This is a genomic window from Cytobacillus sp. FSL K6-0129 (assembly GCF_038007625.1).
GTDB lineage: Bacteria > Bacillota > Bacilli > Bacillales > Cytobacillaceae > Cytobacillus > Cytobacillus kochii.
In genome coordinates, this window is record NZ_JBBOXM010000001.1 from 807401 (window position 1) to 865071 (window position 57671).

At 35.2% G+C, this 57671-nt stretch carries 59 protein-coding genes (2 of these 59 running past the window's edge); 18 read left to right on the forward strand and 41 right to left on the reverse strand.

Annotation, left to right across the window (positions count from 1 at the left end; genetic code table 11):
- From hutI to MHI57_RS03925, 5 genes are all read right to left on the reverse strand, one after another.
- Nucleotides 1-113 carry the start of an imidazolonepropionase gene (gene hutI, locus MHI57_RS03905; protein ID WP_340975155.1) on the reverse strand. The gene continues 1186 nt to the left of window position 1, outside the view, so the window shows 113 of its 1299 coding nt (coding positions 1-113); it begins with the start codon at nt 111-113; the stop codon falls past the left edge of the window.
- 22 nt (nt 114-135) lie between these two features.
- Nucleotides 136-1812 (reverse strand): urocanate hydratase, encoded by a 1677-nt coding sequence (hutU, locus tag MHI57_RS03910; RefSeq protein ID WP_322909427.1) that lies wholly within the window; start codon nt 1810-1812, stop codon nt 136-138.
- Nucleotides 1813-2018: 206 nt separating this feature from the next.
- Nucleotides 2019-2174 (reverse strand): hypothetical protein, encoded by a 156-nt coding sequence (locus tag MHI57_RS03915; protein ID WP_340975157.1) that lies wholly within the window; start codon nt 2172-2174, stop codon nt 2019-2021.
- Between the two features lie 66 nt (nt 2175-2240).
- Entirely contained in the window at nt 2241-3194 is a 954-nt protein-coding gene (locus MHI57_RS03920; protein WP_340975158.1) for a phosphoglycerate dehydrogenase, read from the reverse strand.
- 29 nt (nt 3195-3223) lie between these two features.
- On the reverse strand, nt 3224-4678 hold the full coding sequence (locus MHI57_RS03925) for a helix-turn-helix domain-containing protein (RefSeq protein ID WP_307313667.1): 1455 nt from the start codon (nt 4676-4678) through the stop codon (nt 3224-3226).
- A 137-nt stretch (nt 4679-4815) separates the two neighbouring features.
- Between MHI57_RS03925 and MHI57_RS03930 the strand changes: the two genes are divergently transcribed.
- The gene (locus tag MHI57_RS03930; protein WP_095373146.1) at nt 4816-5265 is read left to right on the forward strand and encodes a cupredoxin domain-containing protein; all 450 of its coding nucleotides are present in this window, start codon (nt 4816-4818) and stop codon (nt 5263-5265) included.
- A gap of 470 nt (nt 5266-5735) precedes the next feature.
- Here MHI57_RS03930 and safA read toward each other — a convergent pair whose 3' ends face one another.
- Nucleotides 5736-6302: a SafA/ExsA family spore coat assembly protein gene (safA, locus tag MHI57_RS03935; RefSeq protein ID WP_370873276.1), complete on the reverse strand. Its 567-nt coding sequence runs from the start codon at nt 6300-6302 to the stop codon at nt 5736-5738.
- A gap of 372 nt (nt 6303-6674) precedes the next feature.
- Here safA and MHI57_RS03940 point away from each other — a divergent pair, with 372 nt between their 5' ends.
- Nucleotides 6675-7274: an undecaprenyl-diphosphatase gene (locus MHI57_RS03940; protein ID WP_307313662.1), complete on the forward strand. Its 600-nt coding sequence runs from the start codon at nt 6675-6677 to the stop codon at nt 7272-7274.
- A 349-nt stretch (nt 7275-7623) separates the two neighbouring features.
- On the opposite strand, the gene nadE is transcribed toward MHI57_RS03940, so the two are convergent.
- Genes nadE through MHI57_RS03960 form a run of 4 tightly spaced genes read right to left on the reverse strand, consistent with a single transcriptional unit; the run spans nt 7624 to nt 11273 of the window.
- A complete protein-coding gene (gene nadE / locus MHI57_RS03945) occupies nt 7624-8445 on the reverse strand; it encodes an ammonia-dependent NAD(+) synthetase (RefSeq protein ID WP_322909429.1) in 822 nt (273 codons plus the stop codon).
- A 17-nt stretch (nt 8446-8462) separates the two neighbouring features.
- Nucleotides 8463-9938, reverse strand: coding sequence for a nicotinate phosphoribosyltransferase (locus MHI57_RS03950; RefSeq protein ID WP_095373142.1), 1476 nt, complete (start codon nt 9936-9938; stop codon nt 8463-8465).
- 22 nt (nt 9939-9960) lie between these two features.
- The gene (locus tag MHI57_RS03955) at nt 9961-10503 is read right to left on the reverse strand and encodes a cysteine hydrolase family protein (protein WP_340975161.1); all 543 of its coding nucleotides are present in this window, start codon (nt 10501-10503) and stop codon (nt 9961-9963) included.
- A 14-nt stretch (nt 10504-10517) separates the two neighbouring features.
- Nucleotides 10518-11273, reverse strand: coding sequence for an NUDIX hydrolase (locus MHI57_RS03960; RefSeq protein ID WP_095373140.1), 756 nt, complete (start codon nt 11271-11273; stop codon nt 10518-10520).
- Between the two features lie 157 nt (nt 11274-11430).
- Between MHI57_RS03960 and MHI57_RS03965 the strand changes: the two genes are divergently transcribed.
- Both MHI57_RS03965 and MHI57_RS03970 read left to right on the forward strand, forming a co-directional pair.
- Nucleotides 11431-11922 carry a DinB family protein gene (locus MHI57_RS03965; RefSeq protein ID WP_307313652.1) on the forward strand — a complete coding sequence of 164 codons (492 nt, stop codon included), beginning with the start codon at nt 11431-11433 and terminating at the stop codon, nt 11920-11922.
- A 95-nt stretch (nt 11923-12017) separates the two neighbouring features.
- Nucleotides 12018-12608, forward strand: a complete 591-nt coding sequence (locus MHI57_RS03970; protein ID WP_095373139.1) for a biotin transporter BioY — start codon at nt 12018-12020, stop codon at nt 12606-12608.
- 318 nt (nt 12609-12926) lie between these two features.
- On the opposite strand, the gene MHI57_RS03975 is transcribed toward MHI57_RS03970, so the two are convergent.
- From MHI57_RS03975 to crcB, 3 genes are all read right to left on the reverse strand, one after another.
- Complete coding sequence (locus MHI57_RS03975) at nt 12927-13856, reverse strand: lysylphosphatidylglycerol synthase domain-containing protein (RefSeq protein ID WP_340975169.1); 930 nt, start codon at nt 13854-13856, stop codon at nt 12927-12929.
- A gap of 103 nt (nt 13857-13959) precedes the next feature.
- Entirely contained in the window at nt 13960-14310 is a 351-nt protein-coding gene (locus MHI57_RS03980; RefSeq protein ID WP_307313648.1) for a fluoride efflux transporter FluC, read from the reverse strand.
- Nucleotides 14303-14686, reverse strand: coding sequence for a fluoride efflux transporter CrcB (crcB, locus tag MHI57_RS03985; protein ID WP_095373138.1), 384 nt, complete (start codon nt 14684-14686; stop codon nt 14303-14305). The genes MHI57_RS03980 and crcB overlap by 8 nt, the downstream gene beginning before the upstream one ends.
- Nucleotides 14687-14781: 95 nt before the next feature.
- Between crcB and MHI57_RS03990 the strand changes: the two genes are divergently transcribed.
- Nucleotides 14782-15324, forward strand: coding sequence for a YhcN/YlaJ family sporulation lipoprotein (locus tag MHI57_RS03990; RefSeq protein WP_095373137.1), 543 nt, complete (start codon nt 14782-14784; stop codon nt 15322-15324).
- A 256-nt stretch (nt 15325-15580) separates the two neighbouring features.
- Here MHI57_RS03990 and MHI57_RS03995 read toward each other — a convergent pair whose 3' ends face one another.
- From MHI57_RS03995 to MHI57_RS04025, 7 genes are all read right to left on the reverse strand, one after another.
- Nucleotides 15581-15784 carry a DUF6501 family protein gene (locus MHI57_RS03995; protein WP_095373136.1) on the reverse strand — a complete coding sequence of 68 codons (204 nt, stop codon included), beginning with the start codon at nt 15782-15784 and terminating at the stop codon, nt 15581-15583.
- A gap of 115 nt (nt 15785-15899) precedes the next feature.
- Nucleotides 15900-16088, reverse strand: coding sequence for a hypothetical protein (locus tag MHI57_RS04000; protein WP_095373135.1), 189 nt, complete (start codon nt 16086-16088; stop codon nt 15900-15902).
- A gap of 72 nt (nt 16089-16160) precedes the next feature.
- On the reverse strand, nt 16161-17030 hold the full coding sequence (locus MHI57_RS04005; RefSeq protein WP_307313644.1) for a gamma-glutamylcyclotransferase: 870 nt from the start codon (nt 17028-17030) through the stop codon (nt 16161-16163).
- Between the two features lie 242 nt (nt 17031-17272).
- On the reverse strand, nt 17273-18916 hold the full coding sequence (locus tag MHI57_RS04010) for an AMP-binding protein (RefSeq protein WP_322909434.1): 1644 nt from the start codon (nt 18914-18916) through the stop codon (nt 17273-17275).
- A gap of 242 nt (nt 18917-19158) precedes the next feature.
- Nucleotides 19159-19629 carry a GNAT family N-acetyltransferase gene (locus MHI57_RS04015; RefSeq protein ID WP_095373133.1) on the reverse strand — a complete coding sequence of 157 codons (471 nt, stop codon included), beginning with the start codon at nt 19627-19629 and terminating at the stop codon, nt 19159-19161.
- A gap of 25 nt (nt 19630-19654) precedes the next feature.
- Complete coding sequence (locus tag MHI57_RS04020) at nt 19655-20158, reverse strand: GNAT family N-acetyltransferase (RefSeq protein ID WP_095373132.1); 504 nt, start codon at nt 20156-20158, stop codon at nt 19655-19657.
- A 15-nt stretch (nt 20159-20173) separates the two neighbouring features.
- Nucleotides 20174-20917, reverse strand: coding sequence for a VOC family protein (locus tag MHI57_RS04025; RefSeq protein WP_340975175.1), 744 nt, complete (start codon nt 20915-20917; stop codon nt 20174-20176).
- Between the two features lie 257 nt (nt 20918-21174).
- Here MHI57_RS04025 and sda point away from each other — a divergent pair, with 257 nt between their 5' ends.
- Nucleotides 21175-21306 (forward strand): sporulation histidine kinase inhibitor Sda, encoded by a 132-nt coding sequence (gene sda / locus MHI57_RS04030; RefSeq protein ID WP_095373130.1) that lies wholly within the window; start codon nt 21175-21177, stop codon nt 21304-21306.
- A gap of 685 nt (nt 21307-21991) precedes the next feature.
- Here sda and odhB read toward each other — a convergent pair.
- Nucleotides 21992-23239, reverse strand: coding sequence for a 2-oxoglutarate dehydrogenase complex dihydrolipoyllysine-residue succinyltransferase (gene odhB, locus MHI57_RS04035; protein ID WP_095373129.1), 1248 nt, complete (start codon nt 23237-23239; stop codon nt 21992-21994).
- Nucleotides 23240-23255: 16 nt separating this feature from the next.
- Nucleotides 23256-26090 (reverse strand): 2-oxoglutarate dehydrogenase E1 component, encoded by a 2835-nt coding sequence (locus tag MHI57_RS04040; protein WP_340975177.1) that lies wholly within the window; start codon nt 26088-26090, stop codon nt 23256-23258.
- 436 nt (nt 26091-26526) lie between these two features.
- Between MHI57_RS04040 and MHI57_RS04045 the strand changes: the two genes are divergently transcribed.
- Nucleotides 26527-26718 carry a small, acid-soluble spore protein, H family gene (locus MHI57_RS04045; protein WP_095373127.1) on the forward strand — a complete coding sequence of 64 codons (192 nt, stop codon included), beginning with the start codon at nt 26527-26529 and terminating at the stop codon, nt 26716-26718.
- On the opposite strand, the gene MHI57_RS04050 is transcribed toward MHI57_RS04045, so the two are convergent.
- The gene (locus MHI57_RS04050) at nt 26715-27044 is read right to left on the reverse strand and encodes a DUF3889 domain-containing protein (RefSeq protein WP_095373126.1); all 330 of its coding nucleotides are present in this window, start codon (nt 27042-27044) and stop codon (nt 26715-26717) included. The genes MHI57_RS04045 and MHI57_RS04050 overlap by 4 nt on opposite strands.
- Before the next feature lie 869 nt (nt 27045-27913).
- Here MHI57_RS04050 and qoxA point away from each other — a divergent pair.
- From qoxA to qoxD, 4 genes are read left to right on the forward strand one after another with little or no spacing between them, the layout of a single operon-like run.
- Nucleotides 27914-28828 (forward strand): cytochrome aa3 quinol oxidase subunit II, encoded by a 915-nt coding sequence (qoxA, locus tag MHI57_RS04055; protein ID WP_095373125.1) that lies wholly within the window; start codon nt 27914-27916, stop codon nt 28826-28828.
- A gap of 44 nt (nt 28829-28872) precedes the next feature.
- Complete coding sequence (gene qoxB, locus MHI57_RS04060) at nt 28873-30819, forward strand: cytochrome aa3 quinol oxidase subunit I (protein WP_307313633.1); 1947 nt, start codon at nt 28873-28875, stop codon at nt 30817-30819.
- Nucleotides 30819-31415, forward strand: a complete 597-nt coding sequence (gene qoxC / locus MHI57_RS04065) for a cytochrome aa3 quinol oxidase subunit III (protein WP_095373124.1) — start codon at nt 30819-30821, stop codon at nt 31413-31415. The genes qoxB and qoxC overlap by 1 nt, the downstream gene beginning before the upstream one ends.
- 2 nt (nt 31416-31417) lie before the next feature.
- Nucleotides 31418-31708 carry a cytochrome aa3 quinol oxidase subunit IV gene (qoxD, locus tag MHI57_RS04070; protein ID WP_095373680.1) on the forward strand — a complete coding sequence of 97 codons (291 nt, stop codon included), beginning with the start codon at nt 31418-31420 and terminating at the stop codon, nt 31706-31708.
- 31 nt (nt 31709-31739) lie between these two features.
- On the opposite strand, the gene MHI57_RS04075 is transcribed toward qoxD, so the two are convergent.
- Nucleotides 31740-32012: a hypothetical protein gene (locus tag MHI57_RS04075; protein WP_095373123.1), complete on the reverse strand. Its 273-nt coding sequence runs from the start codon at nt 32010-32012 to the stop codon at nt 31740-31742.
- A gap of 388 nt (nt 32013-32400) precedes the next feature.
- Between MHI57_RS04075 and MHI57_RS04080 the strand changes: the two genes are divergently transcribed.
- The gene (locus MHI57_RS04080) at nt 32401-34047 is read left to right on the forward strand and encodes an AAA family ATPase (RefSeq protein ID WP_445293213.1); all 1647 of its coding nucleotides are present in this window, start codon (nt 32401-32403) and stop codon (nt 34045-34047) included.
- A 559-nt stretch (nt 34048-34606) separates the two neighbouring features.
- A complete protein-coding gene (locus MHI57_RS04085; protein WP_180316964.1) occupies nt 34607-35464 on the forward strand; it encodes an ATP-binding protein in 858 nt (285 codons plus the stop codon).
- 180 nt (nt 35465-35644) lie between these two features.
- On the opposite strand, the gene MHI57_RS04090 is transcribed toward MHI57_RS04085, so the two are convergent.
- From MHI57_RS04090 to MHI57_RS04135, 10 genes are all read right to left on the reverse strand, one after another.
- Nucleotides 35645-36424, reverse strand: coding sequence for a divergent polysaccharide deacetylase family protein (locus tag MHI57_RS04090; RefSeq protein WP_445293193.1), 780 nt, complete (start codon nt 36422-36424; stop codon nt 35645-35647).
- A 57-nt stretch (nt 36425-36481) separates the two neighbouring features.
- Nucleotides 36482-37561, reverse strand: a complete 1080-nt coding sequence (locus tag MHI57_RS04095; RefSeq protein WP_328198027.1) for a YkvI family membrane protein — start codon at nt 37559-37561, stop codon at nt 36482-36484.
- An 89-nt stretch (nt 37562-37650) separates the two neighbouring features.
- Nucleotides 37651-38757 carry an o-succinylbenzoate synthase gene (menC, locus tag MHI57_RS04100; RefSeq protein WP_095373119.1) on the reverse strand — a complete coding sequence of 369 codons (1107 nt, stop codon included), beginning with the start codon at nt 38755-38757 and terminating at the stop codon, nt 37651-37653.
- On the reverse strand, nt 38754-39563 hold the full coding sequence (locus MHI57_RS04105; protein WP_340975182.1) for a GNAT family N-acetyltransferase: 810 nt from the start codon (nt 39561-39563) through the stop codon (nt 38754-38756). Before MHI57_RS04105 ends, menC begins: the two co-directional genes overlap by 4 nt.
- A gap of 30 nt (nt 39564-39593) precedes the next feature.
- Complete coding sequence (locus tag MHI57_RS04110; RefSeq protein ID WP_340975184.1) at nt 39594-40730, reverse strand: M20 peptidase aminoacylase family protein; 1137 nt, start codon at nt 40728-40730, stop codon at nt 39594-39596.
- Between the two features lie 12 nt (nt 40731-40742).
- Nucleotides 40743-41588 (reverse strand): MurR/RpiR family transcriptional regulator, encoded by an 846-nt coding sequence (locus MHI57_RS04115; RefSeq protein ID WP_340975185.1) that lies wholly within the window; start codon nt 41586-41588, stop codon nt 40743-40745.
- Between the two features lie 406 nt (nt 41589-41994).
- Nucleotides 41995-43071 carry an ABC transporter substrate-binding protein gene (locus MHI57_RS04120; RefSeq protein WP_307313620.1) on the reverse strand — a complete coding sequence of 359 codons (1077 nt, stop codon included), beginning with the start codon at nt 43069-43071 and terminating at the stop codon, nt 41995-41997.
- Nucleotides 43068-43868, reverse strand: a complete 801-nt coding sequence (locus MHI57_RS04125) for an ABC transporter permease (RefSeq protein ID WP_095373115.1) — start codon at nt 43866-43868, stop codon at nt 43068-43070. Before MHI57_RS04125 ends, MHI57_RS04120 begins: the two co-directional genes overlap by 4 nt.
- Nucleotides 43865-44671: an ABC transporter permease gene (locus tag MHI57_RS04130; protein WP_095373114.1), complete on the reverse strand. Its 807-nt coding sequence runs from the start codon at nt 44669-44671 to the stop codon at nt 43865-43867. Before MHI57_RS04130 ends, MHI57_RS04125 begins: the two co-directional genes overlap by 4 nt.
- A complete protein-coding gene (locus MHI57_RS04135) occupies nt 44661-45767 on the reverse strand; it encodes an ABC transporter ATP-binding protein (RefSeq protein WP_095373113.1) in 1107 nt (368 codons plus the stop codon). The genes MHI57_RS04130 and MHI57_RS04135 overlap by 11 nt, the downstream gene beginning before the upstream one ends.
- Before the next feature lie 153 nt (nt 45768-45920).
- Here MHI57_RS04135 and MHI57_RS04140 point away from each other — a divergent pair, with 153 nt between their 5' ends.
- Both MHI57_RS04140 and MHI57_RS04145 read left to right on the forward strand, forming a co-directional pair.
- The gene (locus MHI57_RS04140; protein ID WP_340975189.1) at nt 45921-46997 is read left to right on the forward strand and encodes an endospore germination permease; all 1077 of its coding nucleotides are present in this window, start codon (nt 45921-45923) and stop codon (nt 46995-46997) included.
- 5 nt (nt 46998-47002) lie between these two features.
- Nucleotides 47003-48451, forward strand: a complete 1449-nt coding sequence (locus MHI57_RS04145) for a spore germination protein (RefSeq protein ID WP_307313612.1) — start codon at nt 47003-47005, stop codon at nt 48449-48451.
- Nucleotides 48452-48775: 324 nt separating this feature from the next.
- Here the strand turns inward: MHI57_RS04145 and MHI57_RS04150 are convergent, their stop codons facing one another.
- A complete protein-coding gene (locus tag MHI57_RS04150) occupies nt 48776-49900 on the reverse strand; it encodes a metallophosphoesterase (RefSeq protein ID WP_340975191.1) in 1125 nt (374 codons plus the stop codon).
- A gap of 234 nt (nt 49901-50134) precedes the next feature.
- On the opposite strand from MHI57_RS04150, the gene MHI57_RS04155 reads away from it, so the two are divergent.
- Nucleotides 50135-50449: a hypothetical protein gene (locus MHI57_RS04155; RefSeq protein ID WP_328198019.1), complete on the forward strand. Its 315-nt coding sequence runs from the start codon at nt 50135-50137 to the stop codon at nt 50447-50449.
- A 43-nt stretch (nt 50450-50492) separates the two neighbouring features.
- Nucleotides 50493-51512, forward strand: a complete 1020-nt coding sequence (locus MHI57_RS04160; RefSeq protein WP_095373108.1) for an AI-2E family transporter — start codon at nt 50493-50495, stop codon at nt 51510-51512.
- Nucleotides 51513-51759: 247 nt separating this feature from the next.
- Here MHI57_RS04160 and sipW read toward each other — a convergent pair whose 3' ends face one another.
- The 5 genes from sipW to MHI57_RS04185 form a co-directional block, all read right to left on the reverse strand.
- Nucleotides 51760-52308, reverse strand: coding sequence for a signal peptidase I SipW (gene sipW / locus MHI57_RS04165; protein ID WP_340975192.1), 549 nt, complete (start codon nt 52306-52308; stop codon nt 51760-51762).
- Nucleotides 52309-52740 (reverse strand): hypothetical protein, encoded by a 432-nt coding sequence (locus MHI57_RS04170; RefSeq protein WP_095373106.1) that lies wholly within the window; start codon nt 52738-52740, stop codon nt 52309-52311. It lies immediately after the preceding gene.
- A gap of 61 nt (nt 52741-52801) precedes the next feature.
- Nucleotides 52802-54379: a M4 family metallopeptidase gene (locus MHI57_RS04175; RefSeq protein WP_445293214.1), complete on the reverse strand. Its 1578-nt coding sequence runs from the start codon at nt 54377-54379 to the stop codon at nt 52802-52804.
- 37 nt (nt 54380-54416) lie between these two features.
- Complete coding sequence (locus MHI57_RS04180) at nt 54417-55007, reverse strand: CalY family protein (RefSeq protein WP_307313603.1); 591 nt, start codon at nt 55005-55007, stop codon at nt 54417-54419.
- A gap of 473 nt (nt 55008-55480) precedes the next feature.
- Nucleotides 55481-56440: an MBL fold metallo-hydrolase gene (locus MHI57_RS04185; protein ID WP_340975194.1), complete on the reverse strand. Its 960-nt coding sequence runs from the start codon at nt 56438-56440 to the stop codon at nt 55481-55483.
- Between the two features lie 191 nt (nt 56441-56631).
- Here MHI57_RS04185 and MHI57_RS04190 point away from each other — a divergent pair, with 191 nt between their 5' ends.
- Entirely contained in the window at nt 56632-57261 is a 630-nt protein-coding gene (locus MHI57_RS04190; RefSeq protein ID WP_340975195.1) for a helix-turn-helix transcriptional regulator, read from the forward strand.
- A gap of 306 nt (nt 57262-57567) precedes the next feature.
- Here MHI57_RS04190 and MHI57_RS04195 read toward each other — a convergent pair whose 3' ends face one another.
- Nucleotides 57568-57671 carry the final stretch of a superoxide dismutase gene (locus MHI57_RS04195; RefSeq protein ID WP_095373101.1) on the reverse strand. The gene runs 508 nt beyond the window's last position, so 104 of the gene's 612 nt are visible here — the last part of the coding sequence; its start codon lies beyond the right edge, outside the window — the gene reads right to left on this strand; it ends in the stop codon at nt 57568-57570.

Here is a 57671-nt window from a genome sequence, read left to right on the forward strand (position 1 = left end):
TCATTAATGACGTGTAATTGATTCATTGCTGCTTTAACTGCTGGTTGTTGTGAATGTCCCTTTAATGTAAGTAGTTCATTCGCATGCTTTATAAACAAATAAGTTGAGCTCATTACCTCACCTCTCCTCTATCGATTATTTTTCGGTACCCCTCTTCAACATTGGTATATGAATGCCTTTATCTATGGCCGTTTGTTTCGCAAGATCATAACCAGCATCAGCATGCCGAACTACACCCATACCAGGATCTGTTGTTAGCACTCGCTGTAATCTCTTCTCTGCTTGTTCCGTTCCATCAGCAACTATCACCATGCCAGCGTGTAAGGAATAGCCCATACCTACTCCACCGCCATGATGTACTGACACCCAACTAGCACCACCAACACTATTAATTAAAGCATTCAAAATTGGCCAATCTGCTACTGCATCACTGCCGTCCTTCATGGCCTCTGTTTCCCTATTAGGTGAGGCAACAGAGCCTGAGTCAAGATGATCTCGCCCAATTACGATTGGTGCTTTTAATTCACCAGATGCAACCATATCATTAATTATTTTTCCAAACCTTGCTCTTTCGCCATAACCTAACCAACAAATTCTTGAAGGTAACCCTTGAAATTGAATTTTTTCTCTAGCCATTTTAATCCAGTTACATAAATGCTTATTATCTGCAAACTCTCTTAAGATGACTTCATCTGTTTTATAAATATCCTCTGGATCTCCCGAAAGTGCTACCCATCTAAAAGGGCCTTTCCCCTCACAAAATTGTGGACGAATATAAGCAGGGACGAATCCTGGAAAGGCAAAAGCATCTTCCACACCTTCATCATGCGCGACTTGACGAATATTGTTACCGTAATCAAATGTAATCGCACCTTTATTCTGCATTTCAAGCATAGCAGCCACATGAATGGCAATTGACTTCTTAGCTTTTTGAACATAATCTTGTGGATTTTCAATTCTTAACTTGGCTGCTTCTTCCATTGAATAAGCAATTGGAATATAACCATTTAACGGATCATGCGCGGATGTTTGATCTGTTAATATATCAGGGATGAAACCGTCGTCCAACATTTGAGGGAGGATTTCAGCTGCATTTCCAAGCAAGCCAATTGACAGTGACTTTCCCTCTGCTTTTGCTTCCTGTGCAAGCACAATCGCTTCTTTCATATCGTAAACTTTTTTATCCAAATATTTTGTTTCTAATCTTCGGTCTATTCTCGTCTCATCTTTATCTATTGCAATACAAACACCCCCAGCCATTGTCACTGCTAATGGCTGCGCCCCTCCCATACCCCCAAGGCCCGATGTAAGTGTAATCGTTTGCTTTAAAGAACCATTAAAATGTTGCTTTGCCAGTTCTGAAAATGTTTCATACGTTCCTTGCACAATTCCTTGGCTGCCAATATATATCCAACTACCTGCAGTCATTTGGCCGTACATTATTAAACCTTTTTTGTCTAGTTCATGAAAGTGATCCCAATTTGCCCATGCAGGAACAATGTTAGAATTGGCAATTAATACTTTGGGTGCATCTTCATGTGTTTTAAAAACCGCAACAGGTTTCCCTGATTGCACAAGCAATGTTTCGTCATTTTCAAGCTGGTGAAGAGTTTCCATCAAACTATCGTAGCTCTCCCAATTTCGAGCCGCTTTACCAATCCCGCCATATACAATTAATTCATCAGGCTTTTCTGCGACTTCTTTATTTAAATTATTTCTTAACATACGAATAGCAGCCTCTTGAATCCAACCTTTTGCATGAAGTTCACTACCTGTATAATTAATAATTTCTCTCTTCACTTTTTCCATCATTATCCCTCCAACTCATTCATAAGTTTATTTTAACTTAGAATTTTCAGAATAAACCGTCTATTAATATTGGATTATTTATATTTTTTTGTGATTTGTTACTTTGATTTATATAGTTATTTATTCATTTATTTGATTTATATAAAAATATAAAGATTATATAACTAAACCATTTTAATTCTGCCGTTCTATTTTTATTATTCTTCTATTTATAAACCATCTAATTCTTTTTTGACCTGAACCAATTCCGTTTCTTTCACGGTAGAATTGCCTCTTTTAATTAATGTTGATTCTGCTCTCTTCATGCCAGACTCGACAATATGTTTAATGAGACTTTCCATGGATTGATTAATCGGCCAAAACAAAAAAAATCCAAACAATCATTCTAGGTTTTAAGAGCAAATTGAATGATTGTTCAGATTGAGTTTTGTTTATGATTTCGAGACGAGATGTTCTAGCTGTTCGTCATTAATAAATCGCTGTATATTTTTTAGCGTCAGCTGGTTAATTCTTTGGACTGCTTCAAAAGTAGCCCCACCTATATGAGGAGTTGCTATCACATTTGCTTGTTTTGACAACTCCGTAATAGAAGGCTCTTTTTCAAAAACATCTAATGCAGCACCTTTAACCACATGATTTTTTAATGCTGCAAGCAGGTCCACTTCATTGACTAATCCGCCGCGTGAGATATTAATAAGAAACGCACTCGGCTTCATTTTTGCTAACGTTTTTTCATTTATTAGATGGCGGTTTTTCTCAGATAACGACGTAGAGAGAATAATGTAGTCGGCAGTTGATAGTAAATCGTCAAGTTCAGTAAAGGTAACATTCAGCTCTTTCGCTTTTTCCTCGTTTCGGTAATGGCCGAAAGCAATGACTGACATATCAAAACCACTTGCTCTTTTAGCAATTGCTTGTCCGATTGCACCGAAACCAATAATTCCCAACTTTTTCCCGTAAACTTCGTTCCCCATAGAGAGCTGCCATTTACCATTTTTCATCTCATGATCTTTTTGCGCAATTTGTCTTGAAATTGACAATAATAACGAAAAGCCAAGATCTGCTGCGGAATGTGCATTTTCCCCTGGTGCATTTGTAACAACAATCCCTTTTTTCTCAGCATAGTTCACATCGATGTTATCGTACCCTGCTCCGAATTTAATAATGTACTTTAAATTGGGGGCATGGTCAATGACTTCTTGATCAATTTTCACAATAGCAACGACGATGATATCAACATCTTCGACTTCTTTTAATAACTGTGATTTTGTAAGTCCACTATCACTATGAACGAACTTCACTTCTGCATTTAACTGCTTCGCTTCTTCTATGATTGTCGGATATTCCTCGATAAAGGGATCTCTAATTAAATATAAAACTTTCATTTTCATCTTCACCTTTATGTTCATTTTTGTTAGTACGTACGACTGGTGTTTGCACGAAAAGTACTTGGAGAGCACTTCATGATTTGATTAAATACTTTATTAAAATATTGTTGATTACGATAACCACATTCTTTCGCAATTATTTTAATAGGAAGATTTGTTTCCGTCAATTGCTGGGTCGCCTTTTTTATACGACGCATCGTAACAATCTCTCTAAAGGATTGCTTATAATACTTCGTTAATAAGGAGCTAATATAGCTTGTATTACGATTAAATTTGGCAGCAATCATATCTAAGCTTATCTCTTTCTCATGATAATGTTCTTCTAAATAATGATATATTTGCTTGGCTAACTTCTCGGACTTCGAGTCTATTTGCATGTCTGTATCTATTAAACTAGCTATCAGCTTGATCATTTCTTCTATTACTCGATAAATAAGTGGTGAGTATAGAATCGTTTGGAATAACGCTTGATATTTTTCTTCCTTTTCTTTATCAATTAAATGCCTTGAAATCATATATCGTCTAATTTGTGCCAAAATACTCGTTAACCTAATTCTAATAATAGCTGGATCAGGGTAAGGCGAAGTTAGACTTAAAAATTGCTCATATAGCCATGTTTTGATTGCTTTTATATCCCCTCGCCGTAAATAATCAATCCAAAACTCCTGCTCTTTTGGTGTTAAAAAAGGGTCAATACTCACCCATTCGTTTGCTGACCATGGAATAAGCTTATTTAGACCAGTGTAAAAAGAAAGCTCCATTCGTTGCTTAATCTTACCGTACTGTGATTGCAGTAGACCTGTATCATTTGTATTTCCTTCGGCTAAAATAATCGCTTCATTTGATTCTTTTTCCCATCCACGAATAAAGGTATGGCATTTTCTTAAAAGATCTTGGTCATTCTCCTCTACAAGGCACAAAATCATCTCAGGTAAAAGAAATACTTTTTTGACATTTGCCCATGAATGACCCATTACATATGTATATAACTTAAATATTTCATTTGGATGAATAGTTCTCATTCCTATGACCTTTACATGATGGGCTTGATTTTTTTGCAGTAAGGTTCTATCTTCAGTATTGTCTTCTGCTATTTGCGCATGGTTCAGGCTTTTGCTATGCATACGATAAAGAATCTGAAGTGATCGAAGCACATCCTCTGGTGACACAGGTTTTACTAATAAATCACTCACTCCTATTTCAATGGCTTTCTTTGCTTGATCAAAAGTAGGTTCAATCGTCATTGCTAAAATTTTTATGTTTAAGATAGGCACAAGCTGTTTTAATTTCTTATATCCCACTGAATCGAACATTTCCATTTCCAACAATAAGAGATCCGGACTTTGTTTTTCCAAGGTTGTAAATACTGCATTTGTAGATGATCTTATTTCAATTTGCCAAGTAGGATATACGGTTTTAATTAACCATTTTAATCCCTCTGCATCGACGTTATCTCGATCAGCAATCAAAATTTTATACATTAAAATCATCTCCTTTTTATTATGTTAGCTTAAAATGCAAAAGTAAACAATTTTGAAAAAAAAGATAAAAATGAGACAAGTTCTGCTGTTCAACCTGCATACATATGAAGTACAACCTAATAATGAGGAGAGATAGAATGAAGTTTCTAATTATTACAAAGCAAACGATAATCACTGTTTTATTATTAATTGCCCTTATTGCATCTGCTTCGGTATGGCTTATATCAAAAAATGGGAGTTTAGCGGTGTTTGGGAATACGACAGAAACGACAAGGGAGATTGAAATGGTAACAACGGAATATAAAACAACAATGGAAAATGGGGAAGAAATGGAAGTCTATCGCTGGGATCCAGGAACTGTATTTTTAGAGGTCGGAGAAAAGGTCAATTTAAACATACTAGGTGTGATGGGTAAGGAACATTCCTTTTATATAGAGGGAACTGATATTAAAGGTGTGGTTCAAAAAGGAGAAGAAACTAAAGTCCCCCTCCAATTTGACGAAAAAGGTACCTATCAACTCATCTGCCATAACCATTCCCAAGAGGAAGATCACGGAAAAATGATTGCTTACATTGTTGTACAATAATTATCATTTTCTCTAAGAATATTCAACATAGACAATAGCCAATGAATAATGAAGCGAACAAATTGAATATACTTTTGATTTGTTCGTTTTCCTATTATAATCTCCTTTATGTATCCAGAGAATATCGCTTGGAAAAATCAAAAATCATAAACAACGATTCTATTTTCTTATAATTTAATTTTCAGGAGGGACAAAGGTGTCTAAAGATATGGTTTTTCTTTTTGGTGCTATCATATCTATGATTGGGTTTCTTCTCCAACGAACTTATCAAACCTGCAAAAGAGATACATAGCCTTTATTATTTTTACCAGTATTCTGTTTTCAAGAATTTATTCGATAATAAATTCAATACAGTAAACTAGTTAAAGAGCGCTAAAACATAGCCTTAAAAAACACAATTCGGTAATCGCAATATGCTTCATAAAAAAACTGCCGTAACTCGTACGACAGTAGAATTTCCTTCTATATTATTATTTTGAAATAAACATTTGTGTCCAATAATGACCGTGAGAACCACCTTTAACATAGCCAACACCAATCTCAGTGAACTGACTAGATAAGATATTTTTACGGTGTCCATCGCTATTCATCCATGCTGTTACAACAGCTTGTGCACTTGTTTGGCCAGCTGCAATGTTTTCCCCTGCTGCATTGTATGTTAGACCAAAATCTTTTATCATTTGAAAAGGAGTGCCATATGTAGGAGATTGATGACTAAAGTAACGATGATCGATCATGTCTTGAGATTTAAAGCGTGCCACTCGCGCGAGCTCCCAATTTTCTTTTAATGGTTTTAAACCCACTTTAGCGCGCTCTTCGTTTACAAGCTGAACGACTTGAGATTCCATTGATATTGTTGCTTGAGCAGTGGATGGAATTTGAACTGTTTGACCAGGGTAAATTAGGTTGGGATTCCCAATTTGTTTATTAGCTTGAATAATCTCTTGCACCCCTACTTGATACTTCACCGCTATTTTCCACATTGTATCTCCGGATTGCACTGTATGTATGGTTTGAGCACTTGCTATATTTTTCATTCCAAAGACAAGAGTAACAGTTAACAAAAATAATGATAAGTATTTAGTTATTTTTTTCATATTCATATTAAACCAAAATCTATTAAACTATTATAGCGGTAATTGTTGCCTACATTGGGTAAAAGAAGCTTAGATAGTAAATGAAAGGTAATGCAGGAAAAATCATTACCTATAAATTTGAAATCTGCTCTGAATTTACTTTTTTACGTCATTAAAACTTTTATTGAACAATGGTGTAGGGAATTTGCCTTTATTCTCGTCTATTCTTATGATAATGTTAGTTACTTGTTAGAATCAGATGACAGCAATAGGAAAAATGATTATAATGGAGTAATGACACTAGAAACTGATAGAATAGAAAGGTATTGAGAGATGAACGAAATCAATATTAGTTTATTTAGAGGAATAAATGACCTAGGCTTTGAATATCCAGATTTGAACCCAATAATTGTTTTTATTGCCGAATATACCGTAATATTATTAGCCTTAATAACTTTGATGTATTGGTTTACACGTAAAACAAAACATCGCTATATGGTGATGACGGCAGGATTCACATTTATTTTAGCTGAAATTATTGGTAAGTTCGTTGTTAGCAAACTTCACTTTAACTACCAACCTTTTGTCGAATTGGATAATGTCAATCAGCTTATAGATAAAACGGCAAATAATTCTTTTCCAAGTGATCATACGATATTATTCTTTTCATTCTGTATCGTCTTTTGGTTATTTAATAAGAAAAATGTATTGTGGCCCATTCTTGCTGTATTAGTAGGGATTTCACGAATATGGGTTGGTGTTCATTATCCATTTGATGTGATAACAGGGGCACTCATTGCCATCATTTGTGCGATTATCATGTATAACCTTATAGGTAGAATGCAATTGTTCACGACACTTTTAGAAGTATACGAAAAAATAGAAGAAAAAGTATGGCCAAGAAAAAATAAAGGTAGACATGTAAATCGATAGAAGCGGGATGGATCTTTTTTAGATCCATTCTTTTTTTTCCTTTCTGTTATTGAACAAAAATAAGGGGAGATTATGTAGCATTTGCTCAATAATTTAGCGAAAATGCACAATGATTCGGTGAAAACGACTTATACTCGGTATTCATTCAGGTTTTCTATTTGAAGTAACGCAAACCGTTTTGGCCCGACTTTTACCTTCGTTTTATCTTCGTGATATGTTAACACTGTCTACTTATTTAGTTGTTTATTAGCTTTTAAATTCAGTAGATTGGTTATCCCCCTAATCATGTTGGTTAATTACACTTACCTGTTAAAAAAACAGACTGCCAACTAGCAGTCTGCCTACAAGATTATTTCCACCAATCGTCATGCATAGATGCTGGCATTTGTCTTTTATGTTCCGTTATGATATACCTTTGCTCAATTTTCTTTGCAGCTTCCGCACTGACTTCTTTTCCTTCTAAATAGTCATCAAGCTCATCATAAGTAATTCCTAGTTCTGTCTCATCAGCTTGTCCTGGTGTTTGATCAAGTAAATCTGCTGTCGGCACTTTCATATAGATGCTCTCTTCTGCACCTAGTTCTTTTAATAGAGCTTTACCTTGTCGCTTAGATAAGCCTGCTAGTGGCAATAAGTCTGCTCCTCCATCACCGTACTTTGTATAAAATCCTGTAACTGCTTCTGCAGCGTGGTCCGTACCAATTACTAAAAGACCCATTTCTCCACCGAAAATATATTGGGCAATCATACGTGTTCTTGCTTTCACATTCCCTTTATGGAAATCTTTTAGCTCAGCAATATCGGCCACTTCATTATATACTTTTTGAATCTCATCGACTGGTGATTTCACATTATAAACATATGTTTCATCCGGTTGAATAAATCGCAATGCTTTTTGTGCGTCATCTTCATCATGCTGTTCTCCGTATGGTAATCGAATCGCCACGAACTTGGCTTCATATCCTTCCGCCCGTAATTCTTCTACTGCTATCTGTGCTAATCGTCCGGCTAGTGAAGAATCTTGACCACCACTTATACCCAATACAAATCCTTTTGCACGAGCCTGCTTGACATAATTTTTTAAAAAATTGATTCGTTCAATGATCTCTTCTTTCGGAACAATCAATGATTTGACATTTAAATCAGCGCGAATCTTTTCTTGTATGGACATCATTCCTCATCCTTTCATCAAGCTTTAGCATTTAGGCTATCTTTAATTTTTTTCTTTATTGAATCAATCAGTTCTATTTTGTTATTCCAGCAATTTGGACTTAAATCTACAGGATATTCTTCCGGATTTAATGACCTTCTATACTCATGCCATAATAGAGATAGGTTTTCTTTCACATATCCTTGTATCTCTTGAAGACTAGGCTTTTCATAAACTAATTTTCCATCACTAAAAATGTCCTGATGTAAGTCTTTCGCTTCGAAATTGGTGACAAACTTACTAATATAGGTGTGGACAGGGTGGAACATTTTTAAACGTTCTTCTTCTTTAGGATTTTCACTCTCAAGCGCGATATAATCACCCTCTGATTTGTGATTTTCCCTATTTATAATTCGATAAACACGTTTCAAACCTGGGGTTGTTACTTTTTCTGGATTCCCACTAATTTTAATTGTATCTTCCATTTCCCCAGCTTCATTTTCTATAGACACCATTTTATACACAGCACCCAGTGCAGGTTGGTCATAACCTGTAATCAACTTTGTCCCAATACCCCAAGAATCAATTTTGGCACCTTGTGCTTTAAGATTCATAATTGTATATTCATCTAAATCGTTAGAAGCAACAATTTTTGTGTTAGTAAATCCAGCTTCATCTAACATTTTTCTAGCTTCTTTAGATAAATAAGCTAAGTCCCCGCTATCAATTCGAATACCGACAAAATTAATACGATCACCTAACTCTTTTGCTACCTTAATAGCCGTTGGTACACCAGAACGAAGCGTATCGTATGTATCAACAAGGAAGGTACAATCTTTATGTGTTTGTGCATATTTATGAAAAGCGATATATTCATTTTTATATGCCTGTACAAGTGAGTGAGCATGTGTCCCAGCTACTGGGATATTAAACATTTTACCAGCACGCGTATTTGACGTAGCCCCAAACCCGCCAATTACAGCTGCTCTTGCTCCCCAAACACCGGCATCCATTTCTTGGGCTCTTCGGGAACCGAACTCCATTGCCACACCATCATCTAACACTTCCATAATCCGTGCAGCTTTCGTAGCAATTAATGTTTGGAAGTTGATGATATTTAATAATGCTGTTTCTATTAATTGCGCTTGAGCAAGCGGTGCTTCAATTCGTACAATTGGTTCGTTGGCAAAAACAAGCTCTCCTTCAATCATTGAACGAATATTACCTGTAAAACGCAAATCCGCTAAATAATCAAGAAACGCTTCTGGATAGTGTAATTCATCTCGCAAATAAGCAATATCACTTTTAGAAAATTCGAACCCTTGCAGGTAATCAATGATGCGCTCAAGACCAGCGAACACGCCATAGCCATTCCCAAAAGGTAGTTTCCTAAAATAAATATCAAAAACCGCTTTTCTATCATGGATACCATCTTGCCAATAGGTTTGTGCCATATTAATTTGATATAAGTCTGTGTGTAATGCCATGCTGTCATCTGGATATGGCTTGTTCATACTATTTTATACCCCTTTTTCGTTATTTAACTATTGCATTCAGAGAACCACTAAAATGTTCGAGTGCCCATTTATGACCTATTTCGTTTAAACTTGCTGTAGCTCTTTCATAGACAACAATTGAAAACCCTTTGTTATAGGCATCTACAGCAGTGTGTAACACACATATATCTGTACAAACGCCAACTAAATGCAATTCGTTAATGTTTCGTTCTCTTAGTAAAAGTTCTAAATTCGTCCCGCAGAATGCACTGTACCTTGTTTTATCTAACCACTTTACATGCTCTAAACCCTTATTTTCCTCATAAACTTGTTTTAAATTACCATATAGCTCTCTACCTACTGTGCCGTTTATATTATGAGGCGGGTATAGCCTTGTTTCAGGATGAAAATGATCATTTTTTTCGTGTCTATCGATAGCCAAGATCGTTAAATCACCATTTTTGATAAAATCAGCTGTTATTCGTACAATTTCATCTTCAATAGCAATTGCCGGTTCCCCACAAGGTAATGCTCCGTTAACAAAATCATTGGTATAATCGATATTAATCAAAGCCCTTGCCACTAGTATCTCCCCCGTTATCTTTCTTGGTATCGACCTGTATATATAGGTTTCACTACTTCGACTTCATTAAACCTATATAATTGCGTTGCTTTTTTTGACGTTCTTTGCGTGGTTTTACCCTCAACCTTTTCTATAAAAGGAAGGGATTTAATTTTTCTAGCAAATGCTTGCTCATTTAGTATAGCGGGATCTTTTGTAACTGTTGATAATACGGCTTGTAATTCTGAATATGTAAATTCATCTTGTAATAAATTTTTTGCAGCTGTTGTTTGTAACAGCTCTCTTTTTATTACGCTCAATGCATCACAAATAATCTGTCGGTGATCAAATGCAAGTTCTAATTGCAGGACATCATGAATATTCACTAATTTAACGGCAGATGCGTCATCATTTGCATTCATTTCCCTTAAGTCTTCCTCAGAGATAATTGCATAATGCGCATTGGATATGATCCAACCTCTATTATCACGACCGGGTTCATCGTATATACCAAAATGCTTCATATGCACACAATCAATCCCAGTTTCCTCTTTTAATTCCCTAACAGCTGCTTGTAAGGCGTTTTCATGAACGCCAACAAAGCCGCCTGGCAGCGCCCATTTCCCTCCCTCTGTGTTTAACTCCCCTTCTGTATTCCACTTAGCTCTTTCAATTAACAAAAGGTTTAAGCTCATATCGGGTGGAGTAAATGGTTTAGATTCTTCTGTTACGATGGTAAAAACAGCAATATCTGCTGTATAGCCATCTGGTGTTCGATATTTTTTAGTCATAAGGTAATTGCCCCACCACCATGAATTAATTAACAACTTGATAATTGTTAATTATATTTTACCCTACTTTAAAGAAACTTCAACTCTAATGATTTATTTGATTGCAGGAGTTTTCTTTTTTCCTAAAGAATATATGAGAGGAGGAATAATACTTTTTTTGGAAAGGAAAGAAACCATGATTGAAAATGTCTCGAATCATATACAAACAGTACGTTTATTAACAATCCAATCACTTGATAAAATAAATCCAGCATTCATTTCGACTGTACCAAAAGGATTTAATAATAATATTCACTGGAATTTCGGTCATATCGCTTATATACAGGAGAGACTTGTATTTGAACTAACAGGAGAGCGAATGGGGATTGGAAGTGAGTATGAAACATTTTTTGCTGCAGGTACTGCACCACATCTTTGGCAAGGGAATCCGCCATCTATTTTAGAAATCAAAGGTGTATTACAAGAACAGACAGAGAGAGTCATTTCCGTTACCAAAAACAAATTTACTAAAACCTTGCCAACCCCATTCACCAATAAAATGGGGATTACTTTTCAAACAGTTGGCGAATGTATCCTTTTTTCTACCTTTCATGAAGGGATGCATTTAGAAACAATTAAAAGAATATATAAAAGCACGAAAAATAAGTAAACCAAAAATAAAACATAGTTGACATAAAAAACCCTCCAAATTATAATGTAAACTATATTATACATAAGGTTAACATTATAAATGAGGTGAAAGAATTGACGAAAGAACAATTACGATTAAGATCGCTCCTTACGACAGCATTATTCGCAGCTATTATTGGGATTATGGCACAATTAATTATCCCTTTGCCACTTGTCCCAATTACTGGACAAACATTAGCCATTGGATTAGCAGCCGTCATTTTAGGGTCGAAATATGGCACTTTTTCCGTACTCTTATATTTAGCCTTAGGATGTGCTGGCGTGCCCGTTTTTGCAGAGTTTTCTGCAGGTTTCTCAGTTATTGTCGGACCGACTGGTGGCTATTTAATTAGCTATATACCAGTAGTATGGATTATGGCTAAATACCTTGAGAAAACAAAATTCACATTTGCACATGCGCTTACAGCAAATATCATAGGTATGTTTATTACGTTAATTATTGGAACGGCGTGGTTAAAGTGGATGGCTGACTTAAGTTGGACCGCAGCATTTCTGTCAGGGTTCGCTCCATTTATTATCGGTGGTTTTATTAAAGCGTTGATGGCAGCATGGATTGGATTGCTAGTTAGAAAACGACTCATTAGTGCTCGATTACTTTTTACGAATCAATTATCAACTAAGGTAGTCGATAAAAGAGCCTCTTAATGATATTATCTTTTTAAAAAGTGAACGAATGCGCATACATCTAAATTGTGTGCGCATTTTACTTTTCAATATTATAATCTTACATTCCCTCTATATATACATTGGATTTAAATCGACACTGGTCTTAGTCCATTTCTCACTCCTAAGCTTACTACTTTCTCTTTGATTTTTTTTTATCTCCATAATCACATTTAATATGATTGATTAACACCCTTTTTAAGCCCTCTTATCTCTAGTCTAACCAACTTTATATATTTGCCCACATTCCAGTATGCATGCAGTTTAAATCTAAATAGTCGATTTTTTATTATTTCATCCTTAGCTGAAAAAATTTTTTGTTTTTAAATGTCCACAAATAGTAGTCAAAACAACCGGTGTACCAACTACCGCAGGAATAAAGTAATAGCTAAGGCGATAAAACATTAAAACCATAAATGTTAATTCTGCAGGTATTCCGTGAGATTCAAAACCGATTAGAATAACTAAATCAAACGAACCAATTCCCCCCGGTAACATACTTATTATGCCAGCACAAGCAGCTACAATGACAATTGGGAAAACAGAAAATAAAGAAAAATTGACACCGACTATATTTAAAATACCCCAAATACAAATAACGACAAATATCCATTCAAACACAGAGATCATTAATAGTTCCGTTATAAACTCCCTCTTGATAGGCAAACTTTGCAGTTTTCTTTTAATAAAATAGACAAAAAGTAGTAGAGGGGTATAAAGCGCAACAATCCAAATAGCAAGATGAGCTAATCTTAACTCTGAGAAAAGTTCAGATCCATTGAATAATACCATCCAAGACAAGATGGATAAACCACAAAGATAAAATAATGACAGTTTAGCTATTACCTTAATATATGGGATATTATTGTCTAAGTAGGGGCGGTAATAAACCGTTCTTAATGTTGCGCCGGCTACCCCGCCAAACCCAATTAAGTTTGAGTAAGCATTTGCAGATAACGAATACCCTAACAGTTTTTGCATCGGAATTTTAACCTGCAGTAATCGATTTAAAATAACATCATAAAAAAACATTGGAGACAAACAAATTAATCCTAGAATAATAATGAAAAAAATCCGCCAAAATGAAAGCTCATCCAAATAATGCTCAAGTAAAGCCCAGTTGAAATCTTTAAAAAATTTATTTGCTTCCATTATTACAATGAGCAAAATAATACATGGCATAACATATTTTACTATTTGAATTAATTTTTGATTAGAAAAAATTGACACGATAATTCACCTTATTCACTACTTTTACAACCATTTTCATTCCCCTTTTGTTTCGATCCTATTAAATATGTATTCAATACTTGTCCATAAATGAACAACCGATTTATGGCAACATTATTAAGCCTAACATGAAAAGGGCTATACCGCCTATATAAGTAACAAAAAAATATATAAATGCCATCTTTTGTTTCTTCACAATTAATTCCACCATCTCCAACTGAACAGATGAAAAAGTTGTAAATGCCCCCAAAAAACCAACTACAAGTAAAGCTGATACATTTTCCCAATGTAGAAAGTGAACAACCACACCCATTAAGAAACAACCAAGTAAATTAACGATAACCGTTCCATAGGGAAAGAGTGAGTTGGTTTTGCTATTTATCAACGTTGATAAGGAGAAACGGGCTATTGCACCAAAAAATCCACCTATCATCACATAAAGTATTTCACTCATTTGTTCCCCTCACCTCTTTACGTTTACCAAAAACAATACCAAGATAGGCCATCACTAAACCTAGTGCGATATTAAATACGATATATACAAAAGCTTGAATGATAAATCCATTTTCAACTAATAAAACCGTATCCGCACTAACAGTCGATAATGTGGTAAATGATCCAATTACCCCTACAGTGATTGCTTGTTTAAGATTAGGATCAATCGGTAAAGTGATGGACGATAAATAGCCGAGAATAAAGGCACCAAACACATTAATTATCAAAATATCTAAAGGAAATGCACTCTGCCAAAACTGTCCGATGACAATTGAGATAGCAAACCTCATGCTTGCACCTATCATCCCGCCAATTCCAATATATAGATACTTCATCCTTTACCTCCTTGCTTCAAAAAAATTGTTTATGCATACTATCGATTAAATGAGCCAAGCTAACAGTGAAAGAAAAAAAGAAAGGATGTTAAAAGATGAAAGGTACAATCATTGCTGTTGCTCTTTCAAGTTCTCTACTATTAACAGCTTGTGGCATGAATAATGGACAAGATACGAACGACACTGCTTATAGAGCACCAGATATGCATGACCCCGCAAAAGTTGGATATGAAAGAAATGGTAACAATGATAGACCAAGTATTGACAACAATATTCATACTCGTAATGTCGATTATGATGGAACACAACATTCAATGAGGTTTGCCGATAAAACAGCAGATAATATTACACAAATGGACGAAGTTAAAAGAGCAAGGGTTTTACTTACTGGCGACAATGCCTATGTGGCAGCAACCTTAGCGAATGGTAATGAATTAACACAAGATCTAGAAAAGAAAATCGCTGATCAAGTAAAATCAACTGACCAGAACATTGATGATGTCTATGTATCAGTAAACCCTGATTTCTACAACCGTGTGGACACATATGCAAAAGATGTTCGCAATGGAAAACCAATTGAAGGCTTCTTCGATGAATTTAGTGAAACAGTGAAACGAATGTTTCCTAATCATGAATAATGGTCAATTTATGGTCTGGTAGGGAATATCCCTATCAGTCCTAATTATACATAACAGATTTTGTAAGTATTAATCATAAAAAAACCTATTCCCATCCATTCAAGTAATGATAAAAATTCGGTTCAATGCTTTCCTCTATGGTCCCAGCTCTTTCACCACCTGCAAGAATTCTCAAAGGTACATTTTACATATATTATGAACTTAGCTATTTTATTGCACACGAAAAAGCTGTCAGTCAATCTGACAGCTTTTTGCCTTAAACTTCTTTAAAATAGTCTTTATAAAAACCACTAACTTTACCAGAGTTGTCAACAATGAAGAAAAACTCTTCTGTTTCATTTTTCACATCATAGATTTTTCCTTCAGTTAAAGCACGATTAACAATATATTTTGCTGCATTCGTATGTACACATTTTACCTTTTTTAACGTGTCACTTTCATGCCATGTTTGATGAATCATTTTTGCCACTCCTTATGTGTTCTCTTATACAGTGTAAAAAAATTAAATGTGTTCTGCAAGCTGTATAGTGATTTTTTTCTATTTAGGATGGTAAATACTTATTTGAAATGTGTTTTTATAGAAATACTTTTTGTAAAAAAGAAATTTTTTCCTTTTCAAAAGTATACATTTCACTTGTGAAAAAATCTTTAAATGTTATATATAGTATATCACAAATATAATCGACTCTAATCATTTCCAAGTATTGATAATGTTGCTTATCATAAACAATCTCAAAGAAGCATGTTTTCGTCAATTGTTTCATTTAGACGACCTTCTTTCATCTTTGGTGACATTGTTATATACCACCAAAGTAGCTTATAGTAAACTTCTTTGTTTAATTCACGACTCCAAGCTTATTTATCTCTTCTTTTAAATGCTGAACATATTTATAACTGAGTCTCCCTTCAGCTGCACGCAAAATCTCCCTCGCATAAAAGGATGGTGGTGAAGACTGGGGATTTTTATCATAAACATGGAAGGTTAACACATCTTTATATATTTCCCCTTCAATTGTCAAATTAACAAAAGTCGGTCGATAGTGACCAACAGTGACTCCTTCTCTTTGGAATAAATAATCTATTGCTTCTATCGGTAATTGATAAACAATACCTTCTGTTTCACCAGAACCTTCAATGATGTCCGCTCGATTCCCATCAGGTGCATAGAAATAATAGCCCATTTGATAGCCTTTTAATACACCTATACCGACGACATTTTTAAAAAAATGGCCAACTCCAGCTTTCATAAATCTTTCAGTATCCATACAAGACCCATATGCAAAATAGTAAAATGTCTTTGGGGAATTCATTTGCAGATTGTATACCTTCCAGTCTGAAACTTTAATTGCATCTTGCTGTAGACCTTCAGCGGGGGAAACATAAATAAAACCTTGTCGCACTCCCTGATCCGTATATACGTGTACTTTTTTTCTTACAGATAATGAATGCTTGTCATCTTTTACATACCCTTCTAAAACATCAATTGCCTCTAAATGTTCGGCACTTAAAACGTATAATTCTCCATATACTTTTTCAGCTAGTTTATCTGATAATTCGACTCTCGGATAACCATCACCCGTATCAAACATGACTCCATTTATCCAAGCTTGTTCGGCCACTAAACGAGCTTCAGTTAAATAATCATGATGGATCTCATTTTTTCGTAATGTGCCATACACAAAGAGGTGAATCGTTGCCATACCCATAAATGCGCTCCTTTATTGTCACTATAGTAATATACTTATTCTTCCTCCTCCTACAATATTCAACAATTCGAAAGTGATTCCCTCCATATTAACAATTTTTTACCATATTTTTACCTTAACTAAATATCACCAATATCCAATAAAGCTAAGCATTTGGGTGAATAAGAGACAAGGCAAACGATTTGCCTTGTCTCTTGTTCTTTACTCTCCACTTTTTATATTTGATTTCTTCTTTTCACTCATCATTTCTGTGCAGTAATGGATTGAATCGCTTGTTCCTTTAATTTGAATTTTTGTATTTTACCAGAAGCAGTCATTGGATATTCTTTCGTAAAAGTAATATGTTTAGGTATTTTATGCTTGGATATTCTGCCTTTACAATATTCTTTAACTTCTTCAGCCGTAATGTTGGCATAGTCTCTTAAAATAATCCATGCCATTACCTCTTCACCGTATATCTCATCAGGAACACCTACAACTTGAACATCTAAAATATCTGGATGACTATAGAGAAATTCTTCAATTTCTCTAGGGTATACGTTTTCTCCCCCTCTTATAATCATATCTTTCAGGCGACCTGTTATTTTACAATAACCATTCTCATCCATAATAGCTAAATCCCCAGTGTGCAACCATCCCTCTTTGTCGATAGCTTGTTCTGTCGCTTCGGGATTGTTATAATAACCTTTCATAACATGATATCCTTTTGTGCATAGTTCCCCTTGAGTACCAATTGGCACTTCATGTGCTGTCCCAGGTTCAACAATTTTCACTTCAACTTCTGGCAATGCTCGACCAACTGATTCCACGCGTAAATTAATAGGATCATCAGTGCGTGTTTGTGTAATAACTGGTGAAGATTCCGTTTGGCCATAACAAATTGTAATCTCTTCAATACCCATTTTTTCAATAACAGCCTTCATTACTTCAATCGGACAATTGGAACCAGCCATCACACCTGTTCGCAATGATTGTAAATTATATTTTGTGAAATTTTTGCTATTGATTTCAGCTATAAACATTGTTGGCACTCCATGAAGGGCCGTACATTTCTCTTGTTCAACCGTTTGTAAAACGGTATCAGGTTGAAATTCCTGTACAGGTACCATCGTTGCTCCAACTGACACACAAGCCAAGGTGCCTATGACACAACCAAAGCAATGGAAGAATGGTACAGGAATACATAGTCGATCATCTTTTGTGAGCTTCATACAAGCGGCAATATTTAATGCGTTATTCACGACATTACTATGTGTGAGCATAACGCCTTTCGGAAATCCAGTTGTTCCTGAGGTATACTGCATGTTAATCACATCATCCGGCTGAAGTGAAAGCAAACGCTCATTTAAACTCTCATCACTACATCCTTCACCAAGAGCTACAACATCTTCCCAACTGTAGGTGCCAGCAAAGCGCTTCTCTCCTAACACGATGACGTTTTTTAAAAAGGGAAGCTTGCTACATTTTAACTGGCCCGGCTGCGATGTTTTTAATTCTGGTGCGATTTTATAGAGAATATCAATATATGATTGGTCGCGGTATTTTTCCATTAAAATAATAGTGGTAGCATCAGATTGTTGTAATAAGTATTCAAGTTCAGCGGCTTGATAATTCGTATTGACAGTTACTAACACAGATCCGATTTTACCTGTTGCAAACTGAGCACTTACCCATTCAGGTGTATTAGAAGCCCAAATCGCTACATGTTCTCCTTTTTCTAAGCCGAGCTTCATGAAACCTTTAGCAACTGTACGACAATACTCATTAAAGCTATGATATGTGTACCTCAAACCTCTATCTGCATAGACTAATGCTTCATGATTAGGATTTTCTTCTGCTCTTTTTTCTAATAAATCGCCAATCGTTATATTTAATAATTCAGACAATTTTTTTCCTCCTCAGAAAATTAAAATTGAAACGCTTTCATTTTTTTTATGCGAATTTTGAATGTATTATTTTAGTCCTTATCATTTTAAAGTCAATTTCAAAATGAACCAACCCAAGTTTCTAAATTTTCATATTCCGATGGTGCTTTATGTCCAACAGTTAAAAACAAATGTAGATTTATTCTAATAAAAATAAAAAAGCTCGAATATTTATATATTCGAACCTTCTCGTATAATTTCCTTTATTTTTTTCTTACCATTATATAAAAGTTTGTACTTTTTCTTTGAAAATGGTGTTGAATTCTAAAACCGAGTTTTTCATAGAGATGGATGGCTCGTTGATTAAAGGAAGCCACTGTTAACCTTATTGGGGTGCTTGGGAAGAGCACTTCTATTTCCATAAGGATCGTGGTTAAAAAACTGCTTCCCAATCCCTTTCCTGTTAAATCCGGTCTCATCCCTATGCCAATATCAATGCAATCATCTATATATAGATGACTGCTATTCACCGGTACTCTTGCTGATTCACCGTAACAAAAAAAACCAATCATTTCTTCCTGTTTATATATACAAAAGTAGTTTCCCGTTAGCCACTCTTGTTTACTGTCTTCTGTTTGAGCGTGATTATAAAAATCGTAAGGAGATGGATATGTCCAAGAACTGAGGATGACTGCCTCGTATTCTTTTACTTTATTAAACGTAGTAGTTTCCATATCATTTTCCTCCAGTTTATCGTTATTAAAATAATTTCAACTCATATACAAGTTCTTCTTGGCGAGTGTCTTCAAACCACTCTTTTCCTAATAACGTAAACCCTAATTTTTCCATAATTCTTATGGATGCTTCGTTTTTTGGATCACATGAGGCTTGAATATATTTTACTTTTTTATGCCTTTTAGCTAATTTGATACAACCTGTGATAGCTTCTGTCGCATAGCCTTTATGCCAATACGATTTTCTGAAATGGGCAATTAATTCAATTCGTTTTACTGATGCATCAATATTAAATCCAGCCGCTCCAATAACTTCATTGTTTTTCTTATCTTTTAAACTATATACCGATAGGCCGTACTCTTTATGACAGTCTTCATACCATTTGACGATTTTAGGAATCTTAACGGAAGCAACTGCTCCTCCACTTCTGGCCATCACTTCCTGATTGCCCCAAATTTCATTCATTTGCTTAATATACTCTTTTTTAAATACAAAGAATGACATTCGTTTCGTTTCATATATGTGCATATGACACCCCTCTTTCTATAACGAATGATAAGAAGAGCCAAAGAGTTGTATTGTTTCCTCGTTCTTCAAAAAAGGTTGTAATGTGATATGAACGGGACGGTTCTTATTGGCGTATTTTTTGTTATATGCTGCAAACTCAAAGGATACGTCTGCAATCATAACGTTTGTACCTTGTTGTTTTCCTTGAAACAACTCACGCCATTCTGCAGCTGTTTCTTCAGGTGACTCTACATTATACTTAATGCCCTTTATTTTTGTATGGATAAGTTGTTGATCTATCATACCTAATGATTTGAATTCTTCATATCTCGTATGGTCATCTTGTTCCCATTGAATAAAAAAAGGAAAAGGCACTTCTCGTTTTGCTTGCAAAAATAGCATCTTCCATCTAATCATTTGCCCATCTGCCCTCATCCGTTCTCCAGGAAAGATCGGATAGGTTTTATATCCCTTTTCATTCAATTCTTGCTTTAACGCTTCAATATTTTCTGTGCGAAAACATACTTGACCTAACCCTTCAAATGTAGATAAATCCTGCACAGCTTGTTGTACTAAAGGGTTATCTGATTGCGTAGCCTTCGCTTTATTTTCTATTGCTAAAAATTCTATATAAGATGAGTTTAAGTACAATAAACTATTATATGTTCCCCATTTTTCATGTCTACCACCCTGAACCGCTTTTATATTCATAACAGATAAATAATCGATAATCTCTTGCGGGTTTCGTTTAATAAAATGAACGATATGATCAAGTTGCATTGAAGGATACCCCTTTCATTAAAAGAAAATTCATCCAACTTTACCTTAGCTAAGATTAGTTTACCATAACTTTTCTACTTATCTATGAATGTTTTTCACACAACTTTTACTTCTTAATTTAATTGTGTGTCCTTTATAAACATTTTACATTTCCTTAACAATTAAAATTTTTATACATTTCTCCTTTTCAAAACAGGGGATAACGTTTACAATAAATAAAAGAATATTCAATCCTTTACCTAGGAGGTATGTATCAAATGAAGATAATGAGTAATGAACAGTTGGTCGTCTCGTATCGTGATGCATTAAAGTCAGGTTCTGAAAAGGAATGGATTCGGATACTTAAAGATGAAATTCAAAAACGGGGATTAAAACCATTTAAAGAGTAAAGCATAAGGCGAGCAAATATTTGCTCGCCTTTTTATTTTTTATCCTTTCGGTGACGCGGAAGATATCCATCTCATTTTAATTATCTTTGCTTTATTTCCTTAGTGGTTTGGATTTCATTATTTTGTAGTATCTGTTTATAGTCCATATCAGAAATAACACCTAGCTTTTTGAACAGTACAGAATATTTCAATATCCTATTTTTCCTTCCTCTCATAGTAATCACTCCTGCTTTTCTATCATAATATGCATTTTATCAATAAAGTTTCCTTCACGCAACATTTTTACATATCTAAAAATCTTTTTATCAAGTGCATATCCCTTACTATTTCCTATAGTGCTTGAATTTATGATTAATAGTGAAGAATACATGATTTTTTTTTAATGCAACAATAAAAGGTGTGAGTAGCATGTTGAAGAATGATATAGGAAAATGTGAATATTATTTGTTACCATCACCAATCTTGTTTTACTGCTAAAGGGCTGTGATTCTTCCTTTTGTGACAGGATCAAAGCTTTGATTTCTTCTCTTATAGAGGGATATTCCCCTTTTACAATACCCCTCGAGATTCAGATGAAGGCTTCAACCAAGGGTGACTTACAACAAAAAGCGAGGAAGTGAACAATAAATCGCTTCACTTCCTCGCTTTAAACCCTTTTGAGTATTAGTTTATTTTTTATTTTAAATTAAGCTTCAAATAATAAAGACTCAGGGTCTTCAATTAATTCTTTCACACGTTTAAGGAATGTTACTGCTTCTTTACCATCAACAATACGGTGGTCATAAGAAAGTGCAACATACATCATTGGGCGGTTTTCCATTCTTTCAGCATCAATAGCTACTGGACGAGTTTGGATAGAATGCATCCCTAGGATACCTACTTGTGGTCCATTAAGGATTGGTGTTGATAATAATGAACCAAACACACCACCATTAGTAATAGTAAATGTTCCACCTTGTAAGTCAGAAATAGCTAGTTTATTATCTCTTGCTTTTTTACCAAGACCCATAATATCCTTTTCAATTTCTGCAAAGTTTTTACGGTCAGCATCTCTAACAACTGGAACTACTAAACCTTCATCTGTTGAAACAGCGATACCAATGTCATAGAATTTTTTAAGAACTAGTTGGTCGCCGTCAATTTCAGCGTTTAATAACGGGCTACGTTTAAGTGCTGCGACAACCGCTTTTGTGAAGAAAGACATAAACCCAAGTTTAACATCATTTTCTTCTTGGAATTTATCTTTACGTTTTTTACGTAAGTTCATTACATTTGTCATATCAATTTCATTGAATGTTGTTAACATAGCAGATGTTTGTTGAACTTCTACAAGTCTTTTCGCAATTGTTTGACGACGACGGCTCATACGGATGCGTTCTACTGGTTTTTCACTATTGGCATCAGTTGCTGCTGGCTTAGGAGCTGGCTTAGATGCAGCTTGTGGCTGCGCTGCTTGTGTCGCTTGATTTGGATCGTAGTTCGCAACATCTTGTGAACGTACTCTTCCCATAGGATCTGTTGTTGGAACTTCACTTAAATCGATTCCTTTTTCACGCGCCATTTTTCTAGCTGCCGGTGAAGCAATTGTGCGTTGTTTATTATCTTCCGCTGGTTTGGAATCAGCTGGTTTCGCTTCTTCTTTAACCTCTTGAGGTGCTTCCTCTTTTTTCTCTTCTGCTTTAGGAGCAGGAGCTTCTCCACCTTCACTTACAACTGCGATGGTATCCCCTACATTCACAGTGTCTCCTTCTTCTGCTTTTAATTCTGCAAGTACACCACTATATTCAGAAATGATTTCTACATTTACTTTGTCTGTTTCAAGCTCAACAACATAATCACCTTTATTGACTGTATCACCAGGTTGTTTTAGCCACTGAGCGACCGTACCTTCTGTAATTGATTCTGCTAATTCAGGAACTTTAATATCTGCCACAATAATTTCCTCCTTATTACTTACGTGTTAAAGATTCTTCAATAATTCTCTGCTGCTCTTTTTTATGCACGACTGGATCGCCTTCTGCTGTGCTTGAGCGGCGGCGTCTACCGATATAATTTACCTCTACTCCGTCAGGGGCAATATGTTTTAACCTTGGTTCAACAAAATTCCATGCGCCCATATTCTTCGGTTCCTCTTGCACCCAGATCATTTCTTCAAGATTTGGATAACGTTTTACTACTTCCGTAATGTCAGCAAATGGGAACGGATAAATCTCTTCTACACGTACAATATGGAACCACTCTTTATCTTCAATATCTTTTAATTTATCTTCTAAATCAATAGCCATTTTTCCTGATGTGAAAACAATTCTTTTCACTTGCTCTTTTTTCTCACCAAGGCCAGATTGCTCGAGAATCGAGTTAAACTGTCCTTCTGATAAATCTTTAGCAGTTGCAGCAACTGTAGGGTTACGTAAAAGACTCTTAGGTGACATTATGACCAATGGTCTTACTTCTTCCTGATTCAAAATCGCTGCTTGTCTTCTTAAAATATGGAAGTACTGTGCTGCTGAAGAAAGGTTAGCTACTGTCCAGTTGTTTTCAGCTGCCAGCTGCAGGAATCTTTCTAATCTTGCACTTGAATGCTCTGGACCTTGTCCTTCATATCCATGTGGAAGAAGCATTACTAGACCAGATTTTTGTCCCCATTTCGCGCGACCAGCAGAAATGAATTGATCAAACATAACTTGTGCAGAGTTCGCAAAGTCACCAAACTGTGCTTCCCAAAGAACTAAAGTTTCTGGAGCTGACACATTATAACCATATTCAAAGCCTAGAACAGCCATTTCTGACAACGGGCTATTATGAACAGCAAATGAAGCTTTAGCTGTTGAGATTTGATGTAAAGGTGAGAACGATTTACCTGTCACTTCATCATGTAACATGATATTTCTATGGGCAAATGTTCCACGCTCTGAATCTTGACCTGTAAGTCTTACCGGCGTACCATCTGAAATAATTGAAGCGAATGCTAATGTTTCAGCGTGACCCCAATCAATTTTCCCAACCTCTTCTAGTCCATTTTTACGACGTTGTAATATTTTACTTAGCTTTCTAAAGACTTTATATTCTTCCGGCCATTTTAGAAGTTCTTCATTCAATTGCTGTAAAGACTCTAATGGCACAGCAGTTTGAATGCTTGGTATACCATTTTCCACTGTCTCAGGTGGATTTAATTCAGTTGCATCTTCTTGTTTATCCGGCACTTTATCGTAAGCTTGCTGAAGTTTTTCAGCTACTTCCGAATGAATAGCAGTAACCTCTTCTTCTGATAAGTATTGATCTTTTTTTAATTTCTCACCATAAAGCTCTTTAATCGTTGGTCTTTTATGGATAATATTATACATCGCTGGGTTTGTGGTCATCGGCTCGTCCATTTCATTGTGACCAAAGCGGCGATACCCAATTAAGTCAATTAAGAAATCTTTATGGAATTTATCTCTATATTCAATAGCTAATTTAGCGGCATTGATGACTGCTTCGGGATCATCTGCATTTACATGCACGATTGGAACCTCATAGCCTTTGGCTAAATCACTTGCATATCTAGTCGATCTAGAATCATAAGATTCTGTTGTAAAGCCAATCGTGTTATTAGCAATAATATGGATGGAACCACCAGTATTATAGCCATTTAATTGACCAAGATTTAATGTTTCAGCGACAACACCTTGCCCTGGAAAAGCAGCGTCTCCGTGAATAATGATGGAAAGTGCTTCGTCGTAATTAACTTCTGGGAAACCACCAGTAGTACGTTTATCTTGAGCCGCTCTTGTATATCCTTCAACTACAGGACCAACGAACTCTAAATGGCTTGGGTTGTTCGCAAGTGTTAAGTTTGCAACTGTTGTATTTTCAGCCTTGATTTGTTTGTCTAATCCCAGATGGTATTTTACATCGCCTGTCCATCCATAGCTGATACCAATAGAACCTTCAGATGGGACAAGATCTTTGTTCGGCGCATGCTGAAATTCCGCGAATATCATCTCATAAGGCTTACCAAGTACATGAGCAAGCACATTTAAACGTCCGCGGTGTGCCATTCCAATATTTATTGTTTTTGTGCCATTCGCCACTGAACCTGATACAATTTCATCTAACATTGGTACCATCGTATCTAAACCTTCAATAGAGAAGCGTTTTTGACCGACGAAAGTACGGTGTAAGAATTTTTCAAACTCTTCTACTTCCGTTAATCTTTTGTACACTTTCGCTTTTTCAGGTTTTTGCAAGTTAAGTTTAAGGCTATTTGTTTCAACCTTGCGACGAAGCCAATCCTTTTCTTCTAAATTGTCAACATGAGTGAACTCAAATGCTAACGTATCCATATAAGCATTTTTTAAGTATTCAAATGCTTCTAATCCATCTCTTAACGGAATATTCGCATCTGTACATATAAGATGAGCTGGTATTGCACGTAAATCTGCTTCTGTTAATCCATAATTACTTAAATCAAAAATAGCAACATTCTTTTCTTCCCTATTAACTAGGGGATAAATATCAGCAGCTTTATGTCCGTTTGAACGAATAAAATCGGCAAGACGAATAGCTGATAAAGTTTTTTCAATTTGTGCTGGACTTACGCCAGTGCTTTCTGCTCCTAAACTTATAGGAGCTACCCCTGTTTGTTGCAATGGTGAACCATTAACCTCAAAATACTCTCTCATTTCTTGGTCAACTGATTCTGGATTTTCTAAATACATCTCATAAAGCTCGATTACATAGCCAAGGTTAGGACCATAAAAACTTTGTTCTAAAGGTCCGCTACCCTCTGAAGGCTTCTTCATGGAAAATTACCTCCACAACTCTTTTTTAAATATATTTGGATAATTTATTTCCGCCCCATATCCATTCTAGGATAGTAACAATATTATTTCGTATATTAAAATTCCGAATAATGTTAATTTCCAGAGGACGAAATGTTTCCTAAGCCATTTTACCACGTTAAAGGCGCATATACAAAGGGAAAAAAGAGAAAATCACGAAAATACAGCTAATATTTTTAGAAAAAATACTTATATTAAAAAAGTGAATTAATTTAATTCCTATATCACGCCTATTAGTGTAATAAATTGGAAAGATGAACTAACGTCTACAAGTTGATAATCATTCAACTTCTAAACCGTTTGCCTATTTAAGTATATATCAAAAGCCTTATTATTGGTAGAATTGTGCACTAAATATTCAAACTGAATAAAATACTACGAGAGAGGATGTGAACTTATGGATTTAGCTAGAGCGAGGGAACTACTAAAAAGTCAAAACGAATATGAAGTAACTTTCGATGGCGTAAATATCGTCATTGTCGATCTCTATGAATTAACTAAAATGGCAAGGGTGTGCGAAAGAAACAACGTAGATAAGAATCAAGTTGTTCCACTCGCACAATTAATAGAAGAAAATACAATACGTTAACGGTCCGTTTTTTTCGTTAAAATACGGACGATTTTCTCCGAATCTTTATCATATTCAATAAACACATAGAGCCCATATTCTATCTCCTGTTGACGCATCCAAAGTTTAAACTTTTCTATTTCTGTCTCATCCTTTACTTCTTTTCCAAGATGCTGATAATCAACAATATCTGCTGATGGATATTTTTCCTTTGCGATCATCATCGCTTCTTTACCCCATTTCGCATAAGAAGGTGCATCATAAACGGCAAAGCTTGTTTGAGGGCTTGAAATAAATATATAGCTAAACAACACTATGACAATTGAGAGAAACACTCTTTTCTCCATTTTCTCCTCACCTCTTCACTTTTATTTTTTGATGGAAATATTTATAGTTTTACTATCTTTTCAATGTTTATTCTTTATGAAAGTTTTTTTGGGAAATGGGTTATATAATGAAAGAAAAATTCAAAGCAAAACTTGCTAGTGCAAAAGTAAATATCAATAGATAAAGAAAAGCGGGCAAGTTAATGGTTAAAACTTGCCCGCTTTTCTTTATCTATTGTTCCATTAACCCTTATATCGTAAATGTCAACATAGCCTTTAAAAAATATAAGAAAATGTTCATTATTATTTCATTTGATTAGTTTTAGATATGATTATTTTAATAAAAGTAATCGTACAACATCTAAAACAAAAAGTGGAAGACATAAAGGCCTATTTTGTTCTCTCAAGTAAATCATCTATTTCAATTATTTCTATTAAATGATGAATATCATCAGTCGGGTTATATACACCGTCTAAAAATTGATCAATATCAAATTTCTTTAACAAGATAACCCTCCTCTTTTTTCATCCGTTTCAAAACCATTCGAAGACTTCACACTTTTTTTGTGGGTACTGTTAGTCAAATACACAACATCATTTATATTAATATAATAAATAAAGAAGCAACCTTTAAAATTTATTGAACGATGCAATATTCATTTTTCAGTTTTTTCTTAAAATAGAGTATTTAAATAATATTATTTTTTCTTTTTACTTTCAGTTTCATGAACATTTTGTGACCAAATTCATCATTTGTTCATGAACATTTTGTGACACCTATCACATTCAATTGTTTTTAACCATTTATGATACTAACATAGGGTTACAGGCGTGATATTCACGTTCAAATAAAACAATAGATTTTTAGAAAGATAGAAAGGGGTACATCAATGAAATTGAAAAGGGCTCTTTTATTGGCTATAGTTGCCATTGCCGCTGTACTTGCTGGGTGTGAACCACTTACTGTTCTAAATCCTAAAGGTCCACAGGCCGAAGTCCAGGCTAACGATATTATGATGTCCATATGGTTAATGTCTGGCATTGTTATTGTAGTTTTTGCAATGCTTGCATATATGCTCATTAAATTTCGTTCATCTAAACAAGGAAAAGATTATGAACCACCTCACATCGAGGGAAATAAATGGGTGGAGGCAGTTTGTGTCGGAATACCTGTACTAATTGTTGCTTATCTATCATTTGTTTCTGTCCAAAGTAACTATAAAGTTGAAGCAACACCACCAGGGTATGAAGATAAGGAGCCATTAGTTGTATATGCATCATCATCTAACTGGAAATGGCACTTCAGCTATCCTGAAGAAGATATTGAGACAGTAAATTACTTATATATACCTACAGATCGAGCGCTTGAATTTAAACTTTACTCATTCGGTCCAATTACAAGCTTCTGGATTCCACAACTTGGCGGACAGAAATATGCAATGGCCGATATGGTAACAACATTACATTTAGCTGCTGATCATCCTGGTGAATTCATGGGTAGAAATGCAAACTTCAGCGGAAAAGGTTTTGCTGAAAATACGTTTGATGTAACAGCAATGTCTCCAGTTGAATTTGAGGAATGGGTAGATGAAGTTCATCAAACAGCTGATCCAATTACTGAAGATAAATTTGAAGAGTTACTAGAGCCAGGTCACTTAGGTAAGATGACCTTTACTGGCACTCATTTAGACTTTAGCCCAGCACCTGAAGGGCATGAACATCATCAATCAAATGATGAAGATTCAGAAGAAAATCATGAAAATCATGATGAGCACGAAGGTCACACTGACCACAGTAGCCATTAATTAGATGAAGTGTCTATTGACATCTTCTGAAAGGAGTATACAGGATGGAGTTCTTTGAACGTTTTGCCATACCACATCCAAGTCCAGCTATTTATGCTTCAATGGTAGCAATTGCAATTGTTTCTATTGCCATTGTAGTTGGGATAACATATTTTAAAAAATGGGGTTATTTATGGCGTGAATGGTTAACAACTGTTGACCATAAACGATTAGGTATTATGTATATTATTGCAGCGATCCTCATGCTATTCCGAGGAGGCGCTGACGCAATTATGATGCGTGCGCAATTATCAGCACCTGAGAACAAATTGCTTGATGCACAGCATTATAACGAGATATTCACTACACATGGTGTTGTTATGATTCTCTTCATGGCTATGCCATTTATTATCGGGTTTATGAACTTTGTTGTTCCACTGCAAATTGGGGCTCGCGATGTTGCGTTCCCACGTCTTAATGCACTTAGCTTCTGGTTATTCTTTGCCGGTGCAATGTTATTTAATATCTCTTTCGTTATCGGAGGATCACCAGATGCGGGTTGGACATCTTACTTCCCGTTAGCAGATAATGAATTTAGTACCTCTGTCGGTACGAACTATTATATGATTGCGATACAGATTGCCGGTCTAGGTACATTAGCAACAGGTATCAACTTTATGACGACAATCTTGAAAATGCGTGCTCCAGGCATGACATTAATGAAAATGCCAATGTTTACTTGGTCAGCATTAATTACGAACGTTATTATCGTATTTGCTTTCCCTGTATTAACAGTTGCGCTTGCAATGGGTACATTAGATCGTTTATTCGGTACACATTTCTTTGCATCAACAAATGGCGGTATGGATATGTTATGGGCCAACCTTTTCTGGGTTTGGGGACACCCTGAAGTATATATCTTAATCTTGCCTGCATTCGGTATTTACAGTGAGGTAATCTCTACTTTCGCTAGACGTAACCTATATGGTTATAAATCAATGGTTGCTTCAATGGTAATCATTTCACTATTATCATTCGTTGTATGGGTTCACCACTTCTTTACAATGGGTCAAGGCGCTTTCGTTAACAGTATTTTCTCTATTACAACGATGGCAATAGCAGTACCTACCGGTGTAAAAATATTCAACTGGTTGTTAACACTGTATAAAGGTAAAATCGTGATGACAACGCCAATGCTTTACTCAATGTTGTTTATCCCACTTTTCACACTTGGTGGTGTAACAGGGGTTATGCTTGGTATGTCAGCAGCTGACTATCAATACCATAATACAATGTTCTTAGTTGCTCACTTCCATATGGTAATCATTCCTGGGGTTGTGTTCGCAATGCTAGCTGCCCTTTATTACTACTGGCCAAAAATGTTCGGCTTCATGTTAAATGATCGTCTTGGTAAAATCGGCGCTTGGATTATTGCGATTGGTACATTAGTTGCCTTTATGCCAATGTTCATCTCTGGTTTAGATGGTCAAGCTAGACGTATGTACACTTATTCTGAAGCAAGTGGATTTGGTATTTGGAATATGATTTCTATGGTTGGCGCCCTTATGTTAGCAGCTGGATTTGCGTTAATCGTTTATAATATTTACTATAGTTTCCGTTATGCACCAAGAGATATTGGATCAGATCCTTGGGATGCACGTACACTTGAATGGGCTACACATACGCCAGTTCCTGAGTATAATTTTGCAACTATGCCTAAGATCGATTCCTATGAAACATTCTGGGATTCAAAGAAAAAAGGCACACCGTTATTCCCAGATAAAATTGAAAAGATTCACATGCCGAACAACAGTGGTATTCCATTCATTATGGGAATTATCTTCTTCATGTGGGGATTCTCGTTCGTCTTTGCAATGTGGATTCCGTTAATTATTTGTACACTAGGTATTTTCGCTTGTATGGCTTATCAATCATTTGAAAATGATCATGGAAGATATATTTCTATTGAAGAAATAGAAGAAACAGAAAAAGAATTGGGAGGTAAAAGATAATGAAGATTGATCACTCTCTCCCTCTTGAGTACAGTACTGATGAAAATCGCTTAAAGATTCTTGGCTTCTGGATTTTCCTCGGTGCGGAAGTTATGTTATTTGCAACATTATTTGCATCTTACTTTATTTTGTCAGGTGGTACAGGTGATGGCCCATCGGGTGCTGAAATTTTTGAAATCACACCTGTATTAATTGAAACACTCGTTCTATTAACAAGTAGTTTCACAATTGGCCTCATGGTTCACGCGATGAGACTTGGTCGCCAAAAAGCAATGATGGGATTCTTTATTGCAACAATCGTACTTGGGGCTATCTTCCTCGGTGTTGAAATTTATGAATTCGTTCATTATGTTCATGTTGGCGCAGGACTACAAACAAGTGCATTTAGTGCAATCCTATTAACCACTTTAGGAACACACGGCGCGCACGTAACTTTCGGGTTATTCTGGGGAACATGTATCCTAATTCAAGTAAAGAAATATGGCTTAACACCAAGAACAACGAATAAGTCATTTATCTTCTCTCTTTACTGGCACTTCCTAGACGTTGTTTGGATCTTCATCTTCAGCTTCGTCTATCTGAAAGGAATGATGTAATGATGAAAGAATTATTCCCGATGAAACAAGTGATGGGATTTATCTTTTCACTCGTGCTAACAGCTGTTGCCCTAATGGTTTACTTCTTTGATATGTCATTTGCAGTTGGAATGACAATCTTACTTGTAACTGCTTTTATTCAAGCAGGGCTACAATTAGTACTATTCATGCATGCTGGTGAATCAGAAGATAAAAACGCCATCTATATTACAATTTACTATGGTGTATTAATTGCAATCTTCACCATTCTTGGTTCCCTACTAACAATGGTTTGGACTTACCAAATTCAATAAATAAAAAAGGAGCGTCCTCTTTCGGGCGCTCCTACTTTGTTTTAATTGATGTTGCTGTTACTTTTGCTAATGTATCTAGTTTAGATTTTCTTCTACCTGTCTTTTCTAATACTTCCTCTGTAGCTACAAAAAAGACGCCCATTAAAAAGACAAAAATGGCTCCCATTACCGTACCAATACCAATACCAGTTAACGTACTGGAAACGTTTCCAAAGAATCCGATCGAAAAGATGATGATTCCGGCAATCAATAATGTACCTCCATAATACTTAACTGCTTTTAACATAGCTTTTGATGTATTCATTTCCATCATCCTCCTTTTCATCCATTATCCACCCTGTTCACAATTATGTCAATATTTTTTCGCGAATTTGACAAAATTATCTCTTTTTTATGGTTGACTTTTCGATTAATTAGTTATTTTTTATTATATTATGCAAATAATTATAGTTTGATTTTACTTTTAGCCTTATTTTTGACAAAAATAACGGTTTCACCACTTATTTTCTTCACAAATTATGCATTATATTCCTATGTTAACAACGTTTTATACTAAAAATAGCTTTTCTCTCCCTTTATAATGGACATATATTTACATTACCAAAACATGTTTGATATTAATTTTTTTGGGGGTTATAAATTTGTCACATAAAATAAAACGTGCAACTCTCATTCTTATATCACTGTTATTTATGTTAGCTATTTTTATCACCTATTATTTGATGAATAAACCAACCACTCATACAATCCCCTTCTCTCAATTAGAAGCCAATATACAAAATTATTCCCAAGCTGACATTGAAATGAAGGAATATAAAAACGGAAAAATAGAAGTGGTAATAGACGAGAAAAAATTTATTTCTCATATCACACCTAATAGTGATAAAGTTGAAAACCTTGTCGCTACTTATCCAATAGAATATAAATATGCTGCGACTAACTCATATAGTATATGGATTATTATTGCTTTCTTATCATTATTAATTGCAACAGTTATTTATTTGTTTAAATCAGGAAAAATGGGTGCAACCAATCAACTAAAACAATCTGTATCTAAAGCGAAACCGCTCCCCTCGACAACATTAAATGATGTTGGAGGCTTGCAACCAGAAATGAAGGATGAATTATTACAAACCATATCATCCTTAAAGTCGCCAGCTAAAGCAGTAGAATTAGGGATTAAGCCTCCTAAAGGGATTCTTCTTTATGGCCCTCCTGGCACTGGTAAAACATTGCTTGCACAAGCAATAGCTAAGGAATTAAATGCGCAATTTTACTCTTCAAGTGGTTCTGCTTTTAATGAAATGTTTGTTGGTATTGGTGCTGCAAGGGTACGTTCACTTTTTCAAAATGCCCGCAAGAATCAACCTGCTGTTATTTTTATTGACGAGGTAGATGCTTTGGCAGGCAAAAGAAAGCCTCATGGCGGGGAAGAAAGTGAAAAAACATTAACGGAATTACTCGTTCAATTGGATGGCGGGCTATCAAATGATGGTATTTTATTTATTGCAGCAACGAACAGAAAAGATATGCTAGATGATGCCTTTCTTCGACCAGGCAGAATTGACTTCAGCTTTCATATTCAGTTACCTGATTTGAAAGGAAGAAAAGAAATCATTGATATTCATGCAAAAAATCGACAACTTGCCAGTGATGTCTCAGCTTCACTTACTGTTTTAGCTGAATCAACATCCGGTTTTTCTGGAGCTGATCTCCATTCTCTGTTTGAAACAGCAAGTAGAAAAGCAATACTCAATAATCATAAAGAAATTACAAAAGATGATCTCAATTTTGCATTGGACCGAACTATACTAGGAAATAGCAGCCTACCTTTACAAGATGTAAATATTAAGCGAAGAGTAGCCATCCATGAAGCGGGCCATGCCCTCATTGCAGCTGTGACAAAACCGGGTTCAGTTAGAAAAGCGACCATTATTCCTCGTGGCCAAGCATTGGGTTATGTTGCACCTATTCAAAAAGAACTCCATTTATCTACTTTTAGTGAACTGCTTGATCAAGTGGCAATGATTTTAGGTGGAGGAGTAGCAGAAAGACAACTATTAGGAGAGCATAGTATCGGTGTTAGTGGGGATGTCCAACAAGCAAAGCAACTATTAGAACAGATGGTTGAAAACGGTCTCTTAGAAGATGGATTCACCCTTTCTTTTGAATCAAAGCGTAAAGACGAATTATTACAATCACTTTATTTTCAAGCATTAAAACGAGCAGAGTCCTTACTACTCGAACATAGTAAGGCGCATGCAGACATTGTTCACGCCCTCATGTCTTATGAAACATTAGATGGAGATGTAATTGAACAATTAGTACGAAACAAATGAATATGCCAACACATATAAATGAACACTTTCAACCGCCTGTTGAAAGTGTTCATTTTTTACTTCTTCCCTCTCCTCAACGATTCTATTATTCGACAAAATGAAGCAGGAATATCCAACTAAATGTATAATGTTTATATATGAATATATAACCATGTTAGGAATGATGCTTTTGTATGAATTCATCACAAATATTATACTGCATTTTTTGATTTTAATGATTATACCAATAACAAAAATAATTGTCCCTTCTAAATATCATCATAAAAAGAAAGTTGGCATTTTTTTTGTTTCTATTTTACTTTCCTTAACCTTAACTATTCTTTTTCCAGTGCATCTTTCTAACCATACTGTTTTTGATTTAATGTACATACCCATTTTTATTTGTTTTTTCTATGTTCATAAGTATACCGGCTTATGCTTATTATTTTTCGCTCTTATTTACCGTTTGATTGAAAGCGATACTAGCGATGTATTTCTCATAGTCAATTATCTCGTCCTCGCTTTCATATTTCATTTACTAACAAAATTTTACCAAAAAAGTTCTTTAAGAAAGAAAATATTGATAGGATTATTATTTTATATTCCTATCGCCAGTACTAGAATGATTATATTTTTTAAGAATCAAGAAACACAATTTTTTATTCAAGCATTATTTCTTGTCTTCGTTTACGCTTTAACATTAATATTGATTATTTATATGATTGAAATGCACCAATCTCATTTATTAATGAGAGAGACGATCCAAGCGGCAGATAAACTCAATGCGATTAGTCAATTAGCTGCATCCATCGCTCATGAAATAAGAAACCCAATGACTACTGTAAAAGGATTTATGCAATTAATGCACGCTGAGCAAAATCTTACTAAGACACAAATACAGTACATCGAAGTCTCTTTAAAAGAACTAGAACGAACCAATCAAATGATTAATGATTTTCTCACTTTATCAAAACCTGCTAATAACACTGTAATAACATTTGATCTTATTCCTAACATTCAAGATGTAACTGAATTTATGAAATCATATGCCCATCTGTCTAATATTCAATTGCAGTGTAAAATAACCCACTACCCCATTTATATAGATGGAAATGCTAATGAGTTAAAACAACTGCTAATTAATTTTATTAAAAATGCTATTGAAGCCATTAATGAAAATGGTACGGTAGAGATTGAGGTTATTTCCTTAAAAAACAAAGTAAAAATTACGGTTCGAGATAATGGGAAAGGAATGTCAAAAGAGGAGTTATCACGAATCGGACAACCGTATTTTTCAACAAAAACAAGGGGAACTGGCCTTGGTTTAATGATTGCCTTTGATATTATTAAAAAAATGAATGGGAAATATGAAATAGAAAGTAATGAGAACGAAGGAACAGCCATTCATTTGTATTTTTCCACATCAGATTCTGTCTAACGATGTCGCATTTCCCTCAATGAAGAAGGAATATGTCACTTCTTGCGCTTGCCTAGGAAATAACAAGAGAATAAAGTCCTTATTTCCTTATATATTAGAAGTGATAATCGCTTCATCTAAAATTATCACTTCTAATATATCTTTTCATAAGTTAGTTCTTAACTTCTCGGAACCATTCTATTAACGAAGCCATTCACTTCCTTCAATCTGTTCAGATAAAGGAATGATATGAGCCTTTTCCTTCAAATGCTCAATATGTCGATTTAATACGGTAACCATCATTGGTCCCGAAACGCCAACATGCCCTATCGCAATTAGGCGGTTTTCAGTTTTAAGTCTATTCTCCAGTCTCTGAGTTTGTTTTTCAATGTGACTGACGGAATAAGTGTCATCAAAAAAAAGATTGTTCTCTAGATAAGGTAAGTGTAGCTCTTCTGCTATTTCTGGTATGACACTCTTGCCAGTGGTTTTACTATCAAGATAATATAATCCCCTTTCAGCACAAACCTCTAGCACAATTTGCATAATTCTTTTATCTTCAGTGATTTTCGACCCCATATGATGATTCATTCCAACAGCATGTGGTACATTCTCAATTGCGTCCTCTACTCTTTTGCGAATTTCTTCATCACTCAGATCAGCAGTAATCGCTCCTGGACCTAACCAACTTTTTTTCCCTACTTTGGGCTCCATCGGCATATGAACGATTACTTCGTGACCTTTTTCAAATGCTGCATTGGCATCTGCAGTTGTTGAAGGCATAAACGGCATAATCGCAACAGTTAACTTTGCCTGTAAATTAAGAATATCTTCTGTTCCATTCATATGGTTACCTAAATCATCAATCACAATTGATAAAGAAGGCTTCCCCCCTTCATCAACTTGTGCGAAACTGCCTTTACTCATTAATGGAAATAACATGATATGAACTATCAAGCTTATGAACAATAATCGTTTCATCTCATCACTCCTCAAAGTTAAATTTCCCATAACTTTGAAGAAAATTGCATTTGTTTTTTATAAAGCTGATTTTTTTTCTACTTGCGTGTAGGACGTTTTTCTATTTCGAACCCACGCGATGATTACAGCAGCAATAAGAACTAAACCTAAATAACCAGTAATCGGATACAGGATACCAACTAAGTTAGTAAATCCAAAGAAACTAGAGACAAACGATGTCAAACTAATGGCAAGAACTGCCCATTTAAAGTGTTTGCTTTCTCTTTTCACTATCCTTGAAGTAAAGCTATAGATCATTCCAACGGCAGTGTTATAGATCATTCCTAAAAGAATAATTGTCATCAACACACCAATGATTGGAGAGATTTCATTTGCTAAATAGAGCATCGGAATATCGAGTGTTGCCACATCTTCTATTCTTGTGAACATTCCGACATTAATGAGTATTAGCATAAGACCAAGACCCAGACCACCAAGAACTCCGCCCCAACCTGCTTGTTTCGCGTTTTTAGTTGTGCCACCCATAACCGCTAGCATCGCCACTCCACATGTAATGTTATAGGAAACATAAAGTACTGCACCTAGTAACCAATGTGGTGCTGCTGGACTACCTTCTTGAGCTACGAGACTCAATTGTGAGAAGTTTGCATCAGCTGTAAATAGAGCATACGCTGAAATAATCATGACAAGCATGAGAAGAAAAGGAGTGATACTACCGATTATAGTCATGACTCGATTCACGTTTACAAAACAAGTGAACACTGTTAACAGGACCATGATTAAACTTCCTATTTGACTCGCAATACCAAATTGTTGTTCAAATGTTGAACCTGCACCTGCAAACATAATTGTTGCCACACCGAATAAAAAGAAAGTAATAATAAAATCCACTACTCTTCCTATATATTTTCCACAAATATAGTGAACAACATCTTTGTGAGATTCTGTTTGTAGCCTACTACCTATTTGCGTAATATTCATACCGAGAAAAATGAATAAAATCGTAGCGGCTATTGTACCAATAAAACCTAACCAGCCAAAATTAGTGAAAAATTGCAATACCTCTTGTCCAGATGCAAAACCAGCTCCAATGATTGTACCAATATAAGCACCTGCTATTTGAATGATTTTTCTCATAAAACCTCATCCTTATATTGAATTTTCTGATATTTTATCATAATGAAAGCAGCTGCCTATATACACACAGCTGGCTTTCTTATTAGACATTATTGATATGTTTTTTCCATTATTGTATATTTTTCAATGACCGCTAAATCTGGGGCGTAACCTATTCCGTCGTTTTCAGGTACGGTAATATATCCGTCTTCGACAACAACCTCAGGTGTTATGATATCCTTTTCCCAATATCTTGAGGAACCTGCAGTGTCACCAGGCATAATAAAATTGGCTAAAGTGGTTAAAGCAACATTATGAGCTCTTCCAACGCCTGACTCTAACATTCCTCCACACCAAACAGCAATTCCTTGTTCTTGACAATAGTCATGAATTTTCTTTGCTTCTGTTAAGCCGCCTACTCGTCCAATTTTGATGTTAATGATTTTGCAACTACCCAACTCCACAGCTTTTCGTGTATCCTCCAACGAATGGATGCTTTCATCTAGACATATCGGCGTTTTCATTTCAGCTTGAAGTTTAGCATGATCAACAATATCATCCGAAGCTAAAGGTTGCTCAATCATCATTAAATTGAACTCATCTAATTGTTTAAGATGCTGAATATCTGATAAACGATAAGCAGAGTTTGCATCAGCCATTAGTAGAATATCAGGAAACTTCTCTCTCACTTGTCTCATCACATCTATGTCCCAGCCCGGCTTAATTTTTACTTTCATTCTTTTATAGCCTTCATTTACATAGCCCTCAATTAATTGTAGTAAATCTTCTACAGATTTCTGTATGCCGATACTGATACCTACTTCAATCTTCTTCTTTTCTCCACCAAGTGCCTTAGCCAAAGGGATTTGATTTCTTTTTGCATATAGATCCCAAACAGCGCCTTCTATTGTAGACTTGGCCATATTGTTTTTTCTAATAGAAGAAAAGATTTCATTTACTTCATCTGGATGAGTAATTTCCTTATTTAATAATGCTGGAATGAGAAAATCCTCAAGCATATGCCAATTCGTTTTAAAGGTTTCTTCATTATACCAAGGCACCTCAAAAGCAACAGATTCTCCCCAACCAGTATTACCTAATTCATCAGTTGCTTCTAATAAGATAAACTCTTTATCTTGAAAAGATCCAAAGCTAGTGGCAAATGGTGCTTTCATTGTCATTTTTAGATGGCGTAACTTTACTTCCTTTAATTTCATTGATCTCTTCTCCTCACATCTAATAGTAATTTTTGTCTTTTGATAGTGATGATATAGCTTACGTGATTATTTTTTTGGACATCATACGCGGTGTACCCATGCTGAAATAATTGCTGAAAAATTCTTCTTGTCACCTGTCGCCATTCCTTAGCTAGTGAAGGATTATGTTTTTTAATTTCCATAAACTCCGCGGGAATGGGGACAGCAATACTCATTTCATTATAATCAATGGTTTGTAAAGTTTGTTCCATATCGTTTATCGCAGGAAAATCGTTTCGATTCAAAACTTCAAATGGATATATCGGTGTCACATCATAGTTAAGTTGTTGTTTGACATGTGAACTGCTGATTCGCCACTCTATGTTGAAACGATCGCTTGGTAAGCCTTTATTAATTCCATCTACCATTTCACCATAACAATTCACAAGATAATCATTACAAATACCATTTAGTTTTGATAAATTCAAGTAAGCATTCCTGCTTTGTAAAGGATCAAATGTCCAACGAATCAGATTGTATCCCATTTCCTCAGCAGCTTCCCTCTGTGCAACTTTTAGTAGAGCACCAATTCCTTTATCACGATAGCTTTGATGGATACCGAGCATATGAGAACAAAGAAAAGCTTCTCCATTTGCATAACCAGGAAAGCCATAGCTAAACCCAATCAATTCATTTTCATCAAAGGCGCCTAGCATGAGACCACCGTTTTTTATTGCTGTTGCTGTTTGATGAACAGGAATGGGATCCATTCCCCATACGTCTCGCTCTAACTTTTGGATTGTTTCCATCTCTTCTATCGTGGTCAATTTTTTTATCTCTAAGCTAGTGAGCATGGGTTACGCACCTTCTTTTTCTAACGTATTTAAGACGGTTTTGACAAGAATTTCGATACCCGTAAATATCGCTTCATGGTTAAAATTCATTTCAGGATGATGTAAGCCAGGAGATAATCCACAACCAAGTCCGAGCATCGTTGCTTTCAATTCAGGTCTTTTCAAAGTATAAAAATGAAAATCTTCTCCTCCAGATGTGATAATTGGTGGAATCATTTTGTCTTTACCGATTGTATCAACAATTGCCTGACTCATTAATTGCACTGCGTCAGTATCTACTTGTGCAGCAGCAATATCAGCCGTTGTTTTATAATGAATTTCTACCTCGTGAAGAGAAGAAATATGAGCAAATATCGCATCTACTTTAGTTGCTAATTGTTGCATCACTTCATTTGTTTGTGCCCTTAAATCTAAACTGAAATGTGCTTTACCTGGGATAATATTACTTGACTCACCACCGGCTTGGAACTTCGTCATTTTAACTGAATGCGGAACCATAGGATTTAATTTAATCCGATTTAATTCTTGAACAATCGCTGCACCTATTTCAATCGCGCTTTGCCCGAGGTGAGGTCTCGCTCCATGGGCATCTTCACCAATAATTTCTCCAGTAATGAACCGTCCAGCTCCGTGCATAATTGCTGGTGAACATTGACCATCTCTCAACTCCTGAATCGGCCTTAGATGTACACCGTATAAATAGCTCAAATCGTCTATTAATCCCTCTTCAATAAACTTTAATGCACCAGTACCTTTTTCTTCAGCTGGTTGGAATAGAAATTTAACCCTGCCTTTTTTATGAGCATTCAAACGATGTAGTACAAGTAATGTACCAATCGCCATGGTCATATGTGCATCATGCCCACACGAATGATTGGCCTGCATTACTCCATCGACTTCCTGCCACAATGCATCTATATCAGTTCTAACGCCAATGGCATTTTCACCGCTACCTATTTCGGCAACAAGTCCTGTCGTTTTTGGCAAGGTTTGAAACAGGATCCCTTCTTTTTTTAAAACTTCAGCAATAAATGTTGTCGTTTTTGTTTCTTGCCAACTTATTTCCGGATTTTGATGGAGATGATTAAATATGTTTGTTAATTTTGGCTTTAGTGCTTCAAGTTCCTGCAATTCTTTCACCTCTTTAATCTGTTAACTGGACTCAAAATAATCATGGAATACTTTATTGTAGTAATCCTTTTCTTCTTTAAATGACCCTTTATTCTCTGTCATCATTGCCGCAATCAACGCATTCAAGAATGAAAAAAGCACTGGAGTAGAATCAAGTGTAGGTTTCTTTCCTGAAAAAAGTGGAATGAGAATGTCGACATTGTTTTTTAATGGAGATAGTGGCGTATCAGTAATGCCAACAACTTTGGCATTTCTGCTTTTTGCTTGCTTTGTAAAATCAGTCGTGCTTTTCACATAACGATGAAAGCTGATTGAAACCACTACTGAAGTTTCATCCATCGAATGGAGGATTTTCAATAAATCATCGGACTCTGTTCGAATAAGATGGACATCATCCTTCACAAGCCCTAATGTAAATGCTAACCAGCTTGCAGCAGCAAATGATGTTCTTGCACCAATAATATAAATCTTTTGGGCTGATTTTAATTGCTCAATAGTCAAATCAAATTTCGCTTCATCTATTGTCTGAATGGCTTGTGTGATTCGCTCTGCATCCATGTTCATCACTTTTTCAAGAAAATGTGGTTCGCCAACAAATGGTTGCTTCATTTGAATATAAGAATCCAAACTGCTTTTATCATGAAATAATTGCTCACGAACTTCTTTTTGTAATTGAGTATATCCTGATAATCCTATTCGATAACAAAAACGGATGACAGTGGTTTCGCTCACACCTGCTTTTTTACCTAATTCACTTGCAGACAATACGGCTATATCTTGATAATTGTCTAGTAAATAACTTGCTAATTTCTGCTGGGTTTTCGAAAGTTTTTCATAGCTCCCTGTAATAACTTCTTTCAGATTCACCTGAACACCTACCTCAAAATGAAGTCTGTACTTTTTATGCAATATATTAGAAGTGTTAACTTCTTATTTATAGTAAATTATCACAATTTTTCAGTTATTTCAATGCTTTATAGAGAAAAAGTTTCAACTGCCATATATTTCTTTTATATTTAGAGTAAGTTCTTTATTTTTTATCCAAGCATGGCTAGCTCTCACGTCCGTTACCCTTCCTATAAATTTAACGGCTCAGCATTTTTAAATGCCACCATTGTTTTCGCCAAAATAATCATAAAGTACGAACAGCATTTGTTGCTTATAAGCATTTCATTGTACTCTTCCATTAAAAAAGCGGACAAATTCCACCATTGAAATTTGTCCGCTTTTCGGCTGCTATGACGATCTTTTCTGTTCCTTTTTATTTTATTGTTTATTTACGATGCATTTTAAATTCAAGAAATAGTTCGTTATAATAAGCAAGCATTTGTTTACCTAGGTTCTCGTATACCTCTAACTTAGCTGTTTGCTCTTCATCTGGATAGAAGCGCTCATCACTCGTTGTTTCCTCATCCATATGAGGAAGAGCTGCTTTATTCGGTGTTGAGTAACCTACATATTCAGCGTTTTGCGCAGCAACTTTCGGATCTAGCATAAAATTAATAAATTGATGAGCCGCTTCTTTATTTTTTGTTGTTTTTGGGATGACCATGTTGTCAAACCAAAGGTTCGATCCTTCTTCAGGAACCATATATTCCAGTGATTCATTTTCCCACATCGCATCTTGGGCAGTTCCAGACCATAAAACAGCAACGGCCGCTTCATTATTTTGCATTAATAATTTAATTTCATCACCAACGATGGCTTTAATATTTGGTGTTAATGTATCCAGTTTATTCTTCGCTTCCAGTAATCTTGCTTTATCTGTTTCGTTTAATGAATACTCGAGACTATTCAATCCAAAACCTATGACCTCTCTCGCTCCATCAACAAGTAATACATCATTTTTCAAGCTTGGATGCCAAAGATCGTCCCATTGTTTAAAATCAATTTCATCACTTACTTTATCAGGATGATAGAGAATACCTACTGTTCCCCAAAAATAAGGAATAGAATATTCATTGTTCTCATCAAAAGCTAAATCAAGAAAACGTGGATCAATATTTTTCAAATTCGGCAGTTGTGCATGATCAATGGGGAGAAGTAAATCCTCCTGTTTCATTTTGTCAATCATGTATTCTGAAGGTACCGCTATATCGTATGAAGTTCCACCTTGTTCGATTTTTGTTAACATGGCTTCATTTGAATCAAAGGTTTCGTATATTACTTTGATACCTGTTTCATCTTCAAATTGGTCTAATAATTCAGGGTCTATATAATCTCCCCAGTTATAAACAGTAATCGTGTTCTCACCTGTATATCCTTGTGCAGTATTTAAGCGGTGAACGATATACAACAAGACAAAAGAAACAATTAATACAAGTGACAAAGCACGTATGAGGTTTTTCATTTTCTAACCCCCATTCGACCTATCTTGCTCGTTTTCTTTGTTATAAAGTAATAACCAACAACTAAAAGCATGGTGAATAAAAATAACAAGGCTGATAAAGCATTAATACTTAGAGATACCCCTTGTCTCGCCAATGCATAAATTTCTACTGAAAGAGTTGAAAATCCATTACCGGTCACAAAAAAGGTGACAGCGAAATCATCCAAAGAATAAGTAAGTGCCATGAAGAAACCAGCAAATATACCAGGTGTAATATAAGGTAATACAACCTTTGTTAACACATCTAATCGACTTGCTCCTAAATCCAGTGCCGCATAAATGATACTCGTACTCATTTCTTCTAACTTAGGTAATACCATTAAGACAACAATTGGTACACTAAAGGCGATATGTGCCAATAAGACGGAAATAAAGCCAAGCTTTATACCAATCATTGTGAAAAAAATGAGAAAAGATGCGCCGATAATAACATCTGGACTAACAATTAAAACATTATTTAACGACAATAAAGTATTTTTTGTTCTTCTTCTTCTTGCATAATAAATGGCCAAAGCGCCAGCTACCCCTAAAACTGTTGATATAGCTGATGAAAGCAGGGCAACAATAATTGTATTTAATACTATAATGAGTAGCCTAGTGTCATTAAATATTTCTTTATACCAATCCAATGTAAACCCTTCAAAGTGATACATGTCACCGCCACTATTGAAAGAATAAAAAATCAGATAAAAAATCGGTGCATATAAAACCATAAAAACAATGATTAAATAAAGAGAGGACCATTTAAATTTCTTCATCTCATTTCGCCTCTCTTTCTTCTACCAGTAAGAAGCATAATGACAACCATAAAGATAATTAAGAAAACAGCAATGGTTGCTCCCATTCCCCAGTCTTGCGTCACGAGAAAATGTTGCTCAATTGCGGTTCCTAATGTAATCACTCGGTTTCCTGCGATTAACCTTGTCAGCATGAACAAAGAGAGGGCAGGGATGAATACGATTTGACATCCTGATTTCACCCCATCTAAAGTCAAAGGGAAAACGACACGAGAAAAGGTTCGCCAGCTTGAAGCACCTAAATCTTTTGAAGCATCAATAAAAGATGGGTTCAGTTCATCTAGTGCATTAAATATTGGTAAAATCATAAACGGTAAAAAGATATAAACAGAAACAAACACAAAACTAAAGTCAGTAAATAAAATTTGCTTCCCACCTACACCCATCACTTCAAGAAATTTATTCGCTGCACCGTATGTGCCAAAAATACCAATAAATGCATAAGCCTTTAATAATAAATTGATCCATGAAGGAACGATAATAAGGAGTAACCATAGTTGTTTATGCTTTGTTTTTGTTAATAAATAAGCAGTTGGATAAGCGATTAATAACGTGAAAAATGTAATTAAAAACGCGTACCAAAAGGAGCTAAGTGTCATTTTTAAATAAACTGGTGTAAAGAATTTTTGGTAGTTCTCTAAGGAAAATTCACCTTCTATATTAAAAAAAGAATAATATACGACTAGGACAATTGGTGTGATAACAAAAAGAGCAATCCATAAAACATAAGGAATTAAATAATAATTACGAGATTTAGCTTTCATAACTTCCCTCTTCATATGCTTCAAGACGCTTATCGAATTCCTCTTCTGTTTCACCAAGACGCATGACGTGTATGTCTTCTGGCTCAAAGTTGAGACCAATTTCACTTCCGACAATTGCTTTTTTTGTCGAGTGAACGAGCCACTCATTGCCATCTTCATCATAACAACTTATCTCATAATGTACGCCTCTAAATAATTGTGAGTCTACTTTCACCTTTAACTTACCTACATTAGGACTAGTAATTTCTAAATCTTCGGGGCGAATGACAATCTCAACCGTTTCATTTGGATTTAAACCGCCATCAACACAATCAAATGTTTTGCCTGTAAACCGAACGACATAATCTTCAACCATTACACCTTCGACAATATTAGATTCACCGATAAAATCGGCAACAAAACGGTTAATCGGCTCATCATAAATATCATTAGGCGTCCCACTCTGTTCTATTTTACCGTTATTCAGAACAAAAATTTCATCGGACATCGCTAATGCCTCTTCTTGATCGTGTGTCACAAAAATAAAGGTGATGCCTAAATTTCTTTGTAATTCTCGCAATTCATATTGCATTTCTGTTCGCAACTTTAAATCTAGTGCAGATAATGGTTCATCAAGAAGAATAAGCTCAGGTTCATTAACAATCGCTCGCGCAATCGCAACACGTTGCCTTTGCCCACCTGACATCTCTTTTATCTCTCTTTTTTCATATCCTTCTAAGTTTACAAATTTCAAAGCTTCTATTACTTTTTGATTAATCATTTCAGATTTTAATTTTTTTATTCTAAGTCCAAATGCTACGTTTTCAAAGACATTCAAATGAGGAAAAAGTGCATAATCCTGAAAGACAGTATTCACTTGTCTTTTATTTGCAGGTACTTCATTTACCTTTTTATTATTAAAATAAATATTACCTTTTGATGGCGAAATAAATCCGGCAATTAAGCGAAGTATGGTCGTTTTTCCGCATCCAGAAGGACCGAGCAAAGTATAGAATTTCCCACGCTCTATTTCAAATGAAACATCATTTAAGACAGCCGGGTCATTGTCATATTGCTTTGTTACGTTTTCAAAACGAATAATAGTTTGGTCTGACATTTCAATCTCCTTCTTCTATAAGATATTCCTTAGTAATTCTAGATTAAAAAAAACTGATAATCAATACACAATAATAAATATATATAGATATTTTTATCTACGCATAATAATTGGAATTGCTGAAACAATAAGGAAAAAAACAGGTGAGTAATTGTGAATCAAAAACTAAGCTTTATTAGCATTGCCTATATTATTATTCTCGGCATCGGTTTATTTGCTCATGTTGAAATTATTCCTGCTGTATTGTCTACTTCTAGACGCGATACATGGATCAGTATGTTACTTGCCATTATTCCTTTGATTCTATTCACCCCTCTTATTTATAAAGTGGGGCAAACAGTTAAAGGAACACCATTTATTCGAATTATTAGTGAACAATTAGGGAGATTCAAATTCTATATTTTATTCTTCCCTTTACTCGTATATTTAATAATTTCTGCCTTTGTCTCTACAAAAGAAATTATCTATTGGTCACAGCTAAGTTTTATGCAGAATTTCTCCAGTATGATCATTGGCGGTGTACTATTAATTGCCTGCTTCTATTGTAGTTTTTCCGGTGTAGAATCAATGGCCATTATTAGCCGCTTGTTACTACCAGCCGTCGTATTTTTAGGATTTTTTGTTTCTTTCGCCAATATGAAGAAAAAACATTATGAGTTGTTATTACCCATATTCCAAGAGGGTGTACTAGATATTCTAAAGGGAATGCTTTACACAAGTTTACCGATTATTGAGATTGCTTTTGTTTTGTTTTTCCTACCCTATATGAAAGGAATGATTAAAATTAAACATTTAATCATTCTGGGTTTACTTATTATCGGGTTAATGATTGGGCCTGCAATTGGAGCGATAGTGGAATTTGGTCCTAAATACGCTTCCGAATTTAGGTACCCAGCATTTGAAGAGTGGCGAATAATATCTATTGGAAGATATATTTCTCATACAGACTTTTTTGCTATTTTCCAATGGCTTTCAGGTGCTACGATCCGAATTGGATTTTTTATCTACCTCACCTCTCAAATTCTTACGAAAGGGGGGAAAAACAGAACACCCATCTCTATCATTTTTATTTTGTTATTCATTGCAGTTGTTATGCCGTTAGATCAAGACCAATTTTATAATTTTGTTTTTCGTTACTTCTTACCCATATCAACTATTGTTCTTCCTATTCAATTTATTATGGTTTCTATATATATCTTTAAGAATAAACAATTATTCCTAGGAGGATGAAGAGCTTGTATGAGCAATCCCTTTTTACTAAAGAAAAGTTAGCAGAAATCTTTAACCATTCTGCAGATATACACATCAAGAGCATCCCTGTTCGTCATACTCCTAAGGGAGAGCTAATTATTATCTATTGCCGTCCCATTGTAAATATAAAATTAGTCCACTCTCTTGTGATTCCTTATTTAATGGATGAGGAAAGGGAAAGTGAAAAACTTTATAACTACATACAAAGTGACTACAGTTTAAAAGCTAAATTAACAAAAGAAGAATTAATTAACCAAGTATTTTGTGGTAAATTAGCTGTGATATCAAACTTCCGTGAACGCATTTATTATTATGATGTAAAAGAAGAACCAAATAGACAACCAGAAGAATCCGTTATTGAAGTATCAGTAACTGGGCCGAAAGACGGTTTCATCGAAAATATTGACACTAACCTTGGGCTTGTACGTAAAAGGTTAAAAACCCCCTCGTTCGTTAATGAAGAGTTTGTAATTGGACGTCGGTCAAATACGAGGGTTGCACTTCTATATATTAAAGATGTGATGAATGAACAAGTAATTAACGATGTCCGAGAGAAACTAAATAACATTGATGTCGATATTTTGCAAAGTCGTGATGAATTGGAAGAGTTACTAGTAGATAATAAATTCTCACTACTACCACTTACAAATTTCTCAGGACGGCCTGATTTTGTTGTTGAATCACTCAATCAAGGAAGGTTTTCAATTATTATTGATGGTGCCCCAACAGTGATTATCGCCCCCATCAACTTGAGCTTTCTTGTTAAAACAGCCGAAGATAGTAATATTAGCTTTTATTACTCCTCTGTAGAACGAATGATACGTTTACTAAGCTTATTCCTGACGGTGTTTTTACCAGGTTTTTATACAGCACTCGTTATGCATAATGTTGGACAATTACCTTTGCCGTTTATTGCCACTATTACGATTGCAAAGATGGGTTTGCCGTTTTCTACATTATTAGAAATGATTACAATCTTTATTATGTTTGAGTTGTTTAAAGAAGCGGGTGCAAGACTGCCAAAAGGAATTGGACAAACAGTTGCTGTTATAGGGGGATTAATCATTGGTGATGCAGCAATCAGAGCTGGTATAACCTCGCCGACGCTACTCATTGTTGTAGGAATAACGGCCATCGCAGGGTTTACTCTTGTCAATGCCAGTCTTACAGGTAATGTCTTCTTCTTAAGAATTGCTGTTTTATTAATAAGCTATTCTTTTGGTATTTTTGGTTTTATTCTTTCGTTAATTTGTGTATTTATCCACTTATCTACCCTCAAATCCTTTGGTATGCCTTTTTTAACTCTAGCAAGGCAAAGAAAGTGGTCAGAAGAACTAAAAATGTTCATTACACTTCCTTTTAGCCTGCAGAAAAAGAGAAATCTATCTTACGGTGTTAAAGACAAAACGCGAAAAAATAGTGACAATGATTAAAGAAGGTGTTCATTCACAAACATACTACTTGTCTGATTTTTAATGGTTGCCAAAGTAAAGAAGTTCAGCATCGCGTATACACTATAGATATCGGACCCGATTACCAAGAAGAACAGTATATTATTTACCGTTTTAAAACTTATCAAAATTAAGGAAAACGAAAACTACAACAATAGCGATTAAAATGCAGTAACTGGAGCCATCATTCCTACAAAATGAGACGAAGAAAAAAAGGAGTTTTAAACTCCCCAACTTTTAACTGAAATGCTTCATATATTTTCTTTATTATATTTTGATTTTCATTTGTCATTCTTCCGTTTACAATCAATGCGCGTGCCACTTGCGGAAACTCTTTAACTCTTTATAGGGCCTCTTTATTAATGCCTCTACTTGCTTATCTTTAGAAACATTAGGTACTTTTTTTCCTTTAACTTGCTTATAAATTGGGATTACAGAAGTAGCTCCTCCTTCAATAATCCACTTATTTCCATTTTGAGTTAACTCAAGTTCTATTCTTCCTAAATGATTTCCCCAATGCCCCGCTTGAACAATGAATGGTGTTGTCTGAGATTGAAACCATTCATTCGGTTTTTCTGGAAAAATATTATGGCTATGTCCAAATAGAATCACATCAATATTCTCAATCGATTTTAATTCATTGACACTATTCCCTTCTTGCGCAGAAAGGCCCTTATCGGCATTCACACCAACATGAGCTAAAGCAATGATGATATCTGCTCCTTTTGCTTTCATTTGTGGAATATACTGATTAGCCGTTTCAGTGATTGTCCTCATTTTTAGCTTTTGCTTAAAATAATTACTATTCCAATCGGCGACAATAGGGGTTAAAAAACCAATCACACCAATTTTAATTGCACGTTCATCCCCATTGGCATCGACCAATGTCCGATCAAGAATCACATATGGGTTCATATATGAAACATCATCAAAGATGTTTTTCGTCATATCCTCATTGTATATATTGCTACTTATAATGGGAAAAGTCGCATCTCTTAAGCTTTCTGTTAAAAAGCCGATACCATAATTGAATTCATGATTTCCGAGTGTCATGGCATCATACCTTAGTGTGTTCATGACATTAATAACCGGGTGAGTTTGTCCTAAATGCATCAATCTTGTTTGAAATATATAATCTGCAAAGGCATTTCCTTCTAAGATATCACCAGTATCAAATAACAGGACATTTTTGTTTTCATTACGTTCATTTTTAATTAAGGTTGCGGTTCTAACAAGTCCAAAATCGCTAACAGATTCGCCTTCATCGTTTTCATCCATTAAATGACCATGCATATCTGTTGTCTGGAGAATCCGTAATTTAACCGGAGCTGATGAGGCATAAACACTAGTAAATAGCGAAAACCCGAAGAGCCATCCAATGATAGGAAGGATAAAGAAAACGACAGTTATCTTTCGCATATGACTTTTCATCATTTCACCTCAACACATTTGATGAATTCTTATTTTGTCATGACTTACTTAAAATCATTCGATGGAAAGTAGAATTGTCCTAAACCACTTTATTCCAATTAGCACATTTATGACAAGTATTGTGCATATGTTAGAACAAGCTATTATATTTTTTTATCTAAAGAAAAATATATGAAATTAAAAAAAAGTAGGATAGAATAATAAATAGAAGGAAATACTGAGAGGATGTAGGTTTTGTATAAGATATGTTTATCAATGATGTTCATTTGCTATATGTTCATTACGCCATTTTTTACTGAGGATATAAACGAACATCGTTCTCTACATTATGATGATGATGTTCAATTAACGGCTACTATTGCTACATTTAAAAAGCCTACGGAGATTGTTATACCAAAAGAAAATAATCCTATTGTACATAAAATCAATGATTTTGTTCGCTTAGAAGAACCCCATAGCATCATTCAGGAGAACCAACAATCAAAACAGGATCGATTTCAACTACCAGTCCAGTATCAATCCAGTTATTTATCTAATCTCCTTATATAAAAAGATGCTTTATTGTTGAAGATTTTATAGGGGGAATGTGAAAATGGAAAATTTAAAGAATTGGTTACAAAGCAGCGGGATTAAAAGAGTTATTATTTTTGCAATTCTCGTATTCGCATTATTTTTAATGAGAAGTATGATTAATGTCATCCTTATTACGTTTATTATTTCCTTTCTAATGGACCGCTTAGTAAATCTTGTCTTGAAGAAAGTGAACATAAATCGAAAATTCACAGTAATCGGTCTTTACTTATTCATTATTGCGATATTTACTGTTGGAATCAGCAGATATTTACCAGTTATTATTTTTGAAATCTCGCAACTGATTGGACAAATGCAAAGCTTCTTTAGCCAAAAGCACGACAATATTATCATGAACTATATTACTGAATTATATGAACGAAATGAAATATCATCTTATTTAGAACAAGGGGTCACGGTTCTACTGAAATACTTCTCTGATATAAGTTCATTTGGCATACAATTTTTGATTTCACTTATTTTAAGTATTTTCTTCGTTTTAGAGAAGCCGAAATTGATGGCCTTTACAAACAAATTCAAATATAGCAAAGTTGCACCATTTTATAATGAGATTGCTTACTTTGGTTCTAAGTTTGTTCAAACTTTTGGCAAAGTAATTGAGGCACAATTTATTATTGCCCTTGTGAACTGTGCATTAACAACATTTGCACTATGGATAATGGATTTCCCCCATTTAATGGGACTATCTATTCTTATTTTCTTTTTAGGCTTAATACCAGTTGCGGGCGTGATTATATCATTGGTGCCATTAAGTTTAATCGGATATACGATTGGTGGATTCATGCTAGTCATTTATTTATTAGTCGTTATTATGATTATTCACGCAATCGAAGCATATATACTTAATCCAAAGCTAATGTCATCAAAAACCAATTTACCTGTCTTCTATACTTTTATCGTATTGATTTTTGGCGAACATTTCTTTGGCGTATGGGGACTTATTGTCGGTATACCAGTGTTTGTCTTCTTACTAGATGTATTAGATGTGCAAACGACAGGAAAAAAGTCGGTAAAAGTGTAAATATAAGATAAACGCCGTGCATATAGCACGGCGTTTATCTTTATTTTTCTCCTGAAACTTTTAGCTGTGAATGACGACATTATCGTTAGATCAGTTGAATTTATACACTCCCGATTAATGTGGTCTATTCCATCATTTATATTGCTTCAACACGATTTATTACTTTAAATTGATCTCAATACCTAGTAACAATCGATAAGAAATATAAAATAGAAACCTCCTAGGTAGTTGTTCTCGTGAGGTTTCCTTACTGTTGATTTTGAATGGACTTTAAACCCGTTATAATTAAAAATAAAGCATATATAAGTAAGAAAACACCTGGAACAATTAATAATAACGCGCTTCCCTCCCTAGACTGTGCGAATTGTGTAAAATAGCCTGCGTAAGGGATAGTAAAGCCGGTATACTTAGCTGTTACATTGTCGGAAAGTACGAGATCTTTATCAATTGTATTATTATTATCTCCTTTTGTTTCATACATGGTGTGCACGCCACTATGGATAACATTATGAATACGATGGGTAACAGGAATGCCTTCTTCACTTTGAAAAGTGATAATATCTTGCTTTTGTAAAGATTGCTTTTCATCCTGCTCTAATGGTTTAACGGCAATAACTGCACCTGTTTGAAACGTTGGTTCCATAGAACCAGATAACACAGACTTTAATTGGTACCCTAAAATTGTTGGTTCCCCGCCTGATGCTTTAGCAGCAACAACAACAACCGCTAACACGATAACTATCACCATTAAGAAAACTGTCAAAGCCGTACTAAACCAATTAAGTACCTTTCTCATTTATTCAACTTCCTCTTCTTCCAGTGTTTGTTCAATTTCGTCATCAGAAGATGGTTTTTCGTTACTAACTTCCTCTTCTTCCAGTTCTTCTTGGTTATGTTCAACATCGACTTTTTTTTCTTCTTCTTCTTCAGTACTTTCGTTTTGCTCCTCCTGCTGTTGCTTATCTTCTTTTGGCATCTTTTCATCCTCTTGCTTTTCTATCCCTTGGTCATTTTCCTTTTCATGCTCATTTTCTGTCTCTCGTTTTTTCTCACTATCGCCTACTTCTGCATTAGATGACCAGACTTTACTCTCTACATTTACATCAACGGAGGTTGAATATGTATAACTTGCTTTTGTTTGTCCTATTAAAACTGAATGGAAAGTCAAAATGAGAGAATAGATAGACAGAACAGAGAGTAATAAAACAATTTTTCCATTGCGCTTCATGTTATATCCCCTTTTCTTTCAAGGGCTGGGGAACAAAGATCATTTCCCCAGCATGTTTTAATTACTGAACGCCAACAGCATTATAAGCTTGTTCAACTGCAGTAACTGCCGCTGAATCTTCACCATAGAGATCTTCTGCAGCATCGATGGCAGCTTGTCTCATCATGGCAAATGTTGAATTTGGTGTTAAATAAACCGATAAGGCCCGATAATAAATTTGTTCTGTTTTTTCTCGGCCAACACCAGTTACTTCCACTCCGTAATGCTCTCCCCCTTCAGAGACAAGGTAAGCAGCTTTATTATTAATACTACTATTAATATGGACACCACCATTATCAAGAGAGCCTGTATACCTTCTATCCCAATGATCTGGATAAGGTTGTTGTGTTCTATTCTCAATTAAACTAGCTGGGTCTTCCATAGAGCGTAATCCAATCGCCCCATTCGCCATAATATCTTCACCGATAATCCAATCATCTCGATCGACCATAGCACCGAATATATCAGCAAATGATTCATTCAACGCACCTGATTCATTGCGGTAAATTAACCCTGCTGTATGTTGAATGACACCGTGAGACATTTCATGTGCAGCCACATCGAGACCACCAGCTAGCGGATGAAATCTAATACCATCACCATCTCCATAAGACATATATACACCATTCCAAGAAGCATTGTTCCAATTATCCCCAACATGGACACGGGAGAGTAATCTTTGCCCTTGATCATCTACAGAGTTGCGATCAAAGGTTTTTTGGTAATAGTCGTATGTCTTTTGAGAATTGGCATGAGCATCAACTGCAGCACCATCAGTAAATAACTTACTTCTACTAACAATATCTTCATTAATATTATTATCATAATCGTATGTAATGACCCCATCACCTCTTGTTTGGTCATACATTTTAAACAAACCATCAATGTAAGATGCCTTAAACATTTGTTTATCTCCGAATACACCATAACCAAATGCCGTTATTTCATTTGCTGCATTAAAGGAATCAATAATCTGCCCATTCTCTATATTTACAAAGTAATGCCAATACCCTACTTCCGGAGAGGTGGTGGAAGCTTTCACAAGATAAACAGGATAATAGTTATCATTAAACTTGTAAATGAATTTTTCTGCTGTTACTTCACTATCATATTGTTTTACTTCGCCAATTGATGCTTCTATTCCTGCTGTTGCAATGGAAATAGCCTTTTTTTCACTTATTTGTTCGGATGAAGTTTTTATATCAATATCGATGTCTGAAACCACTTCACCGTAAAAACTAACTTTATCGCTATCTGTTCTAATATTAAAAGTTTGTTCTGCTCCATATATAGGAATACCTTTATATAATTGTTGCAAACGATAGTGATGAAAGTTTTCATTTTTGTCAAACTCATAATCTTTTACTGTAAAACTTTCGCTTATTTGTTTATTAGATAAATTAAATTGCTTACTTTTAGAAAGAAGATAGCTTTCAAGTACTTGTTTAGGCTGAACAATTTCACTTGCCTGCATATGTTCAGTAAGATTAGATGAGTGGCTATTCAGTTTGGTTTGTGATTCATTTGCATAAACTTGTCCTTGAATAGGACTCGCTAGCATTCCTAAAATGAATGCTGTTGATAATACTTTCGTTTTTATCGACATGCAAAAACGCCTCCCCATTGCTTATTTTAATTTACTTCTCCTCACCAGCTGTTTGTGAAGCATTAAATACCCATTCTAGATTTAACTGGTCCCCTTGGAATTGGTTTTGATCTTCACCGTTTTCAATAAATTCGAATTGTACCCATATTTCATTTGTTTCTCCTGGAGCTAGGCCACTATTCTGCTTCCATAAAGGATCCCATAGGTCTCTTTGAACGATATCAGGGTCCATATTTTTCAATTCATACAAAGTTGTCTCAAAAATAGGTTCAGACTCTTTCTCCCAATTCCACAAAAAGTTCACACGAATATGCTTGCCGAAATCTTCTGTATTATCAGATAATTCATCCGATACTTGGTAATTTGTAAGCAGGTGAACGGATTCAATTGGCAACGAACCACTATTACTTAAAACAAGCTCTCTCGTGACTGTGTCACCCGGTTTTATGTTCTCAACTTGAAACACAACCTCAGGATTAATTGATAAGTCTAGTGTGCCAGCAGCAAATACATGATTCGTCGCTACTTCATCGGAAAAATAGGCAAATGTCCCTCCTCCAACCAGAGCCAATCCAAGTGCTGCTGACATCATCCCAGATGCAAGCTTTCTTTTCACTCCCATAGTAAATCTGCTCCTTTCAACCCTTTATTTTGACTTTTCTTCATTTGCTGAGACTTATAAGAAAAGCTTACGTCAAACATAAAGGAATCAATGGTTGGAATTAAGTTTCCTATGCCCTATTTAAATATAGTCATATTCCTTCATTTTTCACATTTTTAGTAAAAATGAGGTATTTATTACCATTATTTTAGGTGGAAAAAGTGATTTTTCAAGCTTACTATTAGCAACCCTGTTATATGCCAAGCTTGTTATTCCCTTTGCCCTTCTCCTACCTATAGTACTTAGGTATTTGTCTCATCCAACACCAAAAGTTGAGATTTAACTATGCCGTTTCTCTATTATTCTATGATTGTCACAAAGAGTTGTATATAGGGTTATTTAATATCAAGTGGACAGATTTTTAAAAAACAAAAGGGGATTGGACCTCATAAAATGTTCCATATGAGAAAATCCATTTCCCCTATAAAAACTTTTTACTTAATGTGCTTAACGGCTTTATATCGCCAAACTCCATTTTCCATTCCCTTCTCTACTCTCCTCTTTTCTTCCAAATAATCTAAGTGACCAATCACCTCTGACATTACAAGGCTGAACTGCGTATAATATTTGTCAGGGTAAAAATGTTGGGCAAGTGCACTCGCTGTTTTTTCTTCTTCAGAAATATAGGACAGGAATTTTTCAGCTTTTCTTTCTATCCCTTTCAACCTTTTATGTATAAGTAAATGTGGCGCCGTTATACGTTCCCCATGCCCACTATAACAATAGTCAATATCATAGGTTAAACATTTTTGCAGTGACTCCACATACTCAAGGACCGTCTTTCTTCTTTCACCATTCATATAAGGTTCAATTAAAGCATTACTTGATATATGGGCGATAAGGTGGTCTCCACCTAACATCACATTGTTTCTTTCATCTATTAAAGCGATATGATCAGGGGCATGTCCTGGTGTTTCAATTACTTTTCTATTAATAATATAATCATTTTCACTTAACGTTCTATAATCAGCACGCAATCCCTCGTTTTGTTTTTCTATGACGATATTCTTAAGCTGCTGTACTCTTTGTTCACCTTCCGTCCCACAACCCATCTCACGATATAACCTTTCATAAAAAGAAGTTCTTTGTTCAAAAAATGACTTTTCCCTCTTTAACCGAGGAATCGCTTCAGCATGAACATAGACGGGGATATTATGCTTTTCAATGATTCTAGGAATCAAGCCTATATGATCCTCGTGTGAATGAGTAAGGATGATTTCATTGATATCCTCTAACAGAAATTGATGGCACTGTAGTGTTTGAAGAAATTGCTGCCAACATGCTTCATGATTAATTCCAGCATCTATTAATGTTAATCCTTTACTGCCTTCTACAATAAAAAAATTAAAAGACCGCAAATCACTGTTTGTCGGTATGGTTATTGGATAAATCATGACCTTATTCCCCCTACTAAACTATTTATCTAAAAAAGATTGAGTGAGCACTCAATCAAAATGTCTTATTTCTCTAAAAATTTCACTGGCAATGATTATCTCTTAAGTTTTTTTATACAATATAGTATAATAAGTATGATTGTCAAACCGACCATTGCCACGCGAATATTGTCCATACTTGAGGTGATAGAATGGAATTTCATGCAGAAACAACAAAAGATAAAGTGTTATTTTTATTAAAAAAAGAGTCTTCCATGTCTGTCAACGACCTTAAGGAACGCCTGAATATTAGCCATATGGCGGTGAGAAAACATTTAACCGGATTAGAGAATAGCGGTTTAATCGCATCTATAGAAACGAAACAAGCGCTAGGTCGCCCGACTCAATTCTACTATTTAACAAGTAAAGGCGAACATTATTTTCCGAAAAATTATGAAGGTCTATCACTTGAATTTCTCAATGATATCGAAGAATTGTATGGCAGTGAAGCAATTGAAAACTTATTTATGAAACGGGAAAAGCGACTAGTGGAAGAGTACGAAAATAGATTACTAGAACAAGCGCCTGATATGAAAATGCAAACATTTTTAAACATTCAAAATGAAAAAGGCTATATGGCATACTTGTCAAAAACAGGAACAGACGAATATGAGCTCACAGAGTTTAATTGTCCCATTCTTTCCATAGCCCAATCGTATAAAACAGCTTGTCATTGTGAAACCCAATTGTTCAAGCAAGCATTAAACACAAATCAAGTCCACCGTGTAAGATGCAAAACAGAAGGGCATGATCATTGCCAATTTAAAATTAAATTTAATTGACTGAACTATTACTTGATGGAGTAATAGTTTTTCTTTTTTATTGACACTGGTCGGTTGATTGTTTTGTGGATTTTTAGGGCTTCCCTTTTTGTATATATCTTCTTTTTATGACATGTCGAATAGGAACAACAGAGTATATTTTTTACTTTGTGTTTGTGGTTTGTGTGTATTTTCTATTTGTCCCCTCTTTTTCCTAGATTCCTCATAGGTTGTGTGCTTTTTGTTTTTACCTTTTAAATGCTTCTACCTCTCATTATGTATATAAAAAAGACCCAAAATCAAATTTTGGGTCCCTCATCAACATCCTTATTTTGATGCTGCGAATAATTTGTTTACTTCATCCCAATTCACAACATTGAAGAATGCTTGAACATAATCTGGGCGTTTGTTTTGATATTTTAAGTAGTAAG

Excerpts from the sequence above, each read along its gene's own strand:
- hutU (WP_322909427.1), bottom strand. The coding sequence starts at position 1,812 with ATGATGGAAAAAGTGAAGAGAGAAATTATTAATTATACAGGTAGTGAA.
- MHI57_RS03920 (WP_340975158.1), bottom strand. The coding sequence starts at position 3,194 with ATGAAAGTTTTATATTTAATTAGAGATCCCTTTATCGAGGAATATCCG.
- MHI57_RS03925 (WP_307313667.1), bottom strand. The coding sequence starts at position 4,678 with ATGTATAAAATTTTGATTGCTGATCGAGATAACGTCGATGCAGAGGGA.
- MHI57_RS03930 (WP_095373146.1), top strand. The coding sequence starts at position 4,816 with ATGAAGTTTCTAATTATTACAAAGCAAACGATAATCACTGTTTTATTA.
- safA (WP_370873276.1), bottom strand. The coding sequence starts at position 6,302 with ATGAAAAATATAGCAAGTGCTCAAACCATACATACAGTGCAATCCGGA.
- MHI57_RS03940 (WP_307313662.1), top strand. The coding sequence starts at position 6,675 with ATGAACGAAATCAATATTAGTTTATTTAGAGGAATAAATGACCTAGGC.
- nadE (WP_322909429.1), bottom strand. The coding sequence starts at position 8,445 with ATGTCCATACAAGAAAAGATTCGCGCTGATTTAAATGTCAAATCATTG.
- MHI57_RS03950 (WP_095373142.1), bottom strand. The coding sequence starts at position 9,938 with ATGAACAAGCCATATCCAGATGACAGCATGGCATTACACACAGACTTA.
- MHI57_RS03960 (WP_095373140.1), bottom strand. The coding sequence starts at position 11,273 with ATGACTAAAAAATATCGAACACCAGATGGCTATACAGCAGATATTGCT.
- MHI57_RS03980 (WP_307313648.1), bottom strand. The coding sequence starts at position 14,310 with ATGAGTGAAATACTTTATGTGATGATAGGTGGATTTTTTGGTGCAATA.
- crcB (WP_095373138.1), bottom strand. The coding sequence starts at position 14,686 with ATGAAGTATCTATATATTGGAATTGGCGGGATGATAGGTGCAAGCATG.
- MHI57_RS03990 (WP_095373137.1), top strand. The coding sequence starts at position 14,782 with ATGAAAGGTACAATCATTGCTGTTGCTCTTTCAAGTTCTCTACTATTA.
- MHI57_RS03995 (WP_095373136.1), bottom strand. The coding sequence starts at position 15,784 with ATGATTCATCAAACATGGCATGAAAGTGACACGTTAAAAAAGGTAAAA.
- MHI57_RS04000 (WP_095373135.1), bottom strand. The coding sequence starts at position 16,088 with ATGAAACAATTGACGAAAACATGCTTCTTTGAGATTGTTTATGATAAG.
- MHI57_RS04005 (WP_307313644.1), bottom strand. The coding sequence starts at position 17,030 with ATGGGTATGGCAACGATTCACCTCTTTGTGTATGGCACATTACGAAAA.
- MHI57_RS04015 (WP_095373133.1), bottom strand. The coding sequence starts at position 19,629 with ATGGAAACTACTACGTTTAATAAAGTAAAAGAATACGAGGCAGTCATC.
- MHI57_RS04020 (WP_095373132.1), bottom strand. The coding sequence starts at position 20,158 with ATGCACATATATGAAACGAAACGAATGTCATTCTTTGTATTTAAAAAA.
- MHI57_RS04025 (WP_340975175.1), bottom strand. The coding sequence starts at position 20,917 with ATGCAACTTGATCATATCGTTCATTTTATTAAACGAAACCCGCAAGAG.
- sda (WP_095373130.1), top strand. The coding sequence starts at position 21,175 with ATGAAGATAATGAGTAATGAACAGTTGGTCGTCTCGTATCGTGATGCA.
- MHI57_RS04040 (WP_340975177.1), bottom strand. The coding sequence starts at position 26,090 with ATGAAGAAGCCTTCAGAGGGTAGCGGACCTTTAGAACAAAGTTTTTAT.
- MHI57_RS04045 (WP_095373127.1), top strand. The coding sequence starts at position 26,527 with ATGGATTTAGCTAGAGCGAGGGAACTACTAAAAAGTCAAAACGAATAT.
- MHI57_RS04050 (WP_095373126.1), bottom strand. The coding sequence starts at position 27,044 with ATGGAGAAAAGAGTGTTTCTCTCAATTGTCATAGTGTTGTTTAGCTAT.
- qoxA (WP_095373125.1), top strand. The coding sequence starts at position 27,914 with ATGAAATTGAAAAGGGCTCTTTTATTGGCTATAGTTGCCATTGCCGCT.
- qoxB (WP_307313633.1), top strand. The coding sequence starts at position 28,873 with ATGGAGTTCTTTGAACGTTTTGCCATACCACATCCAAGTCCAGCTATT.
- qoxC (WP_095373124.1), top strand. The coding sequence starts at position 30,819 with ATGAAGATTGATCACTCTCTCCCTCTTGAGTACAGTACTGATGAAAAT.
- qoxD (WP_095373680.1), top strand. The coding sequence starts at position 31,418 with ATGAAAGAATTATTCCCGATGAAACAAGTGATGGGATTTATCTTTTCA.
- MHI57_RS04075 (WP_095373123.1), bottom strand. The coding sequence starts at position 32,012 with ATGAATACATCAAAAGCTATGTTAAAAGCAGTTAAGTATTATGGAGGT.
- MHI57_RS04080 (WP_445293213.1), top strand. The coding sequence starts at position 32,401 with ATGTTAGCTATTTTTATCACCTATTATTTGATGAATAAACCAACCACT.
- MHI57_RS04090 (WP_445293193.1), bottom strand. The coding sequence starts at position 36,424 with ATGAAACGATTATTGTTCATAAGCTTGATAGTTCATATCATGTTATTT.
- MHI57_RS04095 (WP_328198027.1), bottom strand. The coding sequence starts at position 37,561 with ATGAGAAAAATCATTCAAATAGCAGGTGCTTATATTGGTACAATCATT.
- menC (WP_095373119.1), bottom strand. The coding sequence starts at position 38,757 with ATGAAATTAAAGGAAGTAAAGTTACGCCATCTAAAAATGACAATGAAA.
- MHI57_RS04120 (WP_307313620.1), bottom strand. The coding sequence starts at position 43,071 with ATGAAAAACCTCATACGTGCTTTGTCACTTGTATTAATTGTTTCTTTT.
- MHI57_RS04125 (WP_095373115.1), bottom strand. The coding sequence starts at position 43,868 with ATGAAGAAATTTAAATGGTCCTCTCTTTATTTAATCATTGTTTTTATG.
- MHI57_RS04130 (WP_095373114.1), bottom strand. The coding sequence starts at position 44,671 with ATGAAAGCTAAATCTCGTAATTATTATTTAATTCCTTATGTTTTATGG.
- MHI57_RS04135 (WP_095373113.1), bottom strand. The coding sequence starts at position 45,767 with ATGTCAGACCAAACTATTATTCGTTTTGAAAACGTAACAAAGCAATAT.
- MHI57_RS04150 (WP_340975191.1), bottom strand. The coding sequence starts at position 49,900 with ATGAAAAGTCATATGCGAAAGATAACTGTCGTTTTCTTTATCCTTCCT.
- MHI57_RS04160 (WP_095373108.1), top strand. The coding sequence starts at position 50,493 with ATGGAAAATTTAAAGAATTGGTTACAAAGCAGCGGGATTAAAAGAGTT.
- sipW (WP_340975192.1), bottom strand. The coding sequence starts at position 52,308 with ATGAGAAAGGTACTTAATTGGTTTAGTACGGCTTTGACAGTTTTCTTA.
- MHI57_RS04170 (WP_095373106.1), bottom strand. The coding sequence starts at position 52,740 with ATGAAGCGCAATGGAAAAATTGTTTTATTACTCTCTGTTCTGTCTATC.
- MHI57_RS04180 (WP_307313603.1), bottom strand. The coding sequence starts at position 55,007 with ATGGGAGTGAAAAGAAAGCTTGCATCTGGGATGATGTCAGCAGCACTT.
- MHI57_RS04185 (WP_340975194.1), bottom strand. The coding sequence starts at position 56,440 with ATGATTTATCCAATAACCATACCGACAAACAGTGATTTGCGGTCTTTT.
- MHI57_RS04190 (WP_340975195.1), top strand. The coding sequence starts at position 56,632 with ATGGAATTTCATGCAGAAACAACAAAAGATAAAGTGTTATTTTTATTA.